General features: G+C 70.4%; 46 protein-coding genes, 1 tRNA gene and 1 pseudogene. 34 read left to right on the forward strand and 14 right to left on the reverse strand.

The features are described 5' to 3' along the window. A partial coding sequence (locus C3489_RS28370) for an RDD family protein (RefSeq protein ID WP_146075360.1) occupies positions 1-533 on the forward strand: 533 nt, incomplete at its 5' end. Positions 534-619: 86 nt separating this feature from the next. Further along, positions 620-1,369 (forward strand): RDD family protein, encoded by a 750-nt coding sequence (locus C3489_RS28375; protein WP_103784936.1) that lies wholly within the window; start codon positions 620-622, stop codon positions 1,367-1,369. Between the two features lie 7 nt (positions 1,370-1,376). Here C3489_RS28375 and C3489_RS28380 read toward each other — a convergent pair whose 3' ends face one another. Further along, positions 1,377-1,619 (reverse strand): hypothetical protein, encoded by a 243-nt coding sequence (locus C3489_RS28380; RefSeq protein WP_103784937.1) that lies wholly within the window; start codon positions 1,617-1,619, stop codon positions 1,377-1,379. Between the two features lie 357 nt (positions 1,620-1,976). Here C3489_RS28380 and C3489_RS28385 point away from each other — a divergent pair, with 357 nt between their 5' ends. Continuing rightward, on the forward strand, positions 1,977-4,328 hold the full coding sequence (locus tag C3489_RS28385) for an immune inhibitor A domain-containing protein (protein WP_103784938.1): 2,352 nt from the start codon (positions 1,977-1,979) through the stop codon (positions 4,326-4,328). Positions 4,329-4,472: 144 nt separating this feature from the next. After that, the gene (locus tag C3489_RS28390; RefSeq protein ID WP_103784939.1) at positions 4,473-4,814 is read left to right on the forward strand and encodes a hypothetical protein; all 342 of its coding nucleotides are present in this window, start codon (positions 4,473-4,475) and stop codon (positions 4,812-4,814) included. Position 4,815: 1 nt separating this feature from the next. On the opposite strand, the gene C3489_RS28395 is transcribed toward C3489_RS28390, so the two are convergent. Together C3489_RS28395 and C3489_RS28400 are read right to left on the reverse strand one after the other, a co-directional pair. Then, positions 4,816-5,409, reverse strand: coding sequence for an isochorismatase family protein (locus C3489_RS28395; protein ID WP_103784940.1), 594 nt, complete (start codon positions 5,407-5,409; stop codon positions 4,816-4,818). A gap of 234 nt (positions 5,410-5,643) precedes the next feature. Next, positions 5,644-6,972 carry a nicotinate phosphoribosyltransferase gene (locus C3489_RS28400; RefSeq protein ID WP_103784941.1) on the reverse strand — a complete coding sequence of 443 codons (1,329 nt, stop codon included), beginning with the start codon at positions 6,970-6,972 and terminating at the stop codon, positions 5,644-5,646. A 119-nt stretch (positions 6,973-7,091) separates the two neighbouring features. Between C3489_RS28400 and clpS the strand changes: the two genes are divergently transcribed. The 8 genes from clpS to C3489_RS28435 all read left to right on the forward strand — a co-directional run bounded on the left by clpS (position 7,092) and on the right by C3489_RS28435 (position 12,535). Further along, complete coding sequence (clpS, locus tag C3489_RS28405; RefSeq protein WP_103784942.1) at positions 7,092-7,409, forward strand: ATP-dependent Clp protease adapter ClpS; 318 nt, start codon at positions 7,092-7,094, stop codon at positions 7,407-7,409. Positions 7,410-7,421: 12 nt separating this feature from the next. Next, positions 7,422-8,027: a DUF2017 domain-containing protein gene (locus tag C3489_RS28410; protein WP_103784943.1), complete on the forward strand. Its 606-nt coding sequence runs from the start codon at positions 7,422-7,424 to the stop codon at positions 8,025-8,027. 352 nt (positions 8,028-8,379) lie between these two features. Further along, positions 8,380-9,807 (forward strand): amino acid permease, encoded by a 1,428-nt coding sequence (locus C3489_RS28415; RefSeq protein WP_103784944.1) that lies wholly within the window; start codon positions 8,380-8,382, stop codon positions 9,805-9,807. A 137-nt stretch (positions 9,808-9,944) separates the two neighbouring features. Beyond that, a complete protein-coding gene (locus C3489_RS28420) occupies positions 9,945-10,367 on the forward strand; it encodes a Mov34/MPN/PAD-1 family protein (RefSeq protein ID WP_103784945.1) in 423 nt (140 codons plus the stop codon). Between the two features lie 79 nt (positions 10,368-10,446). Continuing rightward, positions 10,447-10,542 carry a putative leader peptide gene (locus C3489_RS40080; RefSeq protein WP_317774922.1) on the forward strand — a complete coding sequence of 32 codons (96 nt, stop codon included), beginning with the start codon at positions 10,447-10,449 and terminating at the stop codon, positions 10,540-10,542. Positions 10,543-10,667: 125 nt separating this feature from the next. After that, on the forward strand, positions 10,668-10,946 hold the full coding sequence (locus C3489_RS28425) for a MoaD/ThiS family protein (protein ID WP_103784946.1): 279 nt from the start codon (positions 10,668-10,670) through the stop codon (positions 10,944-10,946). 6 nt (positions 10,947-10,952) lie between these two features. Then, positions 10,953-11,903 (forward strand): PLP-dependent cysteine synthase family protein, encoded by a 951-nt coding sequence (locus tag C3489_RS28430; RefSeq protein WP_103784947.1) that lies wholly within the window; start codon positions 10,953-10,955, stop codon positions 11,901-11,903. A gap of 149 nt (positions 11,904-12,052) precedes the next feature. Next, a complete protein-coding gene (locus C3489_RS28435; protein WP_103784948.1) occupies positions 12,053-12,535 on the forward strand; it encodes a hypothetical protein in 483 nt (160 codons plus the stop codon). Positions 12,536-12,552: 17 nt separating this feature from the next. Here C3489_RS28435 and C3489_RS28440 read toward each other — a convergent pair whose 3' ends face one another. Next, the gene (locus C3489_RS28440) at positions 12,553-12,999 is read right to left on the reverse strand and encodes a type II toxin-antitoxin system PemK/MazF family toxin (RefSeq protein WP_103784974.1); all 447 of its coding nucleotides are present in this window, start codon (positions 12,997-12,999) and stop codon (positions 12,553-12,555) included. Between the two features lie 248 nt (positions 13,000-13,247). Here C3489_RS28440 and C3489_RS28445 point away from each other — a divergent pair, with 248 nt between their 5' ends. Beyond that, positions 13,248-14,000 (forward strand): MBL fold metallo-hydrolase, encoded by a 753-nt coding sequence (locus tag C3489_RS28445; protein ID WP_103784949.1) that lies wholly within the window; start codon positions 13,248-13,250, stop codon positions 13,998-14,000. A gap of 66 nt (positions 14,001-14,066) precedes the next feature. Here the strand turns inward: C3489_RS28445 and C3489_RS28450 are convergent, their stop codons facing one another. Beyond that, complete coding sequence (locus C3489_RS28450; protein WP_103784950.1) at positions 14,067-15,329, reverse strand: PTS transporter subunit EIIC; 1,263 nt, start codon at positions 15,327-15,329, stop codon at positions 14,067-14,069. Positions 15,330-15,601: 272 nt separating this feature from the next. Beyond that, positions 15,602-16,921, reverse strand: coding sequence for a PTS transporter subunit EIIC (locus tag C3489_RS28455; RefSeq protein WP_103784951.1), 1,320 nt, complete (start codon positions 16,919-16,921; stop codon positions 15,602-15,604). A 201-nt stretch (positions 16,922-17,122) separates the two neighbouring features. On the opposite strand from C3489_RS28455, the gene C3489_RS28460 reads away from it, so the two are divergent. From C3489_RS28460 to rdgB, 4 genes are all read left to right on the forward strand, one after another. Continuing rightward, positions 17,123-17,356 carry a glucose PTS transporter subunit EIIB gene (locus C3489_RS28460; protein ID WP_043440579.1) on the forward strand — a complete coding sequence of 78 codons (234 nt, stop codon included), beginning with the start codon at positions 17,123-17,125 and terminating at the stop codon, positions 17,354-17,356. Between the two features lie 78 nt (positions 17,357-17,434). Next, positions 17,435-18,172 carry a ribonuclease PH gene (gene rph / locus C3489_RS28465; protein ID WP_103784952.1) on the forward strand — a complete coding sequence of 246 codons (738 nt, stop codon included), beginning with the start codon at positions 17,435-17,437 and terminating at the stop codon, positions 18,170-18,172. 123 nt (positions 18,173-18,295) lie between these two features. Continuing rightward, complete coding sequence (locus C3489_RS28470; RefSeq protein WP_103784953.1) at positions 18,296-18,697, forward strand: hypothetical protein; 402 nt, start codon at positions 18,296-18,298, stop codon at positions 18,695-18,697. Positions 18,698-18,743: 46 nt separating this feature from the next. After that, a complete protein-coding gene (gene rdgB, locus C3489_RS28475) occupies positions 18,744-19,346 on the forward strand; it encodes an RdgB/HAM1 family non-canonical purine NTP pyrophosphatase (protein ID WP_103784954.1) in 603 nt (200 codons plus the stop codon). A gap of 4 nt (positions 19,347-19,350) precedes the next feature. Here the strand turns inward: rdgB and C3489_RS28480 are convergent. Then, positions 19,351-19,437: transfer RNA gene (locus tag C3489_RS28480), tRNA-Leu, on the reverse strand. Positions 19,438-19,476: 39 nt separating this feature from the next. Next, the gene (bcp, locus tag C3489_RS28485) at positions 19,477-19,944 is read right to left on the reverse strand and encodes a thioredoxin-dependent thiol peroxidase (RefSeq protein WP_103784955.1); all 468 of its coding nucleotides are present in this window, start codon (positions 19,942-19,944) and stop codon (positions 19,477-19,479) included. A 93-nt stretch (positions 19,945-20,037) separates the two neighbouring features. On the opposite strand from bcp, the gene C3489_RS28490 reads away from it, so the two are divergent. The 3 genes from C3489_RS28490 to C3489_RS28500 all read left to right on the forward strand — a co-directional run bounded on the left by C3489_RS28490 (position 20,038) and on the right by C3489_RS28500 (position 21,278). Further along, positions 20,038-20,367: a DUF3618 domain-containing protein gene (locus C3489_RS28490; protein WP_103784956.1), complete on the forward strand. Its 330-nt coding sequence runs from the start codon at positions 20,038-20,040 to the stop codon at positions 20,365-20,367. A gap of 44 nt (positions 20,368-20,411) precedes the next feature. Further along, a complete protein-coding gene (locus tag C3489_RS28495; RefSeq protein WP_103784957.1) occupies positions 20,412-20,765 on the forward strand; it encodes a co-chaperone GroES in 354 nt (117 codons plus the stop codon). Positions 20,766-20,957: 192 nt separating this feature from the next. Beyond that, on the forward strand, positions 20,958-21,278 hold the full coding sequence (locus C3489_RS28500) for a multidrug efflux SMR transporter (protein ID WP_103784958.1): 321 nt from the start codon (positions 20,958-20,960) through the stop codon (positions 21,276-21,278). Positions 21,279-21,316: 38 nt separating this feature from the next. Here C3489_RS28500 and C3489_RS28505 read toward each other — a convergent pair whose 3' ends face one another. Next, positions 21,317-23,671 carry a transglycosylase domain-containing protein gene (locus tag C3489_RS28505; RefSeq protein WP_258054992.1) on the reverse strand — a complete coding sequence of 785 codons (2,355 nt, stop codon included), beginning with the start codon at positions 23,669-23,671 and terminating at the stop codon, positions 21,317-21,319. A 1,317-nt stretch (positions 23,672-24,988) separates the two neighbouring features. Between C3489_RS28505 and C3489_RS28510 the strand changes: the two genes are divergently transcribed. The 4 genes from C3489_RS28510 (at position 24,989) to C3489_RS28525 (ending at position 28,500) form a co-directional block, all read left to right on the forward strand. Further along, positions 24,989-25,789: an ABC-2 family transporter protein gene (locus C3489_RS28510; RefSeq protein WP_103784959.1), complete on the forward strand. Its 801-nt coding sequence runs from the start codon at positions 24,989-24,991 to the stop codon at positions 25,787-25,789. Between the two features lie 58 nt (positions 25,790-25,847). Next, a complete protein-coding gene (locus C3489_RS28515; protein WP_103784976.1) occupies positions 25,848-26,612 on the forward strand; it encodes an ABC transporter permease in 765 nt (254 codons plus the stop codon). 85 nt (positions 26,613-26,697) lie between these two features. After that, entirely contained in the window at positions 26,698-27,711 is a 1,014-nt protein-coding gene (locus C3489_RS28520) for an ATP-binding cassette domain-containing protein (protein WP_103784960.1), read from the forward strand. A 33-nt stretch (positions 27,712-27,744) separates the two neighbouring features. Continuing rightward, positions 27,745-28,500 carry a DUF1707 domain-containing protein gene (locus C3489_RS28525; RefSeq protein ID WP_103784961.1) on the forward strand — a complete coding sequence of 252 codons (756 nt, stop codon included), beginning with the start codon at positions 27,745-27,747 and terminating at the stop codon, positions 28,498-28,500. A gap of 18 nt (positions 28,501-28,518) precedes the next feature. Here the strand turns inward: C3489_RS28525 and C3489_RS28530 are convergent, their stop codons facing one another. After that, the gene (locus tag C3489_RS28530; protein WP_103784962.1) at positions 28,519-29,859 is read right to left on the reverse strand and encodes an SGNH/GDSL hydrolase family protein; all 1,341 of its coding nucleotides are present in this window, start codon (positions 29,857-29,859) and stop codon (positions 28,519-28,521) included. 472 nt (positions 29,860-30,331) lie between these two features. On the opposite strand from C3489_RS28530, the gene C3489_RS28535 reads away from it, so the two are divergent. Beyond that, complete coding sequence (locus tag C3489_RS28535) at positions 30,332-31,594, forward strand: DUF445 domain-containing protein (RefSeq protein WP_103784963.1); 1,263 nt, start codon at positions 30,332-30,334, stop codon at positions 31,592-31,594. 75 nt (positions 31,595-31,669) lie between these two features. Next, a complete protein-coding gene (locus C3489_RS28540) occupies positions 31,670-33,193 on the forward strand; it encodes an MFS transporter (protein ID WP_103784964.1) in 1,524 nt (507 codons plus the stop codon). 237 nt (positions 33,194-33,430) lie between these two features. On the opposite strand, the gene C3489_RS28545 is transcribed toward C3489_RS28540, so the two are convergent. Further along, positions 33,431-33,739 (reverse strand): hypothetical protein, encoded by a 309-nt coding sequence (locus tag C3489_RS28545; protein ID WP_103784965.1) that lies wholly within the window; start codon positions 33,737-33,739, stop codon positions 33,431-33,433. Between the two features lie 159 nt (positions 33,740-33,898). Here C3489_RS28545 and C3489_RS28550 point away from each other — a divergent pair, with 159 nt between their 5' ends. From C3489_RS28550 to C3489_RS28560, 3 genes are all read left to right on the forward strand, one after another. Beyond that, positions 33,899-34,324 (forward strand): Hsp20/alpha crystallin family protein, encoded by a 426-nt coding sequence (locus tag C3489_RS28550; RefSeq protein WP_181139890.1) that lies wholly within the window; start codon positions 33,899-33,901, stop codon positions 34,322-34,324. 118 nt (positions 34,325-34,442) lie between these two features. Continuing rightward, positions 34,443-34,958: a DUF2267 domain-containing protein gene (locus C3489_RS28555; RefSeq protein WP_181139891.1), complete on the forward strand. Its 516-nt coding sequence runs from the start codon at positions 34,443-34,445 to the stop codon at positions 34,956-34,958. Positions 34,959-35,024: 66 nt separating this feature from the next. Next, the gene (locus C3489_RS28560) at positions 35,025-35,858 is read left to right on the forward strand and encodes an alpha/beta fold hydrolase (RefSeq protein ID WP_258054991.1); all 834 of its coding nucleotides are present in this window, start codon (positions 35,025-35,027) and stop codon (positions 35,856-35,858) included. A gap of 43 nt (positions 35,859-35,901) precedes the next feature. Here the strand turns inward: C3489_RS28560 and C3489_RS28565 are convergent, their stop codons facing one another. Beyond that, entirely contained in the window at positions 35,902-37,626 is a 1,725-nt protein-coding gene (locus C3489_RS28565) for a DUF262 domain-containing protein (protein ID WP_103784968.1), read from the reverse strand. Between the two features lie 297 nt (positions 37,627-37,923). Between C3489_RS28565 and C3489_RS28570 the strand changes: the two genes are divergently transcribed. Then, complete coding sequence (locus C3489_RS28570; RefSeq protein ID WP_103784969.1) at positions 37,924-38,163, forward strand: hypothetical protein; 240 nt, start codon at positions 37,924-37,926, stop codon at positions 38,161-38,163. Positions 38,164-38,232: 69 nt separating this feature from the next. Here C3489_RS28570 and C3489_RS28575 read toward each other — a convergent pair. Then, a pseudogene (locus tag C3489_RS28575) lies at positions 38,233-39,269 on the reverse strand (SEC-C domain-containing protein). 168 nt (positions 39,270-39,437) lie between these two features. On the opposite strand from C3489_RS28575, the gene C3489_RS28580 reads away from it, so the two are divergent. Next, positions 39,438-40,238, forward strand: coding sequence for a class E sortase (locus C3489_RS28580; RefSeq protein ID WP_258054993.1), 801 nt, complete (start codon positions 39,438-39,440; stop codon positions 40,236-40,238). Between the two features lie 47 nt (positions 40,239-40,285). Here C3489_RS28580 and C3489_RS28585 read toward each other — a convergent pair whose 3' ends face one another. Continuing rightward, a complete protein-coding gene (locus C3489_RS28585; RefSeq protein ID WP_103784971.1) occupies positions 40,286-41,713 on the reverse strand; it encodes an MFS transporter in 1,428 nt (475 codons plus the stop codon). A gap of 104 nt (positions 41,714-41,817) precedes the next feature. On the opposite strand from C3489_RS28585, the gene C3489_RS28590 reads away from it, so the two are divergent. The 3 genes from C3489_RS28590 (at position 41,818) to C3489_RS28600 (ending at position 43,634) form a co-directional block, all read left to right on the forward strand. Next, positions 41,818-42,351, forward strand: coding sequence for a helix-turn-helix domain-containing protein (locus C3489_RS28590; protein ID WP_103784972.1), 534 nt, complete (start codon positions 41,818-41,820; stop codon positions 42,349-42,351). A gap of 104 nt (positions 42,352-42,455) precedes the next feature. After that, a complete protein-coding gene (locus C3489_RS28595) occupies positions 42,456-42,767 on the forward strand; it encodes a DUF6412 domain-containing protein (RefSeq protein WP_103784978.1) in 312 nt (103 codons plus the stop codon). Between the two features lie 150 nt (positions 42,768-42,917). Further along, a complete protein-coding gene (locus C3489_RS28600; protein WP_103784973.1) occupies positions 42,918-43,634 on the forward strand; it encodes a YidC/Oxa1 family membrane protein insertase in 717 nt (238 codons plus the stop codon). Positions 43,635-43,653 lie beyond the last annotated feature (19 nt).

Raw genomic sequence — 43,653 nt, forward strand, 5'->3', positions numbered from 1 at the left:
GGAAGCCGGTGACGGAGGACCCGTTCCAGGCGGCCGCCCGGCGCCAGGCCGCGGCACGCCCGGCGGGCCTGGGCCGACGGCTGGCGGCCCGGCTGATCGACTCGCTGGTGCTCGGCGCGATCACCTCCGCCGCCGCCGTACCGTTCGGGACGAAGGCCGCCGACCACGTCAACGACAAGATCGACGCCGCCCGGCAGTCCGGCCGTGAGGTCACGGTCTGGCTGCTGGACGGCACGACGGCGGTCTACCTCGGCATCGTGCTCGCGGTCCTGCTGGTGGCCGGCGTCCTGTACGAGGCGCTGCCCACCGCCCGCTGGGGCCGCACGCTCGGCAAGAAGCTGCTCGGCCTCCAGGTGCGGGACATCGAGGCGCACGAGCCCCCGGGCTTCGGTGCCGCGCTGCGCCGCTGGCTGGTCTACAGCGTCCCCGGCCTGCTCGCCGTGGGGCTGGTCGGTGTCGTGTGGGGTGTGTTCGACCGGCCGTGGCGCCAGTGCTGGCACGACAAGGCGGCGCACACCTTCGTCGCCGGCTGAGGGGGCGTCACTCCGCCGTCGGATCCGCTACTCCGTCCGGCCGCCCGTCGGATGCACAGCCCCGGGCTTCGCGGTCCACTCGGGCCATGAGCAGCGAACCGCCCCCCGGCTCCGGCCCGCCGCCCGAAGACGACCCGTTCCGGAAGCAGCCCCCGCCCGGCCCGGGGCAGGGCTCGCCGTACGACACCCCGCCCGGCGGCGGCCAGCCCCCACCCGGCGGCCAGCCTCCCCCTGGCGGCCAGCCGCCACCCGGCGGCCAGCCTCCCCCTGGCGGTCAGCCGCCACCCGGCGGCCAGCCCCCACCGGGCGGACAGCCCCCGCCCGGCGGCGGTGGCCCCTACGGCGGTGGCCCGTACGGCGGCGGCTACCCCACCGACCCCCTCGCCGGCATGCCCCCGCTCGCGGACAGCGGCCGGCGCACGCTGGCCCGGATCATCGACATGATCCTCGTCGGCATCGTCGTCTGGCTGCTCTCCTGGGGCTTCGGCGTCAACGAGTACACCGTGGACAACACCAAGATCGAGGTCAGCAAGTCGATCGGGCAGTCCTTCGTCGCCGCCGTCCTGTACATCGCCTACGACACCGTCATGATCAACAGGTCGGGTCAGACGCTCGGCAAGAAGTGGCTGAACATGCGGGTGGCCAACCTCGACAACGGCGCGAACCCGTCGGTGCAGACGTCCCTGATCCGCGCGGGCGTGCTCTGGCTTCCGTTCGCCTTCTGCTGCGCCTGCATCTGGACGGCGATCTGCGGCGGCTGGAGCTACTTCGACAAGCCCTACAAACAGGGCCTGCACGACAAAGCAGGCAAGACGGTGGTGGTCTCCACCCGCTGACGCACCCTCAGCGCACGGAGGCCGTCGCCTCCGGCACCTGCTCCTCGGCGGCACCGGACCCCGGTGCCGCCCGGGAGGGCGTCGGCGTCGGCACGGTCACCGCGACGAGCAGCCCGAGCGCGAGTGCCGCGACGGCGATGATCGCGATCGCCGGTCCCGAACTCGTCTGCGACAGCAGCAGCATGGCGAGCGTCGAGAAGATCACGGTGGTCGACCCGTAGACGAGCTGTGCGACGGTCGGACGAGGCATGGCAATCGTGTCCTCGGAAGCGGGGGTGTGCTCGACTCTATTCGCGTGCATGCCCGAGCGGAACGAACAGTAAGCGTGACCTGACCAACAGTGCCGGTGCACAGGGGGCGCACCGAGTCATCGTCGAGGCGTGCCCGAGGCATACCCGAGTGAGCCACGACGGGGTCCCCCTCGGTGTCCGTAAAGCGAACCCCGCTTCCGCATAGTGCACTTGACTTGTCCAAGTCAAGGTCTGTCTTTTCTCTCAAACCTCTAGTCAAATGACGTCACTTGATTACACGCGTTGATCACGCGCGCGCGGCTCCCGCCATGACCAGGGCCCCCTTCCGCGTGCGCTCACGCGGGGGAGGAACTCAAGTGGCCAGTAGATCCTGGATGTTCCGAGCTGCGGCGATCGGTGTCGCGCTCACGGCGGCCTCCGCCGGATTCACCACCTTCGCGGTGGCCGAGGCGGGCACGACCGCCGGCGCCGCCAGCGTCGACCGGCACGACCCGGCGCCGGTGAAGCAGCAGAAGCACGACCTGGACGGCCCGCTGAGCAAGACCCAGGAAGCGCAGCGCCAGGAGGCGCTCGACCAGGTCATATCCGGCAAGGCCCAGGTGAAGGACAAGAACGGCTCCAAGGTCGTTCAGCTCAAGAGCAAGAAGGGCGACAGCAAGTACGTCGAGCTGGGCCGCGAGAAGACCGACAAGATCTTCACCATCCTGGTGGAGTTCGGCGACCAGACGGACCCCAAGTTCGGCGGCACGCCCGGCCCGCTGCACAACACGATCGCGGCGCCCGACCGCACCAAGGACAACTCCACGGCCTGGCAGGCGGACTACGACCGCAAGCACTTCCAGGACCTGTACTTCGGCACCGGCAACAAGGTCGAGTCGGTGAAGAAGTACTACGAGAAGCAGTCCTCGGGCCGCTACTCGGTCGACGGCGAGGTCTCCGACTGGGTCAAGGTGCCTTACAACGAGGCCCGCTACGGCAACAACGCCTGCGGCTCCACCAACTGCCCGAGCGTGTGGAACGTCGTCAGCGACGGCCTGAACGCCTGGGTCGCCCAGCAGAAGGCGGCCGGCCGCACCGACGCCCAGATCAAGGCGGACGTCGCCCAGTTCGACCAGTGGGACCGCTACGACTTCGACGGCGACGGCAACTTCAACGAGCCCGACGGCTACATCGACCACTTCCAGATCGTGCACGCCGGCGAGGACGAGTCCGCGGGCGGCGGCGCCCAGGGCAAGGACGCGATCTGGGCGCACCGCTGGTACGCCTTCGGCACCGACGCCGGCGCCACCGGCCCCGCGAACAACAAGCTGGGCGGCGCGCAGATCGGCTCCACCGGTGTCTGGGTCGGCGACTACACGATCCAGCCGGAGAACGGCGGCCTCGGCGTCTACGCGCACGAGTACGGCCACGACCTCGGCCTGCCCGACGAGTACGACACCGCGGGCGGCGAGAACTCCACCGGCTTCTGGACGCTGATGTCCTCCGGTTCCTGGCTCGGCCGCGGCAAGGACGCCATCGGCGACCTGCCCGGCGACATGAACGCCTGGGACAAGCTGCAGCTCGGCTGGCTCAACTACGACACCGCCAAGGCCGGCAAGCAGTCCACGCACAAGCTGGGCGTCGCCGAGTACAACACCTGGGACAAGCAGGCCCTCGTGGTGAACCTGCCCGACAAGGCGGTCACCACCACGGTCGTCCAGCCCGCCCAGGGCGCCACCCAGTGGTGGAGCGGCAGCGGCGACGACCTGAAGAACACGCTGACCCGCAGCGTCGACCTCACCGGCAAGAAGTCGGCCGCCCTCACCCTCGACGGCTGGTACGACATCGAGGCCAACTACGACTACCTCTACACCGAGGTGTCCACGGACGGCGGCGCCAACTGGACCGCCCTGGACGGCACGGTGAACGGCCAGCCGATCCCGCGCGACGGCAGCGACAAGCCGGCCCTGACCGGCTCGGTCGACGGCTACAAGAAGCTGGCGTACTCGCTCGACGCCTACGCGGGCAAGAAGATCGACCTGCGCTTCCGCTACCAGACCGACAGCGGTGTCGCCCTCAAGGGCTTCGCGGCCGACGAGATCGCGGTGACGGCCGACGGCGCCACCCTCTTCGCCGACAACGCGGAGGCGGACGACGCCGGTTGGACCAAGTCCGGGTTCTCCCGCATCGGCGCGTCCTTCACCAAGGACTACGCGCAGTACTACATCGCCGAGAACCGGCAGTACGTGTCGTACGACAAGACGCTGAAGACCGGTCCGTACAACTTCGGCTTCTCCACGACCCGTCCGGACTGGGTGGAGCACTACCCGTACCAGAACGGTCTGCTGATCTGGAAGTGGGACACCTCGCAGGCGGACAACAACACCGGCACCCACCCCGGCGCCGGTCTGATCCTGCCGATCGACTCCCACCCCGAGGCGCTGCGCTGGAAGGACGGCACGCTGATGCGCGCCCGCATCCAGTCCTACGACGCGCCCTTCAGCCTGTACCCGACGGACGGCATCACGCTGCACAAGGCGGACGTCGCGACGCGGATCTGGCCGTCCTCCGGTGTCTCGGTCTTCAACGACCACGCGAGCACCTACTGGGACGCCTCGAACCCGTCCTCCGGTGTGAAGGTCACTGACACCAACACCAAGATCCGGATCGTCCAGGAGGCCAAGGACGGCTCCACGATCAACCTCCAGGTCGGCCCCGCGGTGAAGTAGTCGGCATTTCCGCAGGTCACAAGCGTATCGGCGGCAACCCCTGGCGGGTTGCCGCCGATCGTGTTTAGGTGCGTGCTGTGACTGTCTTATTGACACCGGCGTCGACACCGGCGCCCGAGCCGACCGAAACGGGGATGTGACCAGATGGCCGCAGGAGGTTTCTGCAAGCTGCCGAACGGCACGGTGGTGGTGGCGCTGAACCTGCCCAGCCCCGCCGGTGACGGCCCCGCCGGGGTGCGGGTCCTCGTCCACGCCCAGAACCGGGCTCGCGCCCTGACCCGGCTGCGCAACCTGGGGTTGCGGGCGGTCTACCTGCGGGGCAACGCGGCCCCGCCGACCCCGGACGAGATAACGGCCGTCCTGCACCATCCCGACGGCCTGGTCTGGCGTACGGCACCCGACAACGGTGTCAGCTCACCCGAGCTCGCGACCGAGCTGTGGCATCCGATCCGGTTCCTGCTGCGCCGCCCCACGCCTCAGCCCTGACTCAGCCGCGGGCCACGACCGGCTTGCCGGTCAGCTCCACGCCCGCCTCGCGCATCTCCTCGATCGCCCGCTCGGTGGTCTCCTGGGCCACCGCGGCGGTCAGGTCGAGGAGGACCTGGGTGCGGAAGCCCTCCCGGGCCGCGTCCAGGGCGGTGGCCCGCACACAGTGGTCCGTGGCGATCCCGACGACGTCCACCTCGTCGATCTCCCGGGCCCGCAGCCAGTCGGCGAGCTTCACGCCGTTCTCGTCGGTGCCCTCGAAGCCGCTGTACGCGGCCGCGTAGGCGCCCTTGTCGAAGACGGCGTCGACCGCGCCGGAGGCGACCGCGGGAGCGAAGTTCGGGTGGAACCCGACGCCCTCGGTACCGGCGACGCAGTGCGCCGGCCAGGAGCGTACGTAGTCGGGCTCGTCGGCGAAGTGGCCGCCGGGGGCTATGTGGTGATCACGGGTGGCCACGACGTGCCGGTAGCCGGCGGGCGCCTGCCCGATCAGCTCGGTGATGGCTGCGGCGACGTCGGCTCCGCCGGCCACGGCGAGGCTGCCTCCCTCGCAGAAGTCGTTCTGCACATCGACGACGATCAGGGCGCGACGCATGGCTGGGTCCTTCGGCTATGGGGTCTACGGGTTCCTGAGACAGGGGCTGTCTACCCCTACCTGACTGCTACCAGTCGCGGGCTGCGTGCGGGGTGCCTGCGGCGCCTGTGGGGGTGGGTGCGGATCGTTGCCGGGTGCGGGTGGTGGCCGGCCGGTCGCGCAGTTCCCCGCGCCCCTTGAGGTGGGTGCCGGCACCCGGTGCCTGAAAGCCGCGGGCGCGCGCCGCTGGCCCACCTACACGTACTCGGTCGGCAGCACCGGCTCACCCCGGGACAGCTGCGTCGCGGACAGCGGCAGGCCCGCCCGTACCGCCGCGTGCCGCTCCCGCGCCACGTCCAGGGACTCGCGCCCCACGACCTCGCCCCCCTTCACCAGCTCCACCAGCAGCTGCCGGTCCGCCAGCTCGACCGGCACCGGCCCCGTGCCCACGACCTCCGCCTCGGCCACCCCGTACTCGTCCACCCTCCGCGCGGCCCACTTGCGCCCGCCGATGGACGTCTTCCCACTGGAGGACTTCTTCGCCACCGGCTTCAGCGGCGAGCGGGGGTCCGCCGTCTCGGCCCGGGCGACCAGCTTGTAGACCATGGAGGACGTCGGATGCCCGGAGCCGGTCACCAGCTGCGTGCCCACCCCGTACGCGTCCACCGGCGCCGCCGCCAGCGAGGCGATGGCGTACTCGTCCAGGTCCGAGGTCACGATGATCTTCGTGTTGCGCGCACCCAGCTCGTCCAGCTGCTGCCGCACCCGGTGCGCCACCAGCAGCAGGTCACCGGAGTCGATGCGCACCGCGCCCAGCTCGGGCCCGGCGATCTCCACCGCGGTCCGCACGGCCTCGGCGACGTCGTAGGTGTCGACCAGCAGCGTGGTGCCCCGGCCCATGGAGTCCACCTGCGCCTGGAAGGCGTCCCGCTCCTGGTCGTGCAGCAGCGTGAAGGCGTGCGCGGAGGTGCCGACGGTCGGGATGTTGTAGCGGAAGCCGGCCGCCAGGTCGGAGGTGGAGGCGAAGCCGCCGACGTAGGCGGCGCGCGCGGCGGCGACGGCGGACAGCTCGTGGGTGCGCCGGGCGCCCATCTCGATCAGCGGCCGGTCGCCCGCGGCCGACGACATCCGGGACGCGGCCGCCGCGATCGCGGAGTCGTGGTTGAGGATGGACAGGATCACCGTCTCCAGCAGCACGCACTCGGCGAAGGAGCCCTCCACCCGCATGATCGGCGAGCCCGGGAAGTACACCTCGCCCTCGGGGTAGCCCCAGATGTCCCCGCTGAAGCGGTAGTCGGCGAGCCAGTCCAGGGTCTCGTCGTCGACGATGGCGCGCTCGCGCAGGAAGCCGAGGACGCCGGAGTCGAAGCGGAAGTTCTCCACCGCGTCCAGGACGCGTCCGGTGCCCGCGACGACGCCGTAGCGCCGCCCGTTGGGCAGCCGTCGGGTGAAGACCTCGAACACGCTCCGCCGCCCGGCCGTCCCGGCCTTCAGGGCGGCCTGCAGCATCGTCAGCTCGTAGTGGTCCGTGAAGAGCGCCGTCGAGGGAACGTCCACCGGCAGCCCAAGGTCCGCTGTGTTCATGGCAACGGATGCTACTCCCATTTCGTCACTCTGACGATTTAAGCGGTGTGTGATCTACGCCCACCCGAATCGCCCATGCCGGGGGGCCGTTTGTGCGAGTACCCCCCTCAGGTGGCAGCATGGGCTGTGTGACGGCAGCCGCACCCATCGAGATCGAGAAGACCGAGTCGGCGGAAGAGGTGTCCGCCGTACCCGAGCCCGATGTTCCCTGGGTGACGATCGTCCACAACGACCCCGTCAACCTCATGAGCTATGTGACCTACGTCTTCCAGTCGTACTTCGGCTACACCAAGGACAAGGCCACCAAGCTCATGCTCGACGTCCACCACAAGGGCAGGGCGGTCGTCTCCAGCGGAACCCGCGAGGAGATGGAACGCGATGTACAGGCCATGCACGGCTACGGTCTGTGGGCCACCCTCCAGCAGGACCGGAAGTAGCGAACCCCCGCCATGCCAGGAACCTTCGAACCGCTCCCCGGCGGCGGCGCTGCCGTCGCCCTCGACGACGTCGAGATCTCGATCATCCGCTCGCTGGCCTACCAGCTCCTTGAGCTGATCGGTCCGGGCCCCGCCGAGGACGCCCCCGACGACCCGCTCGCCGAGCTGTTCGCCGAGGGCCCCAGCGAGCCGCCCTCCGACCCGGTGCTGCGACGTCTGTTCCCGGACGCCTACACCGACCCCGAGCAGGAGCCCGCCACCGCGCGGGAGGCCGAGGAGGCCAAGGCGTACTCGGCCGAGTTCCGCCGCTACACCGAGAACGACCTGCGGGCCGGCAAGCGGGAGAACGCGCTGGCGGTGATCCGCTCCCTGGACGCGCTCACCTCGGCGGGCGACGGCGGCGCGGTCCTCAAGCTCACTCCTGAGGAGTCGAAGCGCTGGCTGGGCGCGCTCAACGATCTGCGCCTGGCCATCGGCTCCCGGCTGGAGATCACCGACGAGGACGACACCGACCTGCTCTACCGCCTCCCCGACGAGGACCCGCGCAAGCCGATGGTGATGGCCTATCTATGGCTCGGCGGCCTCCAGGAGACGCTCGTCACGACCCTGATGCCCTGACCTGTCCCGGGATGTCCGGCGGGAGTGTTCGCTCAGAGGACGCTCAAATCCGCATAACGATCCTGTGAAAACGGTGTCCCCATCTGCCCCGTCCGGGTCGCCTTTGTCCGCTTCTCCCTGTGTGATGCGTCACAGGGCCCACCTGTGATCTCTGTTGCGGCCGTGATAAATCTTCACGACCGCCCGGCGAACACCACCCGAATGTTCGGCCGGGTGCGCCACCGAGCCGGCAACCGCCGGCCAGGCACGAGCAGGCCAGTGAAGCCCGCTCAGCTCCATCATCCGGGGGGATCGAGACCCGATCCGCGGCCGACTCAAGGCCCGGGTCGGCATGGAGAAAGGCGCACCACTCATGACCTCTGCGCAGGTCGACCAGCATCGCGACGGCAACGAGGCCGTGGAGCACGACGGCGGTGAGGGGTATCAGCGCGGGCTCGGAGCCCGGCAGATCCAGATGATCGCCATCGGCGGTGCCATCGGCACCGGCCTGTTCCTCGGCGCGGGCAAGGGCATTTCCAAGGCCGGCCCCAGTCTGATCCTGGCCTACGCCATCGCGGGCCTGGTCATCTTCTTCATCATGCGGGCGCTCGGCGAACTGCTGATGTACCGCCCGGTGTCCGGCTCGTTCTCGGAGTACGCGCGCGAGTTCATCGGGCCCTTCGCGGGCTTCGTCACCGGCTGGACGTACTGGCTGTTCTGGGTCGTCACCGGCATCACGGAGGTCACCGCGGCGGCCTCCTACATGACGTACTGGTTCGACATCCCGCAGTGGCTGTCGGCCCTGGTCTTCACCGTCGTCCTGTACGGCGCCAACCTGATCTCCGTGAAGCTCTTCGGTGAGCTGGAGTTCTGGTTCTCGATGGTCAAGGTCACCGCGATCATCGGCATGATCCTGATCTGCGCCGGCATCCTCACCCTCGGCTTCTCCGACGCCGGCGACACCGCTTCCGTCGGCCACCTGTGGAACCAGGGCGGCTTCTTCCCGCACGGCATCGGCAACACCCTGATGACCCTGCAGATGGTCATGTTCGCCTTCCTCGCCGTCGAGCTGGTCGGCGTCACCGCCGGCGAGTCCAAGGACCCCAAGACCGTCCTGCCCCGCGCGATCAACACCGTGCCGTGGCGCATCGCCGTCTTCTACGTCGGCGCGCTGATCATGATCCTGTCGGTCGTGCCGTGGACGAACTTCCACCCGGGCGTGAGCCCCTTCGTGGCCGCCTTCGAGAAGATGGGCTTCGCCGCCGGCGCCGGCATCGTCAACTTCGTCGTGCTGACCGCCGCGCTGTCCTCCTGCAACTCCGGGATGTACTCCACCGGCCGCATGCTGCGCGACCTGGCGCTCAACAGCCAGGGTCCGAAGTTCTTCACCAAGCTGACCCGCAGCGGTACCCCGCTCGTCGGCACGACGTTCTCCGCCGCGCTGATGATGGTCGGCGTCTGGATCAACTACCAGTGGCCGGGCAAGGCGTTCGACTACGTGGTGTCCTTCGCGACCATCTCCGGCATGTGGGCCTGGATCGTCATCCTCGTCTGCCAGATCCGCTACCGGGCCAAGGCCGACCGGGGCGAGCTGCCGCGCAGCGAGTTCCGCTCCCCGGGCGCCCCGCTCACCAGCTGGCTGGCGCTGGCCTTCATCGGCATGGTGATCGTGCTGATGGGCATCGACAAGGACGCGCGCATCTCGCTGTACTGTGCGCCGCTGTGGGGTCTGATCCTCGGTGTGTCCTACCTGGTGCTCAAGCGCCGCAACCCGGAGGCCGCGGCCTTCGCCAAGCGCTGACGCACCCTGCCGGGGACGTCCGGCCGCAGGGAGCTCTCGTGGCGCCCCGCTGCGGCCGCCGCTCAGGACGTCCGGCATATGGGCCGTTCCGTACCAACCCTCGGTACGGAACGGCCCTTCTGCTTATCCTGACCCACATGCTGACCATCACCCAGGCCCTCTACGACCAGATCGTCGCCCACGCCCGCAAGGACCACCCCGACGAGGCGTGCGGTGTCATCGCGGGCCCGGCCGGCTCGGACCGCCCCGAGCGCTTCATCCCCATGCTGAACGCGGCCATGTCGCCCACCTTCTACGAGTTCGACTCGGGCGACCTGCTCAGGCTCTACCGCGAGATGGACGACCGCGACGAGGAGCCGGTGGTCATCTACCACTCCCACACCGCCACCGAGGCCCACCCCTCGCGCACCGACATCTCCTACGCCAACGAGCCCGGCGCCCACTACGTCCTCGTCTCCACCGCGGACACCGACGGCCTCGGCGAGTTCCAGTTCCGCTCCTTCCGGATCGTGGACGGCGAGGTCACGGAGGAGGAGGTCAGGGTCGTGGAGGCCTACTGATTCCGGATAGCGGACGAAAACCGTCCGGCATACGGAATCACACTCCGGGACCCGGAGGGGGAATCGATACGATGAGCCCATGGTTCTTCTCGACGTGAGCGACAAGGCGCCGGGCATGCTGCTCGTGGCGCGGCTGCACGTCGACCTGTGCAGGCTGAACAGCGCCATCTGTTGATCCACCCTCGCCGCCGCCGTACGGCCCCTTGTGCCACGGCGAGCCTCCCCGGTGCCCCCAGCCCGGGGAGACACCACCGCGCGCCTGACCGAACCGACGACACCTTCCGACAGGAGCCCTGAGCCATGGCCATCGAGGTCCGCATCCCGACCATCCTCCGCACCTACACCGACGGCCAGAAGGCGGTGCAGGGCAACGGCGACACCCTCGCCCAGCTGTTCGCCGACCTCGAAACCCGGCACGCCGGCATCCAGGCCCGCATCGTGGACGGCGACCAGCTGCGCCGCTTCGTCAACGTCTACCTCAACGACGAGGACGTCCGCTTCCTCGACGGCATCGACACCAAGCTGGCCGACGGCGACAACGTCACGATCCTGCCGGCCGTGGCCGGCGGTATGGCCTGATCGGCGATGCGCTACGACTCCCCGCTGGCCGCGGTAGGCAACACCCCCCTGGTGCGGCTGCCGCGGCTGTCGCCGTCCGACGACGTGCGCATCTGGGCCAAGCTGGAGGACCGCAACCCCACCGGCTCCGTCAAGGACCGCCCGGCCCTGCACATGATCGAGCAGGCGGAGAAGGACGGCCGGCTCACCCCGGGCTGCACCATCCTGGAGCCGACCTCCGGCAACACCGGCATCTCGCTGGCCATGGCGGCCAAGCTCAAGGGCTACCGCATGGTGTGCGTGATGCCGGAGAACACCTCGCAGGAGCGCCGGGACCTGCTCGGCATGTGGGGCGCGCAGATCATCTCCTCCCCGGCCGCCGGCGGCTCCAACACCGCCGTACGCGTCGCCAAGGAGCTGGCCGCCGAGCACCCGGACTGGGTGATGCTCTACCAGTACGGCAACCCGGACAACGCCGGTGCCCACTACGCGACGACGGGCCCGGAGATCCTCGCCGACCTGCCGTCGATCACGCACTTCGTGGCCGGCCTCGGCACGACGGGCACCCTCATGGGCGTCGGCCGCTACCTGCGCGAGAACAAGCCGGACGTGAAGATCGTCGCCGCCGAGCCGCGCTACGACGACCTGGTCTACGGCCTGCGCAACCTGGACGAGGGCTTCGTCCCCGAGCTGTACGACGCCTCCGTCCTGACCACCCGCTTCTCCGTCGGCTCCGCCGACGCGGTCACCCGCACCCGGGAACTGCTCCAGCAGGAGGGCATCTTCGCGGGCGTCTCCACCGGCGCCGCCCTGCACGCGGCGATCGGTGTGGGCAAGAAGGCCGTCAAGGCGGGGGAGTCCGCCGACATCGTCTTCATCGTGGCCGACGGCGGCTGGAAGTACCTCTCCACGGGCGTCTACACCGCCGCCACCACGGAGGAAGCGATCGAGACCCTCCAGGGCCAGCTCTGGGCCTAGGGCTCATCAGGATCGTCAAGCACGCGCCGGCCCCCTCCCACGAGGGGGCTCAGTGCTGTCCACGGGCGGCTCCGAGGGATCCAGCCGCGCCCGTGACACGTCCCATCTGCATCGGCCGGTCCTCCGGTACGGCAGAAAGGGCGAAGACCATGCGCCGAACCACCCCGTGCGCCCTCGCGGCGACGGCACTGCTCCTCACCGCCGGCTGCGGCGCGCAGACCGGCGACACCGGCAGCGGGGCCTCACGGTCCCCTTCGTCACGGGCCCCCTCGGCGCCCGCCCCCTCCTCACCGGCCCCCTCGGCCCCGGCCACCGGCGGCTGCCGTGCCCAGGTGGAACTGACGGCCGCCGACAACGGCCGTACCGTCTGCGTCAGCAGGAACGGCGAGGTCCGGCTCACCCTGGACGGCACCCCGGACCGCCCCTTCCGGCCCGTCACGGCCACCGGCACCGCCCTGCGGGCGATCAACGCCGGCTTCGTCATCCAGCCCGGCGACGCCACGGCCGCCTACCGGGCGGTGGCGGCCGGAACCGCGAAGCTGACGTCCTCCCGCCCCTTGTGCCCCACCACCCCGGGACAGATCACCTGCAAGGGCCTGCAGGCCTGGACGGTCACGGTGACCGTCCGCTGACCGGCCGCTCGGGGTGACTAGTCCGTCAGATGACGGACCTGGTCCCACAGCACCGGATCCACCACGCCCACCCGGCGCCGGAAGTCACCCACCGGCACCTCGCGCAGCTCGTCGGTCTGCAGGAAACTCGCCCGCCCCTGAGCGTCCCCCACCGAACCCGGTGGCAGCGGGATCACCCCGGCCCGCTCGTCGTGATACTTCGTACTGATCTTCGCCACCCGCACCCGGCGCCCGTGCACCGACAGCACCAGACACGGCCGGTCCTTGCTCTGCGGCCCGTCCTCGTACGGCACCTGCGCCCACCAGATCTCCGCCGGCCGCGGACGGTGCGGCCGGTCCGCCGCACGCCCCGACCGCCGGGAACGGCCCGCGGCCCGCCGCCCCCGCCCCCAGCCGTCCACGAGCACCGCGACGAGCGCGAGCAGCACCACCGCCGCGAGCGCCAGCCACCAGGACGTGTCCATACCGACGACGTTACCGGCGCCGTGCACGCAGCGCGCCCCTGCGGTCACACTCTCGCCGACGCCGATCGGCCGCACGGCCGGAACCCGACGGCCCGACATCCATCCGAACCGGTGACAGCGCAGGTGAGTTCGCCCACAACAGACCTTGGCGGAGGAGCGACACTGGGTTTTGCGCCTTACGCTCGACGGACCGCACGACCCCCGTCGCCCCCCATTCCGGTTCTCCCGCCAGCGGAGGTTTCTGCTCTATGAAGCTCACCGTCGTCGGCTGCTCGGGGTCGTTCCCGTCCGCGGAATCGGCCTGTTCGAGCTACCTCGTCGAGGCCGACGGCTTCCGGTTGCTGCTCGACCTGGGCAATGGAGCCCTCGGCGAGCTGCAGCGCCACTGCGGTCTCTACGACCTCGACGCGATCTTCCTCAGCCATCTGCACGCCGACCACTGCATCGACATGCTCGCCTACTTCGTGGCCCGCTACTACCGCCACGACGGCGGCCGCTGCGAGCCCCTGCCGGTCTACGGCCCCGAAGGCACCGAGCACCGGCTGACCACGGCCTACGCCGACACCCCGTCGGCCTCCTCCATGTCCGAGGTCTTCGACTTCCACACGGTCAAGCCGTCCACGTTCGACATCGGCCCGTTCACCGTGCACACCGAACGCGTGGCCCACCCGGTGGAGGCGTACGGCATCCGCGTCGAACACGGCGGGAAGGTCCTGACGTACTCCGGGGACACCGGCGTCACGCCCGTCCTGGACGAACTCGCCCGGGACGCGGACCTCTTCCTGTGCGAGGCCGCCTTCACGCACGGCAAGGAGTCCATCCCCGACCTCCACCTCAACGGCCGCGAGGCCGGCGAGACGGCGGCGCGCGCGGGGGCCCGCCGCCTGGTCCTCACCCACATCCCGCCCTGGACCGACCCCCAGGTCAACCTCACCGACGCCCGCGAGGTGTACCCCGGCCCGGTGGAACTGGCGACGCCGAGGGCGACGTACGACATCTGACCCGCACAAAAACGAAAGGCCCCCCGGAGCGCCCAGTGCTCCGGGGGGCCTTCCTGCGCCGGCCGGCTACTTGGCCTCGGCCTTCTGCAGCTCCGCCAGCTCCTCGTCCGACTCCCGGCCCGGGGTCGGCAGGTTCCACTTGGTGATCGCGAACCGGAAGACCACGTAGTAGACCGCGGCGAAGCACAGGCCCACCAGGGCCAGGCCCCACGGGTTGGTCGCGATGCCCAGGTTCAGCCCGAAGTCGACCGCGCCGGCCGAGAAGCCGAAGCCGTCCTTCATGCCGAGCGCCCACGTCAGCGCCATCGACACACCGGTGAGCACGGCGTGGATGGCGTACAGCACCGGCGCGATGAACATGAAGGTGAACTCGATGGGCTCGGTGACACCGGTGACGAACGAGGTCAGCGCGAGGGAGAACATCATGCCGCCGACGACCTTGCGGCGCTCGGGGCGGGCGCAGTGCACGATCGCCAGGCAGGCGGCGGGCAGCGCGAACATCATGATCGGGAAGAAGCCGGTCATGAACTGGCCCGCGTGCGGGTCGCCGGCCAGGAAGCGCGCGATGTCGCCGCTCTTGCCCTGGTACTCGCCGGCCTGGAACCACGGGAACGAGTTCAGCAGGTGGTGCATGCCGATCGGGATGAGCGCGCGGTTGGCGACACCGAAGATGCCGGCGCCGACGGCACCCGACTTCACCAGCCACTCGCCGAAGTTGTGCAGGCCCGTGCCGAGGACCGGCCAGATGTAGCCGAAGACGATGCCGAGGACCAGGCCCGCGAAGGCCGACAGGATCGGCACCAGGCGGCGGCCGCCGAAGAAGCCCGCCCAGTCGGGCAGCTTGGTGCGGTAGAAGCGCTGGTAGATCAGCGCCACCACGATGCCCATCACCACGCCGCCCAGGACCTTGGCGTCCACCGGCGCGTCCACCATGACGACCTTGCCGTCGACGGCCTTCGCCACCTGCGGCAGGTTCTTGTCGGTGAACGTGCCGAGCACGTTCTTGAAGACCAGGTAGCCGACGACCGCGGCGAGCGCCGTGGAGCCGTCGGACTTCTTGGCGAAGCCGATCGCGATGCCCACGGCGAACAGCAGCGCCATGTTGTCCAGGATCGCGTTGCCGCCGGCGGCCATGAAGCCGGCGATCTTGGTGACGAACGCGGGGAAGGACTCCCGTCCCAGCATGTCCGTGTTGCCGAGGCGCACCAGGAGGGCCGCCGCGGGGAGCACCGCGACCGGCAGCATCAGGCTGCGGCCGATGCGCTGCAGGACCGCCATCGGCCCGGCGCCCTTCTTCTGTGCGGCGGGTGCCGCGCTCGCCGTGGTCATCAACTTCCTCCAGTGGGCAAGGCGCCGCCAGGGGACAATGAGGACGGCGGCGTCTCAAGGAATGCGCGGCGACAGAAACCGACGCATGGTCTACACCAGTCAGTGGTGTAGACCTGTTGTAGCACGATGAAGGCGGCGTAAGGAACCCGCTGTTCCGCGACCGCGGCGTCACGCCGCGTACCGGGCGCAGGTCACCGCAAATGCCCCTCGGGCCCACGCCCAGAAGCCCCCGAACCGGCACGGTTCGGGGGCTTCGCGAGCGGGTGGCGTCGTCAGGCCTTCGTGGTGTCCTCGACCTCCTCCTCCGGCTCCCGCCCCGGTGTCTTCAGGTCGAACTTGACGATCGCGAACCGGAACACCGCGTAGTACACGACCGCGAAGCACAACCCGATGGGGATGATCGCCCACGGTTTCGTCGCCAGATTCCAGTTGATGACGTAGTCGATCAGACCGGCGGAGAAGCTGAACCCGTCGTGCACGCCCAGCCCCCAGGTCACCGCCATCGACACACCCGTCAGCAGCGCGTGCACCACGTACAGCAGCGGCGCGATGAACAGGAACGAGTACTCGATCGGCTCCGTGATCCCCGTCACGAACGACGTCAGCGCCACCGACAGCATCAGACCGCCCACCTCCTTGCGGCGGTGCGGCTTCGCACTGTGCGCGATCGCCAGCGCCGCCGCCGGCAGCGCGAACATCATGATCGGGAAGAAACCCGAGGTGAACTGCCCCGCGTTCGGGTCGCCGGCCAGGAACATGTTGATGTCACCGTGCACCGCCGGCCCGCCCGGCGGCTTGTACGTGCCGAACTGGAACCAGATGGGCACGTTCAGGAACTGGTGCAGACCGATCACCAGCAGCGCCCGGTTCGCCACACCGAACACACCCGCGCCCCACGAGCCCGCGTCCCGCAGCCACTTGCTGAAGCTCTCCAGGCCGTCACCGATCGGCGGCCACACCCACAGACACAGCGCCGCGAACGCGATCGCCACGAACGCCATGATGATCGGCACCAGCCGCCGCCCGTTGAAGAAGCCCAGCCAGTCGACCAGTTTCGTGCGATGGAAGCGCGCCCAGAAGAACGCCGCCAGCAGGCCCATCACGATGCCGCCGAACACCCCTGGATTCTGGAACGTGAACGCCGTCACCGAACCGGTGTCCGCGCCGACGGTCACCTGGCAGCCGACGTCCGGGATCTTCTTCGAGCCCTCCGGGCAGCTCTCCGGGAACTGGTGCAGCACGCCGTAGTAGACGAGGAAGCCCGCCACCGCCGCCAGCGCCGTCGAGCCGTCCGACTTCTTCGCCATCCCGATCGCCACGCCGATGCAGAACAGCAGCGGCAGACCGAGCGAGCCGTCGAGCAGCGCGCCGCCCGCGCCCTTCATCACCTTGGACACGTTCGTCCAGCCCAGGCCGTCGTCGCCGAACACGTCAGGCTGTCCCAGGCGGTTGAGGATGCCGGCCGCCGGCAGCACCGCGATGGGCAGCTGCAGACTGCGGCCCATCTTCTGCAGGCCCTGGAAGAAACGGTTCCAGCGCTCGCGCACGGGACTGACCGGGCGCGGTTCGGCGGCGGCGCTCTCGGCACTCATGGCGGTGTCCTTCCGGCCCCCTCCCGGCGGGGGCGGTTTGGCGACCGTCCGTCAGCTGGTGTAGACCAGTCGGGTACGGTTCGGTTCCGCTGTCGTGATCGCCATCATTCGATACATACGACATGACCGCTCGCGAAGTTGGGCCAACTGTGGGTTACTGCGACATAGCGGTTCGGAACGGGTAGTTCAGGGAGACGGAACATGGCCAGCAAGGCAGAGAAGATCGTCGCCGGGCTCGGCGGCATCGACAACATCGACGAGATCGAGGGCTGCATCACCCGCCTGCGCACCGAGGTGCACGACGCCTCGCTGGTCGACGAAGCCGCCCTGAAGGCCGCCGGCGCCCACGGCGTCGTCAAGATGGGCACCGCCATCCAGGTCGTCATCGGCACCGACGCCGACCCGATCGCGGCGGAGATCGAAGACATGATGTGACCCACCCCGGTCACCGCACACAGGGCTCCTCCCACCGCGGGGGGAGCCCTGCGCGCTGCTCCCGATAGGCTCGGCGCCATGTCTCGCATCGACGGCCGCACCCCCGAACAGCTCCGCCCCGTCACCATCGAACGCGGCTGGAGCAAGCACGCCGAAGGATCCGTCCTGGTCTCCTTCGGCGACACCAAGGTCCTGTGCACGGCCTCCGTCACCGAAGGCGTCCCCCGCTGGCGCAGGGGCAGCGGCGAGGGCTGGGTCACCGCCGAGTACGCCATGCTCCCGCGCGCCACCAACACCCGCGGCGACCGCGAGTCCGTCAAGGGCCGTATCGGCGGCCGCACCCACGAGATCAGCCGCCTCATCGGCCGCTCCCTGCGCTCCGTCGTCGACTACAAGGCCCTCGGCGAGAACACCGTCGTCCTCGACTGCGACGTCCTCCAGGCCGACGGCGGCACCCGCACCGCCGCCATCACCGGCGCCTACGTCGCCCTCGCCGACGCCATCGCCTGGGCCCAGCGCAAGAAGCTGATCAAGGCCGGCCGCCAGCCGCTCACCGGCACCGTCAGCGCCGTCTCCGTCGGCATCGTCGGCGGCGTCCCCATGCTCGACCTCGCCTACGAGGAAGACGTGCGCGCCGACACCGACATGAACGTCGTCTGCACCGGCGACGGCCGCTTCGTCGAGGTCCAGGGCACCGCCGAGGCCGAGCCCTTCGCCCGCGACGAACTCAACGCGCTCCTCGACCTCGCCGTCGCCGGCTGCGAAGAACTGGCCGCGCTCCAGCGGGCGGCACTCGCCGCCCTCGCCGAAAAGTAAAAGACGCGCCAAGAAAGACGGGCGGCCCGGGCAACCGAGCCGCCCGCCATCGCGTCAGAACGGATACCGACAGGCAAGCACTCACGGGGGCCGGGGAGGCCACCAGGGGGAGGAACACCGAACATGGCCGGGAGCCGAGGCCGCCGCACCACCACGACCATCGCCGGCGCCATGGCCGCCGTCGCACTCACCGCCGGCCTCACCACCGGCTGCGACGCCGTCGGCAAGGCCCTGGACTGCGTACAGACCGCCGACGCCATCGCCGACAGCGTCACCGACCTCCAGCAGGCCGTCGAGAACGCCGCCAACGACCCCACCCAGACCGACGAGGCGCTCGCCGCCATCGACAAGAACCTCGACAAGATCGGCGACAAGACCGACGACACCGACGTCAACAAGGCGGTCGACGACCTGCGCACCGCCGTCGGCAACGTCCGTACGGCGGTCAAGAACGGCGACAGCACCCCCGACCTGACGCCCGTCACCGACGCGGCCGGCGAACTCACCAAGGTCTGCACGCCGTAGCCGGCACCGTCACAGCGGGCCGGCGAGGACCGCGATACTGAACGACATGACCCGCCTGATCCTCGCCACCCGCAACGCCGGAAAGATCACCGAGCTCCACGCCATCCTCGCCGAGGCCGGCCTGCCCCACGACCTCGTCGGCGCCGACGCCTACCCCGACATCCCCGACGTCAAGGAGACCGGCGTCACCTTCGCCGAGAACGCCCTCCTCAAGGCCCACGCCCTCGCCCGGGCCACCGGCCTGCCCGCCGTCGCCGACGACTCCGGCCTCTGCGTCGACGTACTGAACGGCGCCCCCGGCATCTTCTCCGCCCGCTGGGCCGGCCGCCACGGCGACGACAAGGCCAACCTCGACCTCCTCCTCGCCCAGATCGCCGACATCGCCGACGAACACCGCGGCGCCCACTTCGCCTGCGCGGCGGCGCTCGCCCTGCCGGACGGCACGGAACGGGTGGTGGAGGGCCAACTGCGCGGCGTCCTGCGCCACGCCCCCGCCGGCAGGAACGGCTTCGGCTACGACCCGATCCTCCAGCCGGACGGCGAGACCCGCACCTGCGCGGAGCTGACGGCGGAGGAGAAGAACGCGATCAGCCACCGGGGCAAGGCGTTCCGGGCCCTCGTCCCGGTCGTACGGGAGCTGCTGGGCTGAGTACTGGTGCGGCCGGAGGGACTCGAACCCTCACGGGAGTTACCCCACTGGGACCTAAACCCAGCGTGACTGCCAGTTCCACCACGGCCGCCTGATGCTGCCCGGCCATGCTACTGGCCGGGCAGGGCGGCTAGATGCCCAGATCCTTGATGATCTTGGCCACGTGTCCGGTCGCCTTGACGTTGTACAGGGCGCGTTCGACCTTGCCGTCCTCGTCCACGATCACCGTGGAGCGGATCACGCCGACGACCGTCTTGCCGTACAGCTTCTTCTCGCCGTACGCGCCGTACGCCTCAAGGACCTGCTTGTCCGGGTCGGCGAGGAGGGTGACCTTCAGGGACTCCTTCTCGCGGAACTTCGCCAGCTTCTCCGGCTTGTCCGGGGAGATGCCGATCACGTCGTACCCGGCGCCGGCCAGCACCTGGAGGTTGTCCGTGAAGTCGCACGCCTGCTTCGTGCAGCCCGGCGTCAGCGCGGCGGGGTAGAAGTAGACGATGGTCTTGCGGCCCTTGTGGTCCGCGAGGGACACCTCGTTGCCGTCGGCGTCGGGCAGGGTGAAGGCGGGGGCCACGTCCCCCGGCTGGAGTCGCTCGCTCATCGGACTAGCGTAACCGGGGGTCCTGACAGTGCGGCGGGACCAGGAACTGACAGACTGTCCAGAACAGCATCGTCTCACTTCGGAGGCCGTACGGTGGCGGACACCTCGGACACGAGAACCCCGGCGCAGATCGAGGCGGACATCAGGCGCCGCCGTCAGGTGCTGGCCGAGACGCTCGACGAGATCGGGGTGCGGGTGCACCCCAAGACGATCGTCGGGGACGCGAAGGCCAAGGTCGTCGCCAACCTCGACCACACGGTCGGCCGGGCGTACGTCCAGGTCAACCGGGTGGTCAGCGAGGTACGCGCGCAGTTCGTGGACGACGAGGGAGCGCCCCGGCTGGAGCGGGTCGTGCCCGTCGCCCTCGTCGTGGTCGGTGTCGTCGGGCTGCTCGCTCTGGGAACCCGGCGGCGCAGGGACTGACCCACCCATCCAGGCATCCGGTTCAGGCAGGTAGGTTCAGTGGCGTGAGCGCCAACAGAAACGACAGCACCCAGCACGACAAGCTGCCCATCCGCATGCTGCACGACCGCGTCCTCGTGCGGCAGGACACCAGCGAGGGCGAGCGGCGTTCCGGCGGCGGCATCCTGATCCCGGCCACGGCGGCGGTGGGCCGTCGGCTGGCCTGGGCGGAGGTCGTCGCGGTGGGGCAGAACGTGCGGACCGTGGAGCCGGGCGACCGGGTCCTGTACGACCCCGAGGACCGGGCGGAGGTGGAGGTGCGGGGCATCGCGTACGTGCTGATGCGCGAGCGCGACCTGCACGCCGTGGCCGCCGACCGGTTCGAGGGCTCGGAGGACTCCACGGGCCTGTATCTGTGACCGAGAGGTCATGAAAGGGGCTGGTGACCATGGTCACCAGCCCCTTTCGCCGTTGTTTGCTACCTTCGACGGTGAAGCCCGACGAGACGCGCCGTACCGGGCTGTACGTCATGGCGGTGAAGGCCGCGGCGGACGTACGCAAGGCAAAGACGACGCACCCCCGTTCAGAGTGATCTTTCCGGAGGTGCCGTCATGGCCTGGATCCTGCTTGTCGTCGCCGGTCTGCTGGAGGTCGGCTGGTCGATCGGGATGAAGTACAGCGAGGGCTTCACCCGTCTGTGGCCGAGTGTGTTCACCGGCGCCGGCATCGTCGCGAGCATGCTGCTGCTGTCGTACGCCGCCCGTTCCCTGCCCATCGGCACCGCCTACGGCGTGTGGGTGGGCATCGGCGCGGCCGGGGCGGCGGTGCTCGGCATGCTGGTGCTCGGTGAGCCGGCCACCGCCGCCCGGATCTTCTTCATCTGTCTGCTGCTGGTCGCCGTCGTCGGCCTGAAGGCCACGTCCGGCCACTGACCCGGGCCAGACGCGGCGCCTCGATGCGGCTGTGCGGCTTACGGGAAGGTGCCGCCGTCGGTCGTTCCGACGTCCGTGCCTCCGCCGCCGTCGGCGCCCCCTCCGGTGGCGGTGCCGCCACCCGATGTGTCGCCGGTGGTGCCCCCTGTCGTGGTGCCGCCGGACGTGTCGCCGGTGGTGCCACCGCCTCCCGTGGTGGTGTCGCCGGTCGTCCCGCCGTCGGTGGTGGGGGTGCCGCCGGTGGTGTCACCGGTGGTGGAGCCGTCCGTGGTGGAACCGGTCTGGCCCTGGGTCCGCCCCGGGGTCCGGGTGCCGTCGCCGCCGGTGGTCGTCTCGTCGGTGGCGCCGCCGTCGTCGCCGCCCACGGTGCCGGGCTGGTCCTGCGACGGGCTGGTGCTCGGGGCCTGCGACACGTCCGCGCCCTCCTGAAGCTCCAGGTCGAAGTCGCTGACCGGCGTGTCCTTCAGCGCCTCCTTCGTGTACTGCGCCCAGATCTCGGTGGGGGCGCCACCGCCGTTGATGCGGTCCAGACCCAGCGCGCCGTACAGCGGCTTGTGGGCGGCGGTGTCCGGGTCCTGGCCCATCACCGACACGACCGTGGCGAGGTCCGGGGTGTAGCCGGCGAACCAGGCGGCGGTGTCCTTCTCCGCGGTGCCGGTCTTGCCGGCGGCGGGCCGGCCGGCCTCCAGCGCGTTGGTCGCGGTGCCGTTCTCGACGACGCTCTGCAGGATCGCCGTCGTGGTGTCGGCGGCCTCGCGGCTGACGGCCTGACGGGACTTCTGCGCGGGCAGCGGGAGACCCTCGCCGTCCTTGGTGATCTTCTCGATCAGGGTGTACGTGCCGTGCTTGCCGTGGTTGGCGAGGGTGGCGTACGCCTCGGCCATGTCCAGCACGCTCGCGTTGGCCACGCCCAGTGCGATCGACGGGGTCGGGTAGAGCTCCTTGGTGTCGGCCGGCAGCCCCAGGTCGATCGCGGTCTGCTTGACCTTGGACGGGCCGACGTCGACGGCCATCTGCGCGTAGACGGCGTTGACGGACTTGTCGGTGGCCTCGCGGACGGTGGTGGGGCCGTAGGAGTGCTGGTCCTCGTTCTCGGGGGCGTAGTAGCCGCCGTCCCAGCCCTGGACGGGCCGCTTGTTGGTGCCGTCGTAGATGGTGTTGGGGGTGATCGGGCGGCCGTCCTGGGTGGTGGCGCCGTTCTCCACGGCCGAGGTGAACACGAACGGCTTGAAGGTGGAGCCGACCTGGTAGTCCCCGCGGGTGGCGCCGTTGGTGTACTGCTTCACGTAGTCGATGCCGCCGTACATCGCGACGACCTTGCCGGTCTTGGGGTCGACGGAGGCGCCGCCGGCCCGGACGTACCGGTCGACCTTGTTGTTCTCCTTGTCGAGCTTGCTGATCAGCTTGTCGTTGACGGCTTCGACGAAGGCGTCCTGCTTGTCCTTCTGGAGCGTGGTGGTGATGCGGTAGCCGCCGCCCTGGAGGTCGTCCGGGTCGACGATCTTGTTGTCGCGCAGATAGTCCTTGATCGCGTCGACGATGTAGCCGCGCTGGCCGGACAGGCCGGTGGAGCGGGTCTCCTCCTTCGGCGCGGGGAACTTCAGCTTGGCGCGCTCGGCCTGGGTGAGCCAGCCCTTCTTGACCATGCCGTCCAGCACGTAGTTCCAGCGCGCCTCGGCGGCGCGGCGGTTCTCGGGGTGGGCGACGACGTCGTACTCGCTGGGCGCGTTCAGCAGGGAGGCCAGGTAGGCGCCCTGGGCGGGGGTGAGGTCGACGGCGTCCACGCCGTAGTAGGCGCGGGCGGCGGCCTGGATGCCGTAGGCGTTGCGGCCGAAGAAGCTGGTGTTGAGGTAGCCCTCCAGAATGTCGTCCTTGCTCTTCTCGCGGTCGAGCTTGATCGCGATGAAGAACTCCTTCACCTTGCGGGTGACGGTCTGCTCCTGGCCCAGGTAGTAGTTCTTCACGTACTGCTGGGTGATCGTGGAGCCGGACTGCTTTCCCTTGCCGGTGGCGGTGTTCCAGGCGGCGCGGACCATGGCCTTGGGGTCGACGGCCGACTCGGTGTAGAAGTCGCGGTCCTCGGCGGCGAGCACGGCGTGCTGGGCGTCCTTGGAGATCTGCGCGAGGGTGACGCTCTCGCGGTTGATGTCGCCGTCGCGGGCGATCTCCGTGCCGTCGGCGTACAGGTACACGTTGGACTGCTTGGTCGCCAGCGCGTTCGCCGGGGGGATCTTGACCATGGAGTAGCCGAGGAGGAACAGCCCGGCGACGATCAGCACACCGATGACGAAGGTACCGAGCAGCATCCGCCAGGTCGGCACGATCCGCCGCCACCCGGTCCGCTTGGGCCGCTTCCCCTTCTTACCGCCTCCGGCGGGGGCGTCGGCCTGCATGACGGAAGGGGTGGAGGCGTTGTGGGTGGCGTGGGAGGTGGTGGGGTTTGCTCCGGTGGCCATGGGGGTCTTCGGTCCGGCTGCGGCGGACGCGGCCCCGGGACCTCCGGGAACCCCGCGGGTCTTCGGCCCGGCTGCGGCCGACGCGGCCCGGGTGGCCGTTCCGCCGGCTGCGACGCCGGCGGCCATCGCGCCTGCTGCGGCGGACGCCGGGCCGGCCGGGGTTCCGCCCGCTGCGGCCCCGGCAGCCATTGCGCCTGCTGTGGCGGACGTGGGGCCGGCGGGGGTTCCGCCCGCTGCGGCGGGCGCGGCCCCGGCGGCCATCGCGGCCGCCCCGGGCCCTGCGGTCTGCGTGGTCCTGGGCAACCGCTGGGTGGGGGAGGAGTCCGCTGCGGCGTTCGCCTGCGTGGAGGGTGCGCCGGGGCGCCCCGCGCCGACCGGCTTGCCGCCCCGCCCGGCTCCGGTGCCCTTCCCGGTACCGGTGCCCTTCCCGGGCGCGGTGACCTTGGCGAGCTGCATGGTCTCGGAGGCGTTCCCCGCCCCGGCGCCGTCCGCGATCCCGGCCGCCGGGCTCGCGCCGACGCCCTGAGAGGCACCCGGGCTCTTGACGCCACGGCCGGTCTCGGAGCCGCGTGCGCTTTCGGCGCCCCGGTCGGCACGGTCGGCCTGCGAGGCCCCGGCGCCCTGCCGGGCGGTGCCCGAGGCACCCGTGCTCTGCCGGGCGCTGCCGGGTGTCTGGCCCCTGCTCTTCGCGGACTGCGTGACCCCCGCGACGTCGGCGGTACGGGCGGTTTCGGAGCCCCGCTCAGCACGCTCGCCACGGTCGGCCTGTGCGGCAGCCGCGCCCCGCGTGGCGGTGTCCGTGGTCGCGGCGCCCGGCGTTTCGCGAGGCTGGTCGGTTGTCGTTTCGGCGGTCTGCGCAGCCTGTGTTCCCCCCGGGGTCCGCGCGGGCGCCTGGGCCTTCGCGGACCGCGCGGCTGCCGCCGCTCGCGCGGCCCTCGCGGCCCTCGCGGCCTTTGGGTCGGCCGCCGCCCCGGGCTCCTGCTTGGCCCAGCCCGGGTTCGGCTGCTGCGGCTCGTCGCTCATCTCGTGCACGGACTCCTGTTTTCGCGTCGTACGTTCCCGTACGGCCTACTACGCCTGCGGGCGCCCACTTGGCGCCGTCTGCGCCTCCATTGAAGACTCTCGCAGCGGGCGTTTCGTTCCCGGGTGCCCCGCCCCGCCCTGTCTCCGGCCGGAAAACGCGTGGCGGCCCGCGCCGGACACGCACTAGGCTCCTGCGCTTCGGTGCCGGGACGAGCCGGGAGGTCGGTCGGCGTGGGAGCGGGGCGGTTGTACACGGCCGTCGCGGTGGGCGGTTTCAGACGGTACGCGACGTATCGGGCGGCCACGGTCGCCGGGGTGTTCACGAACACCGTCTTCGGGTTGATCTTGGTATACACCTACTTGGCCCTGTGGGACGAAAAACCCCAGCTCGGCGGCTACGACCAGGCGCAGGCCACGACATACGTATGGCTCGGCCAGGCCCTGCTGTCCACCCTCGCCATCGGGGGCGGCGGCGTGGAGGACGAGCTGATGGAGCGCATCCGCACCGGCGACATCGCCATCGACCTGTACCGCCCGGCCGACCTGCAACTGTGGTGGCTGGCCGCCGACATCGGCCGCGCCTCCTTCCAACTGCTGGGCCGCGGTGTGATTCCCTTCACGTTCGGCGCCCTGCTCTTCCCCGTCGCACTGCCCTCGAACCCGATGACCTGGCTCGCCTTCCTCGTCGCGGTGGGCCTGGCGATGGTGGTCGGCTTCGCCATCCGCTTCCTGGTGGCGCTGACCGCGTTCTGGCTGCTGGACGGCACCGGCGTGACACAGATGCTGCTGATCACTGGGTTCTTCTGCTCCGGCATGCTGCTGCCGCTGAACCTGTTCCCGGGCGCGCTCGGCGAGATCGTCCGCGCGCTGCCCTGGTCGTCGCTGCTCCAGGCCCCCGCCGACATCCTGCTCGGCCACGCCGGCGCCTGGCCGACGTACCTCTTCCAGGCGAGCTGGGCGGTGGCCCTGCTGGCGGCGGGCCGGGCCCTGCAGGCCGTGGCCACGCGGAGGGTGGTGGTCCAGGGTGGCTGAACCGGCCAGTGCCTCCCGCCTGGGCGAGGCGGTGCGCGCCTACCGGCTGATCGCCGGCATGTGGATCCGCTCCACCCTCGCCTACCGCACCTCCTTCGCGCTGACCACGCTCGGCAACTTCGCCCTGACCGGCCTGGACTTCGTCGCGATCCTGCTGATGTTCTCCCGCGTGGACGCGCTCGGCGGCTACTCGCTCTCCCAGGTCGCCTTCCTCTACGGCGTCTCCTCCGTCGCCTTCGGCACGGCCGACCTGGCGATCGGCTCGATGGACCGGCTCGGCAAGCGGGTGCGCGACGGCACCCTGGACACCCTGCTGGTGCGCCCGGCACCGGTGCTGGCGCAGGTCGCCGCCGACCGGTTCGGCCTGCGCCGCCTGGGCCGGGTCACGCAGGGCGCGCTGGTGCTCGGCTGGGCGCTGACCCGGCTGGACGTCGACTGGACCGCGCCCCGGCTGCTGCTGATGCCGGTGATGCTGGTCAGCGGCGGGGTGATCTTCTGCGCGGTGTTCGTGGCGGGCGCGGCGTTCCAGTTCGTCGCGCAGGACGCCTCGGAGGTGCAGAACGCGTTCACCTACGGCGGGACGACGATGCTGCAGTACCCGCCGACCGTCTTCGCCACGGAGCTGGTGCGCGGGGTGGTGTACGTGCTGCCGCTGGCGTTCGTGAACTGGCTGCCGGCGGCCTACGTCCTCGGCCTGCCGATGCCGCTGGACCTGCCCCGCTGGGTCGCGTTCGCGCCGCCGCTGGTCGCGGTGGCGTGCTGCGCCCTGGCCGGGGCGGCCTGGCGGTCGGGGCTGCGGGCGTACCGGAGCACCGGGAGTTGACGGCCGTACCGCAGTACGGGGAGCTGACCGGCGTACCGGAACACCGGGAGTTGACCGGCGTACCGGAGAACAGGGAGCTGTGGGCATGACGGAACCGTTCATCGAGGTGGACCGGGTCGAGAAGGTCTTCGACGTACGCCGCAGGACCGGGTTCCTGCGGCGGGAGCGGCGGCAGGTGCGGGCCGTCGACGGGCTGTCCTTCACGGTCGCGCGCGGTGAGATGGTCGGCTACATCGGCCCCAACGGCGCTGGCAAGTCGACGACGATCAAGATGCTGACCGGCATCCTCACCCCGAGCGGCGGCCGGCTGCGGGTGGCCGGCATCGACCCGGCCCGCGAACGCACCCGCCTCGCGCACCGCATCGGCGTGGTGTTCGGGCAGCGCACCACGCTGTGGTGGGACCTGCCGCTCATCGACTCCTACCGGCTGGTGCACCGTATGTACCGGGTGCCGGACGCCCGCTACCGCCACAACCTCGACCGCTGCGTGGAACTCCTGGAGCTGGGCGATCTGTTGGACGTCCCCGTACGGCAGCTGTCACTGGGCCAGCGCATGCGCGGCGACATCGCGGCGGCGCTGCTGCACGACCCGGACGTGCTGTACCTGGACGAGCCGACGATCGGCCTGGACGTCGTCTCCAAGGCCAAGGTGCGCTCGTTCCTGAAGGACCTGAACGCCGAGCGCGGCACGACCGTCCTGCTGACCACGCATGATCTGCAGGACATCGAGCAGCTGTGCTCCCGGGTGATGGTCATCGACCACGGCCGTCTGATGTACGACGGACCGCTCGCCGGCCTGCACGAGGCGGGCGAGAGCGAGCGCACGCTCGTGGTGGACCTGGAGCGCGAACTCCCGCCGATCGACGCGCCCGCGCCCGCGCGGGTGGTGCGGGTCGACGGCCCGCGCCAGTACCTGGCCTTCCCGGCGACCGAGTCCGCGGCGCCGCTGGTGGCGCGGCTCGCGACGCGGTACCCGCTGGTGGACCTGTCGGTGCGCGAGCCGGACATCGAGGCGGTGATCGCGCGGATGTACGCGGAGCAGCCGGGCACCCGCCCCGCGCGGGAGCCGGGCCGCCCGGCTCAGGCGCCCATCTCGTAGCCGCCGCCCGGTCGTTCCTCGTAGGCTGCCCGCATGACCGACGACGCTGTCCCGGATCTCCGCGCCTCCGACGCCGATCGCGAACGGGTCGCCGAGATCCTGCGGGACGCCCTCGCCGAGGGGCGCCTGGACATGACCGAGTTCGAGGAACGCCTCGACGCGACGTACAAGGCGCGCACGTACGGGGAACTGGCGCCGCTCACCCGTGACCTGCCGGCCGCGGGGGCACCGGCCGCCCCGGCCGTCTCCCTGTCCAAGGAGCCCGTCGGCGACGGGGGCTGGCGGGAGAGGATCGTCGGCGGTGAGGGCTCCTCGCAGTGGGCCGTGGCCGTCATGTCGGGCTTCCAGCGCAAGGGCCGCTGGACGGTGCCGCGGCGTATGGACTGCGTGGCCTTCTGGGGCGGCGGGGAGCTGGACCTGCGCGAGGCGGTCTTCGCGGACCGCGAGGTCGTGATCAACTGCGTCGCGATCATGGGCGGCGTGAACATCGTGGTGCCGCCCGGCGTCGAGGTCGTGGTCCGGGGCATCGGCATCATGGGCGGCTTCGACCACGAGGAGACCGGCGTCGCGGGCGAGCCCGGCGCACCCCGCGTGATCGTCACCGGCTTCGCCTTCTGGGGCGGCATCGGCATCGAACGCAAGCTGCCGCGCGCCGACCGGCTGCGCCTGAAGGAGGAGCGGCGAGAGCTGCAGCGGGAGCGCCGGGAGCTGCAGCGGGAGCGCAGGGAGGACCGGGACCGCAGGCGGCACGGCGAGTACCCGCATCCGAGGAGGCGGCACGGCGAGTAGCCCCCGAAAGGGCCTCCCTTACAGCGCCGCCCATCCTCCGGCCGTCAGCAGCCGCAGGTCGAACACGTCCGCCATCCGCCGGTACCCCCGGTCGTTCGGATGCAGATGGTCCCCGCTGTCGTACTCCGCCCGCAGCCGCCGAGGGTCGTACGGATCGCGCAGCGCTCGGTCGAAGTCGACGACGGCGTCGAAGACCCGCCCGGTGCGGATCTCCGCGTTGATCCGCTGCCGTACGTCCTCCCGAGCGGCCGTGTACCCGGGGCGCCCGCCGAACGGCATCAGCGTCGCCCCGACCACCTTCACGCCCCGCGCGTGTGCCTGCCGCACCAGCGTCCGCAGCCCGGCCACGACGCGTCCGGGGTCGGGGAGCCGAGGCTGGCGCAGGATGTCGTTGACGCCGAGGTCGACGACGACGACCTTGACGCTCGTCCGGTCGAGCGCGTCCCGCGTGAAGCGGCTCAGTCCGCTGGGGTTCTCCGCGGGCCGCCCGAGCCCGTCGGCGAGCAGCTGGTTTCCGCTGATCCCGGCGTTGACGACGCCGTACCGCGGCACCCGCTGGCCGTCCCCGCCGTCCTGTTCCTTCAGGTCGGCGATCCGCAGCCGGTCCGCCAGGACGTCGGGCCAGCGCCGGTTGGCGCCCACCGTGGAGGCCGCGCCGTCGGTGATCGAGTCGCCGAAGACGACGACCGTGCCGTCGGCCTCGTGGCTCAGGACGTCCAGGGCGGTCAGATAGCGCCAGGACGCCACCCGCCCGGTGTACGGCTCCCCGCTCACGCTCTCGGTGTGGTCGCCGTCGGCGACGTAGGAGAACTGCCGCGCCTGCTGGTGCACGGTGACCGGTCCGGACGGGGTGGGGGAGTAGGTGGTGACCAGCACGTCGCTGTCGGCCGGGATCGTCACCCGCACCGGATCGCTCAGCACCTGCCCGCCCGCCGGTACGGCGACCCGCGCCGCCCCGCCGAAGGTCAGCCGCCGCATGCTGTCCTCCCGCGCCTCGGCCGTGCCGGACCCGTCGGCGACGGCGAGGGAGGCGTGCGTGATGGTCAGCGGCGTACTGCCGTAGAGGTTGGACAGCGTGATACGGGCACTCGTACCGCCGACGCTCGTGTGCACCACGTTGCGCACCGACCGTCCGGCCAGGCCGAGCGTCTCGGTGCCGGGCTCGGTGCCGGTGGGCGCGGCGGACCAGGTGCCGACCCACACGGCGGTGGACGCGGGCTCGGCGGGGTCGTGCGGCGAAGCGCCGGTCCCGCCGTGGCGGCCGTCACCGCCGGCGACGGTGACGTACAGGCCGGCCGACACGAGCGCGATCAGGATGACGATCGCGCAGAGCAGGACGTAACCGTGACGCCTGGTCATGGGGTAGGTCTCCTCGGACCAGGGGAGCCCGGGACGAGTGCCCGGTACTCCGAAAGGATCACCTCATGATGCGGCATGAGCACGATATGACCGCACACGGCCCCCCGGCCGGGCGGCGCGGGAACCTTTGCCATGTCCCCGGAGTCGGTCATATGGAGTCGGTCATATGGGGACGAGACAGTGACCGAAAGGGACAATGGGTCCGGGGCACCTTGATCGGATGGAGCGGATGGAACGGGAGAATCAGACCCCGAACCGGTCGATACCGGGCACGCGATCGGAGCCGGCCACGGGATCGGAGCCGGCCACGGGATCGGACCCGGGCACGCGATCGGAACCGGGCGGGCGGTCAGCGCCTGGGACGCAATCGGCTCCCGGCACCGGGCCGGCACCAGGCACCCGGCCGGGACCAGGCGCCCAGTCGGCAGCGGGCACCCGCCCGGCGCCCGCCGCGGACGCGGCCACCCGTGCGATGACCGCCTTCGGCCCCGCCGACGAGGAACGCCGCCGCGGTGTGCGCCGTATGAAACTCACCGCGACCGGCCTGCTGCTCCTCGTCGCCGTCGTCTACGTCCTCGCCAAGTGGGCGCACAGCTCCGGCGCGGGCGCCTGGGCCGGGTACGTCGCGGCGGCCGCCGAAGCCGGCATGGTCGGCGCGCTCGCCGACTGGTTCGCGGTCACCGCGCTCTTCCGCCACCCGCTCGGCCTGCCCATCCCGCACACCGCGATCATCCCCACCAAGAAGGACCAGCTCGGCATCTCCCTCGGCGAGTTCGTCGGCGAGAACTTCCTCTCCGAGGACGTCGTACGGCAGCGGCTGCGCGCCGTCGGCATCGGCAGCCGGCTCGGCACCTGGCTCTGCGAACCGGCGAACGCCGACCGGGTGACCGCCGAGCTGTCCACGGCCCTGCGCGGCGCGCTGACCGTGCTGCGCGACTCCGACGTCCAGGCGGTCGTCGGCGAGGCCATCACCCGGCGCGCGAACGCCCAGGAGATCGGGCCCGGGCTCGGCAAGATGCTGGAGAAGATCGTCGCCGACGGCGGCCACAAACGCGTCGTCGACCTGATCGTCACCCGGGCCCACGACTGGCTGGTGCTGCACGGCGACTCCGTGATGGACGCCGTGCAGGGCGGCGCCCCCGGCTGGACCCCGCGGTTCGTGGACCGCAAGGTCGGCGAGCGCGTCTACAAGGAACTGCTGCGCTTCTGCGCCGAGATGCGCGACATGCCCTCCCACCCGGCGCGCGGCGCCCTGGACCGCTTCCTCACCGACTTCGCCGGCGATCTGCAGTCCGACACCGACACCCGCTCCCGTCTGGAGCGGCTCAAGGGCGAGGTGCTCGGCCGGGGCGAGGTACAGGACCTGATCGCGTCCGCGTGGACCGCCGTACGATCCATGATCGTCTCCGCGGCGGAGGACGAGCGCAGCGAACTGCGCCTGCGCGTGCGGGCCTCGCTGCTCGCCCTCGGCGCCCGCATGGCGTCCGACCCGGGCACCCAGGGCAAGGTCGACCGGTGGGTGGAGGGCGCGGCCGTGCACGTCGTCACCACCTACCGCAAGGAGATCACCTCCCTGATCACGGACACCGTGGCGGGCTGGGACGCCGAGCACACCACCCGCAAGATCGAGGCGCACATCGGCCGTGACCTGCAGTTCATCCGTATCAACGGCACGGTGGTGGGCTCCCTGGCCGGCTTGCTGATCTACGTCGTCACCCAGGCGCTGGGGGCGTAGACCGGCACTCGGCGGGCACCCGTCCGGGCGGTCCGCTCGATGCAGAGCGGCACGGGTCGCAGCAGGAGGGTGCCCATGACCACCGCCGAGGCCGAGACCGGCCGTACCGTCACCACGAACATCCCCGCCCGTCTCGACCGCCTGCCGTGGTCCCGCTGGCACTGGACGATCGTCATAGGCCTCGGCACGGTATGGATCCTGGACGGCCTTGAGGTCACCGTCGTCGGCAACATCGCCAGCCGGCTGTCGGAGTCCGGCAGCGGACTGGACATCAGCTCCGGCCAGATCACCGGCACCGCCGCCGCGCTCTACGTGGCCGGCGCCTGCTCCGGGGCCCTGTTCTGGGGCCGGCTGACCGACCGCTTCGGCCGCAAGAAGCTCTTCATGATCACCCTGGCGGTGTACCTCGCGGCCACCGCCCTGACCGCCTTCTCCTTCGACGCCTGGTGGTTCTTCCTCTTCCGCTTCCTCACCGGCTTCGGCATCGGCGGCGAGTACGCGGCCATCAACTCCGCGATCGACGAGCTGATCCCGGCGAACTACCGCGGTCGCGTCGACCTGATCATCAACGGCAGCTTCTGGCTCGGCGCGGTCGGCGGCTCCCTGCTGTCGATCCTCGCGCTGAACACCGCGATCCTGCCCAAGGACATGGGCTGGCGGCTGACCTTCGCGCTCGGCGCCGTCCTCGCCCTGGTCATCCTCCTGGTCCGCCGCCACGTCCCGGAGAGCCCGCGCTGGCTGCTGATCCACGGACGCGACCGGGAGGCGGAGGAGATCGTCTCCGCCATCGAACGGCAGGTGGAGTCCGAGAGGGGCGGCGAGCGGCTGCCCGAGCCCGCCGGCGAGATCACCATCCACCAGCGCCGCAGCGTCACGTTCGTGGAGATCGCCCGCACGGTCTTCTCCCGCTACCGCCGCCGCGCGATCCTCGGCTTCTCCCTCTTCATCGGCCAGGCGTTCCTGTACAACGCGATCACCTTCGGCTTCGGCGCCATCCTGACCACGTTCTTCGACGTGCCGTCCGACCACACCGGCTACTACTTCGCCGTCATCGCCGTCGGCAACTTCTGCGGCCCGCTGGTGCTCGGCAAGCTCTTCGACACCGTCGGCCGCAGGGTGATGATCTCCTCGACCTACCTGCTGTCCGGCCTGCTGCTGTTCGGCACGGCGTGGCTGTTCGACCAGGGCCACCTCAACGCCACGACGCTGACGGCCTGCTGGTGCGTGGTGCTGTTCTTCGCCTCGGCGGGCGCGAGCAGCGCGTACCTGACCGTCTCCGAGGTCTTCCCGATGGAGACGCGCGCGATGTCCATCGCCTTCTTCTACGCCCTCGGCACCGCCGCCGGCGGCATCAGCGGGCCCGTGCTCTTCGCGGACCTCACCGGAACCGGCAAGGTCGGCGACACGGTCCTGGCGTTCTCCATCGGCGCGGCGCTGATGTGCGCGGCCGGCCTGGTGGCGGCGTTCCTCGCGGTGAAGGCGGAACGCCGCTCGCTGGAGGACATCGCGCAGCCGCTGACGGCGGTGGCGGCCAAGGCCTCGGGCGCCGCGTCGGGAACGGCCCAGGGCCGCTCGGGCTCGCGCCCGGCGACGGCGTAGGCGGGGTGCCTCTGCCCGGCTCGGGCGTGGGCGGGGTGTGCGGCTGCCTGGCCCTGGCGTGGGCGGGGTGTGCCTCTGCCTGGCCCGGGCGTGGGCGGGGTGTGCGGCTGCCTGGCCCTGGCGTGGGCGGGGTGTGCCTCTGCCTGGCCCGGGCGTGGGCGGGGTGTGCGGCTGCCTGGCTCGGGCGTGGGCGGGGTGTGCGGCTGGTGGCCTGGCTGTCGTAGGCGAGGTGTGCTTCTACTGCTCGGTCGCTCGGTCGGCGACGGCCCAGGAGGCGAGGGCGACGGCCCCCGCGACCCCGAACACGGCAGGCCAGGCGCCCACCTTCTTGGCCAGCGGGTGCGACCCGGCGAAGGCGGCGACATACGCGGCGGTCAGCGCCCCGGCGGCCTTCCCGCCCGCCCGCGCCCGCCACTGCCGGGCGGCGGCCGCACCGGCGACGGCCAGCACGGCCCCACCGAGCTGCCGCTTCTTCGTCCAACGGGCCACGCCGTACCCGCCGACGAGTCCGCTCGCGGCGACGACGGAGCTGGGGACCTTGGCCATGTCTGCCTCCTTGGTGGTCTGCCCCGAGATTAAGCCGACGCCGTACCCGCCTTCGGACCTGAGTCGAGGCTTGTCAATTTTCCTCCCCGGAGTTATATAAAAACCAGAAGCCACCGCATGAGGCAGCACACAGAGCCGCGAGGAAGGGAGTGACCCGTGATGCTCATGCGCACCGACCCGTTCCGTGAACTCGACCGCGTCACGCAGCAGGTCTTCGGCGCCATGGCCCGCCCGTCCGCGATGGCGATGGACGCCTACCGATCCGGGGACGACTTCCTGGTCCACTTCGACCTCCCCGGCATCGACCCCGAGTCGATCGAACTCGACGTCGAACGCAACGTCCTCAACGTCCGCGCCGAGCGCACCTCGCCGGCGCCCCGGGACGCCGAGGTGATCGTCGCCGAGCGCCCCACCGGCACGTTCACCCGCCAGCTGTTCCTCGGCGACACGCTCGACACGGAACGCATCGACGCCTCGTACGACGCCGGCGTCCTGACCCTGCGCATCCCGATGGCGGAGCAGGCGAAGCCGCGCCGCATCCAGATCAGCGGCGGAGACAGCCGGCGCAAGGAGATCAGCGGCTGACGGCCAGCCGGAAACAACACGTGTATGAACCGCCCCGCAGGGGATTCGGATACGGGCGCCGGCGCTCACAGTGCACCGGCGCCCGCGGACGACCGGGACCTGGAGGAGGACGCCGCACATGACGACGACGGTGCCGAACACGACGACACTGAAGCCGACCACGACGCCGTTGCAGACCAAGCCCCCCATGCCACCGCGGCCCCGCCAGGCGACGGCGACCACGACCGCGACCGACTCGGGCTGGTTCAGGCTGATCGACGCGGTGAAGGAAGCGGGCCAGTATCCCACGAGAGGGGAGGCGGAGAGCATCACGCGCATCGTCCTGTCCGCACTCGGCGGCCAAGTGGTCGGCGAGGAACGCGTGGCGCTGGCGCAGGCTCTCCCGCGCGAGGCGGCCGTGGTGGTGGCCTCGCAGATCCCGGCCACCCGCCGCCTGACCGCAGCCGCGTTCGTGGACTCGGTGGCCACCCGCATCGAGGGCGCGACCCCGGCGACGGCCCGCTGGGACGTCAGCTCGGTCCTGAGCGTCCTGCCGCCCCTGCTGGGCGAGGACCTGACGAACCGCCTCCTGTCCGAACTCCCGCCGGGCTACGCCCTGCTGTTCGGAAGGGCGGACCTGATCCCGCCGCAGTAGGAACCCGGCCCGGCCGAGCCGCAATCCGCTGGCACCGGCCGGGCCCACAACCCGAGACTGTGCCTCGTGCGCTACTTGACGACGGACGACGGCACCCGGATCGCCTACGACGACCAGGGCCGGACCGACTCCCCGAACCCCCCGGTCCTCCTCCTGCACGGCCTGGCGGGCCACCTGGGCGAATGGGACGACCTGACCCCCCGCCTCCTGTCCACCGGCCACAGAGTGATCCGCTACGACGCCCGAGGCCACGGCGCGAGCACGCGCAGGCCGGGAGACATGACCCGAGCGGCAGCGGTCGCGGACGCGGCAGCCCTGCTCACCCACCTCGGCGCAGCCCCCGCAACGCTGATCGGCCAATCCCTGGGCGGCCTGACAGCCCTCCTCCTGGCAGCCCGCCACCCCCGACTGGTCTCCCACCTGATCCTGATGGAAGCGGGCCCGGCGGGCCCCACCCCGTCCCTCCCGACGGACATAGCGAAGTGGCTGGCCACGTGGCCGACCCCGTTCCGTTCCTTCGAGGAGGCCAAGACCTTCCTGGGCCACGAGGCCTGGGCCCGAGGCCTCCAAAAACGAGAGAACGGCTACCACCCCCGCTTCGACCCCGCCGCGATGACAGAAGCGGTAAGCGAACTGGCAACGGAAAACTACTGGTCCGACTGGTCCCGGATCACCTGCCCGACGCTGGTACTGCGGGGGGAGCGGGGCACGATGCCGGCCGAGGAGGCGAAGGAGATGCAGACCCGCCGCCCGGACACCAAGGTGGAGGTGATCACGGGGGCGGGACATGACGTGCACCTAGAGCGGTTGACGCAGGCGTATCAAGCAATCACAGCATTCCTACGGGAGGACAAATATCCCCCTCTTTGGACGCGCTCGGGTCCACGTCGAGGCGCTTAAGGGCCACGGCTCCATCGATTGGTTCGCGCTCTTGGGAAGATGCCTACTCCTCCTGCAGTCTCCGCTCGGTTACCCGCTCGATGAGCTGGATTACCGTATGGAGTCGTTCGTCCAGGAACTTCGCGTAATCGTCGTTGGCTAGGCCGCTATCAGAGTCGCTTCTGATGGCGTGGGAGGAAAGGACAGACTTCAATTTATCCTCGCCATAAGTGGCGGCCATCTCGCTCAGATATTTACTGGGTGCCTTATCTTTGATGATACGATTCGTTTCCGCGTCGATCAGGGTCCTATTGAGAAGTAGTTCCGCACTCTCCGTGACTCCTGAGCGAGTCAAGAATGCTTTCGGAAAGATGTGGTGAGAGTCAATTTGAACTTCTCCAACGCGGTATGGCGTCATGGCCTGACCGGTGTGAAAGTCCTCGGCTCGCGCCGTTGCAAGGAGGCACATGAGACCGCAGTACAGAGCCTTCCGTCGCACCGAGGCAGAGCGGAGGGTAGAGGCGCTGAGGGGAAGCTCATCAAGAGCTTCTGGCGCCTGCCCGTCTCCGCTGATGACCCACTCCTTTAGGCGTGCGTAGTCCGCTCCCGCCTGACTGTTGGCGCCTTGGTCATAGTTTGTGGTGAATACACTGCACCAGAAGAAGCGCTGCAGGCGGCTATAGGCAGCGGCTCGGCCTAGAGGCTCCAACTTCTGGACATCTCCCCAAACAGCCCCCATCGGCATTAGCAGCATTCCGTAAGGAAGCCACTTCGGTGCGACCAGTCCGCAATCGGACTGCAGCATGTCAATAACGCCGGCGATGCCTGAGACGGCCGACGACCAGTGCGTGGAAATGTCGAGTGCGGTCAGTTTCTTTAGGACATCAGACCGTTGGGCGGAAGCGTAGGCTTTGAGGCAGACGGTCTGCAGAACGCTATACGGATCGACTTTGAAATCGACCAGCGCCTTATAATTTTCTTGAGCCTCTATCCACAAGTCGCGAAGATTAACCCCTTGCGGGAAATAGCGGGCGGTCAAAAGTTCAAAGGGGCCAAGTGGCTTACCAGTTCGGTTGAGGGTTTCGAAGATCGTACATACTGCCTCTATCGGGGTTGTTTCCGGCAGAGTCAAGACCGGCAACCCATAAGAGCGCAGCGGTACAATGTACTTATCCCTCATCCTGCGATAGAGAGATTTGAGGTACTTGGCGCTGAAGGTCTCATCGCTGCCGGTGATATATTCGACGTAATCGTCAAGCCAATCATCAAAACTATTGACGTCGGCTACCGGAAAATGTGATGCGCCAAGTATTTCTTGGTTCTTCCTGGCCTGGGCCTTGTTTGTCGGGACGGGTACGGAAATGACTGCCCTGTCGAAATTCACCTCATGAAACTCTTTTATGTAGTCATTCTCGACTGTTACAAACTCGTCCACCTTGAGGTAGTACCGTTCGTCACCGACGCCGGTTAGGGCTTGGTACAACGCCGTGAGGCGCTGTTGGCCATCGAGGACTAGTTCCGCAGGCTTCTTGTCGCCCAAGTCGGGAGCGCCCTCGAAGCTGCGACTGGCGAAACTTTCGCCGTCCCCTTGCTTCCAGAGGAGCAGAGTGCCGACGGGGAACTCTGAGATGATCGATTGGATCAGCTCCTCCGTGCGGCTCGCGTCCCAGACGAAGTCTCGTTGAAAGTCCGGGAGTGCGATCTCTCGGCCATGGATGCGCGTCACCAGATTCGAGAGCTGCCGCGGGACTGTCTCGAAGATGGGGTCCGACTCGTAGGCGCTTGACATAGGAATCATCCAGGTTGCTCGGTGTTGAGGCCAGCTTGGAGCGACTGTGATGATCTTATGTACTAGTGGTGAACGGCGCCCCCCAACCTCCTGGGTTAAACGTCCAGTTGGGGCACGCGCATGAGGTTGACTCCCATGGGGACCGGAGAGTCCCGCCGGGCCAGCGGCTGTTACCCGCTGTCAAGCCGTCAAACGAGGTGGTGGCTTAGCCCCGCGCGCCGTGCTCACCGGAGGTGCAATCGGTAATCCTGCGCGAACGAGCGGAAGTTGAGGGGGAAGGTGTGTAAGAGTGGCAGCATGGCCTTGATCGAGACGTTTGAGCCGGTCTCCTCGGATGTCCAGAGACTGCATGGAGCAGTGACGTGCGGTTTTCGTTCTTTCACTGTCGGTGAGCGACGTGTCCTTCAGCTGGACACCTACGGGTCGCGCGACCGGCAGATTCCCGACAAGATCAGTCAGAGCATCCAACTGGATGTCAATGGGGCTCGGCAACTGATCAAGATCATCGAGGAAGCTTTTCCAGGGCTCGCCCGCTAAGTACCTTGTTTAGCCTCGTAGGGAGGTGGGGTAGGCCAAGAAACGCCTCCCCACCTGCCTTGATCGACCCTAGGAGACCCTCTCGGCGTTGTTCCGGCTGGCGCCGTGACACTCCCCATAAGCCGCCCCCGACCCGCACCAGCACCCCTCCCCCGCCCCGGAGGCCAGGCCATTGCTCGGCCTCGGGCTGCCAGGGTCGTTGCGTACTGGGGGAGCAGGGTCGGGTCCGACGGGGACGTGCCCTCCGATGCCGCGAAGGCCTCGTACGACGGGACCGTGCCCGTGACGATGCCCAGGTTGGGGGTGCCCGAGGTGGCCAGTTCGCGGAGGGAGGATTCTATCGTCGACAGGTGGGCCTCGTAGGAGGGGTACTCCTCCGCGAGGGCTGGGTAGTCGGCGACCAGTTCTGCCAGTTCGGGTGCCGGCCAGTGCAGGACCGCCACCGGGAAGGGGCGCGAGAGGGCCTCTCGGTAGGTGCCCAGTTCCGCCTGGAGGCGGGAGATCTCCGCCTGCAGTTCCGCCGGGTTGGAGGAGCCGAGGGACCAGACGCGTTTCGGGTCGTGGAGCTCGTCCAGGGGGATCGGCGCCGCGTTGAGGGTGTCCGCCTGCGCGTCCCAGTCGTCGTGGGGCAGGCCCAGCATGCGGCGGACCCGGTGGCGGCCGAAGAGCAGGGGGCGGGTGGCGTACGGGGGCTCGCCCTCCGCGGGGAGCAGCAGGTGCGCGGCCTGGGTGAAGGTGTCCTGCGCCGCCTCCAGCTCGTCGTGCGACTCCAGGGCCTCCGCCACGATCACCCATGGGGCGGGGTCGCGGGGGGCGGCGACCCGGATGCCCTCGATGATCGCGCGGGCCTCGGCCCCGTGGTCGTACTCCCAGAGGTTCGCGGCCTTGCGGGCGCGGACCAGGTGGGGGTTCTCCAGGGAATCCCCCGTCGCCAGCAGGCGGTCGTACAGGGTGGTGGCGGCGGGGCGGTCGCCGGCGAGTTCCAGGTGGGCCGCGGCCCGCAGCAGCAGGGCTTCCGCGTCCTCGGGATACAGGCCGGCGGCCCGCTCCAGGCGTGCCGCTTCGGCGGTGTGGTCGACGTTCTCGGCGGGCGTGTCGGAGCGCATGGGGGACACCGTACTGCCGATGGGTGACGAAAGTGAGGTATCCGCTGGCCAGGAGTGGATCCCCACATGCCTCGGGTACGGGGCTTCAGACCTCGCGCCGCGCGTCGTATCGTGCGGCCCTGCCGAGCCGCAGGGGGTGCCGTGCGCGTGCGGAATCGTCTTTTAGGTATTCGGCCCGTCCGTCCTGTCGTTCACCATCGCCGTCTGCGCCGGCGCGCGGTCCGCCGTCGTGTGCTGTGGGCGGGCGGGGAGTTGCTCGTCACCGTGGGGGTGCTCGTCCTGCTGCTCGTCGTCCACGAGACGTGGTGGACCAACCGGCAGGCCAGGGCCGGTGCCCAGCGGCAGGTGGCGGCACTGGAGCGAGAGTGGGAGGGGGAGTGGGGGACGGTCGTGGGGCACGGGGCCGGTGGGCGTGCTTCTCCTCGTGCGGAGAAGCGTGGTCGGCCTGGCCGGACGCCCGGGTCCGTGGCTGCCCCGGTGCCCGAGCCCGCGTCCGTCGGGCGCCGTGATCGGACCGCCTCCCCGGCCTACGCCGTCCTCTCCATCCCCCGCCTCCGCCTCCGCGTTCCCGTCGCCGAGGGCACGGGGCGGCGGGACGTGCTCGACAAGGGGTACGTCGGTCACTACCGCGCCACCCAGCAGCCGGGGCAGGCCGGGAACTTCGCCGTCGCGGGGCACCGGAACACGCACGGGGAGCCGTTCCGGTACGTCAACCGGCTGCGGCGCGGCGACGAGGTCCGGGTCGAGACCGCGGCCGCCGTCTACATGTACGCCGTCGACCAGGTGCTGCCGCAGACGTCACCCCGTGACTCCGGTGTCCTCGCGGCCGTACCCAGGAGTGCCGTGCGGCCGGGGTACGGGTACACCGGCCCCGGCTACTACCTCACCCTCACCACCTGCACGCCCGAGTACACCTCCCGGTACCGGCTGGTGGTGTGGGGGAAGCTCGTGCGGATGCGGCCCCGGTAGTGACCGGGTTTCCCCGGCCCTGGAGTCTCTCCGCTCCCGCAGCACTTCTATCGCGACCGCTCCCGCAGCGCCCCCACCACGACCGCGCCCGCCACCGCCAGCGCCGCCGACACCACCAGCGCCGCGTCCGCGCCGCGGGTCAGGCCGTCCGTCGACGTCGCCACGGCGATGGTCAGCGCGACGCCGGCGCAGGAGCCGATGTAGCGGAACGTCTGCTGCGCGCCGGAGCCCATCGCCGCGCGCTCGGGCGGGACCGACTCGACCGCGACCAGCGGGAGCGCGGCGTTCAGCAGTCCGCTGCCGACCCCGCCGATCAGCAGGCCGGGCAGCAGACGCGCCCAGGACCCGGCGGACAGGGCGCCGAGCATGGTCAGGGCGGCGACCGCGTGCAGTGCGAAGCCCGCCGCCAGCTGGAGGCGGGGCGGGACGCGGCCCGCCAGGCGCCGGGCCTGCAGTGCCACGACGAAGGACAGCCCGGACCAGAGCAGGAACAGCCAGGCCGTGGCCATCGCCGACATGCCGAGCGTCTGCTGGAGCAGCGCCGGCAGATAGCTGAACAGGCCGATCACCGCCAGGCCCGTGAACAGTCCGCCCACCGAGGACCCCAGGAAGCGGGGGCGGCGCAGCAGGGTCAGGTCGATCATCGGGGTGGCCGTGCGGCGTTCGACGACGGCGAAGAGGGCGAGCAGGGCGAGGGTGGCCAGCAGCAACAGGGCCACCGGCGCGCGCAGCCAGCCGTCCCGGCCCAGGGTCAGCGCGGCGACCAGGGCGACCAGGGCCGGTCCGAAGGTCAGCGCGCCGAGCACGTCGGGGCGTCCGCCGCGCGGTGCGCGGGACTCCGTGAGGGTGCGTGCCGACAGGGCCGCCGTGAGCAGCGCCGCCGCGCCCAGGACGCCGTAGGCCGTCCGCCAGTTCGGCAGCGCCCCGGCGAGCAGCGGGCCGACCGCGATGCCGCCGGAGACGAACGCGCCCCACACGCCGGTCGCGTGCAGCCGGCCGCGCGGGGTCGGGAACGCGTGCACGATCAGGCCGAGGCTGCTCGCCAGCAGGGCGGCGCTGGCCGCGCCCTGTGCGACGCGGGCCAGCGTGAACAGCCAGGTGGAGGTGGTGAGCGCGCCGAGGGCGGTGGTGACGCCGAGGGCGAGGGTGCCCGCGGTGAAGATCCGGCGGCGGCCGTAGTCGTCGGCGAGGCTGCCGGCGACGAGAAGGAGGGCGGCCAGCCCCAGCGGGGTGCCGTTGAGCAGCCAGGCCTGGGCGGAGAGCGGGGTGTGCAGGTCGGCGGCGGTGTCGGGGAGCGTGACCATCGGCGCGGTGTACGTCATCAGCGCGACGGCGGTGGCCGCGCTGGTCAGCGCGAGGGTGGCGCGCGGGCGGGCGGCCGGGGCGTCCCGGATCGGGGCGGGGGTGGCCGGACGGGTGCCGGACGTGTCCCGGCCGGGGGCGGGCGCCTGGGTGGCGGGGTCGGGGCTTGGCATGACCGTTCCTCGGTTCGGTGATTGAACCTACCTGGACATGGCCACCGTAGCAGGGTGGGTTCGGTGAATGAACCTTCGCCGGAAAAGTCGCTACAGTGGACGGCATGGCACTGGGCAAGGACTACGCGACGCAGGAGTGCTCGATCGCCCGGGCACTGGAGGTCGTCGGCGAGCGGTGGACACTGCTCGTCATCCGCGACGCCTTCTTCGGCGTCCGGCGCTACAACGACTTCCTCGTCCACCTCGGCATCCCCCGCGCCGTCCTCGCCGGCCGCCTCCAGACCCTCACCGAGCAGGGCATCCTCGAAAAGCGCCGGTACCAGCAGTCGCCGCCGCGCGACGAGTACGTCCTCACCGAGCGCGGCCTCGCCCTGTGGCCCACCTTGCGCTCGCTCGGCCTGTGGGGCCGCGAGCACTACGGCGAGCAGCCGCTGCGCCTGTTCCGGCACGCCACCTGCGGCACGGAGCGCGAACTCGGCCCGTACGGCGAATGTCGCGACTGCGGAACCATCGTGCCGGTGGCGGACGTTGTCATGGTGCCGGGGCCGGGACTCGACCCCGACCCGGCGGATCCGGTCAGCCGGGCCCTGCTCCAGCCACGGAGGCTGCTGCAGCCCCTCGACGCGGATCCTGTATAAACGGGCTCATATGGACGGGCCCAGACAAACGGGCCCAGGTAAACGGGCTCATGTGATCGGGCTCATACGGTCACGGGGATGACGAAGGGGATGGGGGAGTGCCGGTGAACCGCGACTGGGCCGGGCTGCGTCCCGCCGCCGTGCTGCTGCTCCTCGTCCTCCAGATAGCCCTGCTCGACACGGGCAGCCTCTCCGCCACCGTCGCGCTCGCCGCGACCGCCGCCGCCGGCTCCGCGCTCGCGCTGTGCGCGCTGGTCGCCGCGTGCTCGGTGCCCGCCCTGCCGCGCACCCGTATCCGTACGGCGATACGCGACCGGGCCCGGCGTACGGCTTTCCTGCCCCAGCGCGACCCCGACGCGCCCGGCCGCCGCCGGCCCCGGGCACCCGGGCACGCCCTCCTGGCGACCGCCGCGTAGGGCTCCACCCCGACACCACGCCCACCCTGCCGTTCGGCACGGGCCGCCGTCCCAGGCACGGGTGCGGAAGGAATCGGGGTATCCCCGCGCGGGTCGTCATGCCGATCTCTCTTGTCCCGGCACGACGTGACCCCGGAGGGCCACTCACCCATGTCCGTTTTCGCCCAGCTCGTCGAGCGGCTCGCCGAGCTGCTCCAGCCCCTCTTCCACGCCTCCTCCGCCGCCGCGGCGATCGTGCTGTTCACGATGCTCGTCCGGCTGCTCGTGCACCCGCTGTCCCGGGCCGCCGCCCGCGGGCAGAAGGCCAAGGCCGCGCTCCAGCCGAGGATCGCCGAGCTGCGCAAGAAGCACGCCAAGGACCCCGAGAAGCTGCAGAAGGCCGTCATGGCCCTGCATGCCGAGGAGAAGGTCTCACCGCTGTCGGGCTGCCTGCCGAGCCTCTTGCAGCTGCCCGCGTTCTTCCTGCTGTACCACCTGTTCTCCAACACCACGATCGGCGGCGAGGCCAACGGGCTGCTCAGCCATCAGCTGCTCGCCGCGCCGCTCGGCGACCGGTGGGCGGACGCCCTGGGCGACGGCGGCCCGTTGGGCGGGGCCGGGCTCGTCTACCTCGCCCTGTTCGCGCTCGTCGCCGTCGTCGCCGCGTTCAACTACCGCCGCACCCGGCGGACCATGGCCGAGAACGCCCCGTTGCCGGCGGCCGGCCCCAACGAGCAGGTTCCCGGGCTCGGGGCGGTCACCAAGGTCATGCCGTTCATGTCCTTCTTCACGCTCGTCACCGTCGCCGTCGTACCGCTGGCCGCCGCGCTGTACGTGGTGACCAGCACCACGTGGAGCGCGGTGGAGCGGGCGGTGCTCTACCGCTGAGTCCTGTCGGGCAGGGGGC

Origin of the sequence: Streptomyces sp. Ru71 (assembly GCF_002920535.1) — a bacterium.
In the GTDB taxonomy this organism is placed as follows: Bacteria; Actinomycetota; Actinomycetes; order Streptomycetales; family Streptomycetaceae; genus Streptomyces.

Coding starts and splice junctions, on each gene's coding strand:
- C3489_RS28395 (WP_103784940.1), bottom strand. CDS start 5,409: ATGCGTCGCGCCCTGATCGTCGTCGATGTGCAGAACGACTTCTGCGAG.
- C3489_RS28445 (WP_103784949.1), top strand. CDS start 13,248: ATGAAGCTCACCGTCGTCGGCTGCTCGGGGTCGTTCCCGTCCGCGGAA.
- clpS (WP_103784942.1), top strand. CDS start 7,092: ATGGGCTGTGTGACGGCAGCCGCACCCATCGAGATCGAGAAGACCGAG.
- C3489_RS28380 (WP_103784937.1), bottom strand. CDS start 1,619: ATGCCTCGTCCGACCGTCGCACAGCTCGTCTACGGGTCGACCACCGTG.
- rdgB (WP_103784954.1), top strand. CDS start 18,744: ATGACCCGCCTGATCCTCGCCACCCGCAACGCCGGAAAGATCACCGAG.
- C3489_RS28585 (WP_103784971.1), bottom strand. CDS start 41,713: ATGCCAAGCCCCGACCCCGCCACCCAGGCGCCCGCCCCCGGCCGGGAC.
- C3489_RS28590 (WP_103784972.1), top strand. CDS start 41,818: ATGGCACTGGGCAAGGACTACGCGACGCAGGAGTGCTCGATCGCCCGG.
- C3489_RS28525 (WP_103784961.1), top strand. CDS start 27,745: ATGACCGACGACGCTGTCCCGGATCTCCGCGCCTCCGACGCCGATCGC.
- C3489_RS28565 (WP_103784968.1), bottom strand. CDS start 37,626: ATGTCAAGCGCCTACGAGTCGGACCCCATCTTCGAGACAGTCCCGCGG.
- C3489_RS28435 (WP_103784948.1), top strand. CDS start 12,053: ATGCGCCGAACCACCCCGTGCGCCCTCGCGGCGACGGCACTGCTCCTC.
- C3489_RS28420 (WP_103784945.1), top strand. CDS start 9,945: ATGCTGACCATCACCCAGGCCCTCTACGACCAGATCGTCGCCCACGCC.
- C3489_RS28535 (WP_103784963.1), top strand. CDS start 30,332: ATGACCGCCTTCGGCCCCGCCGACGAGGAACGCCGCCGCGGTGTGCGC.
- C3489_RS28515 (WP_103784976.1), top strand. CDS start 25,848: ATGTGGATCCGCTCCACCCTCGCCTACCGCACCTCCTTCGCGCTGACC.
- C3489_RS28545 (WP_103784965.1), bottom strand. CDS start 33,739: ATGGCCAAGGTCCCCAGCTCCGTCGTCGCCGCGAGCGGACTCGTCGGC.
- C3489_RS28455 (WP_103784951.1), bottom strand. CDS start 16,921: ATGAGTGCCGAGAGCGCCGCCGCCGAACCGCGCCCGGTCAGTCCCGTG.
- C3489_RS28530 (WP_103784962.1), bottom strand. CDS start 29,859: ATGACCAGGCGTCACGGTTACGTCCTGCTCTGCGCGATCGTCATCCTG.
- C3489_RS28570 (WP_103784969.1), top strand. CDS start 37,924: ATGGCCTTGATCGAGACGTTTGAGCCGGTCTCCTCGGATGTCCAGAGA.
- C3489_RS28500 (WP_103784958.1), top strand. CDS start 20,958: ATGGCCTGGATCCTGCTTGTCGTCGCCGGTCTGCTGGAGGTCGGCTGG.
- C3489_RS28450 (WP_103784950.1), bottom strand. CDS start 15,329: ATGACCACGGCGAGCGCGGCACCCGCCGCACAGAAGAAGGGCGCCGGG.
- C3489_RS28540 (WP_103784964.1), top strand. CDS start 31,670: ATGACCACCGCCGAGGCCGAGACCGGCCGTACCGTCACCACGAACATC.
- C3489_RS28400 (WP_103784941.1), bottom strand. CDS start 6,972: ATGAACACAGCGGACCTTGGGCTGCCGGTGGACGTTCCCTCGACGGCG.
- C3489_RS28390 (WP_103784939.1), top strand. CDS start 4,473: ATGGCCGCAGGAGGTTTCTGCAAGCTGCCGAACGGCACGGTGGTGGTG.
- C3489_RS28410 (WP_103784943.1), top strand. CDS start 7,422: ATGCCAGGAACCTTCGAACCGCTCCCCGGCGGCGGCGCTGCCGTCGCC.
- C3489_RS28470 (WP_103784953.1), top strand. CDS start 18,296: ATGGCCGGGAGCCGAGGCCGCCGCACCACCACGACCATCGCCGGCGCC.
- C3489_RS28375 (WP_103784936.1), top strand. CDS start 620: ATGAGCAGCGAACCGCCCCCCGGCTCCGGCCCGCCGCCCGAAGACGAC.
- C3489_RS28600 (WP_103784973.1), top strand. CDS start 42,918: ATGTCCGTTTTCGCCCAGCTCGTCGAGCGGCTCGCCGAGCTGCTCCAG.
- C3489_RS40080 (WP_317774922.1), top strand. CDS start 10,447: ATGGTTCTTCTCGACGTGAGCGACAAGGCGCCGGGCATGCTGCTCGTG.
- C3489_RS28415 (WP_103784944.1), top strand. CDS start 8,380: ATGACCTCTGCGCAGGTCGACCAGCATCGCGACGGCAACGAGGCCGTG.
- bcp (WP_103784955.1), bottom strand. CDS start 19,944: ATGAGCGAGCGACTCCAGCCGGGGGACGTGGCCCCCGCCTTCACCCTG.
- rph (WP_103784952.1), top strand. CDS start 17,435: ATGTCTCGCATCGACGGCCGCACCCCCGAACAGCTCCGCCCCGTCACC.
- C3489_RS28460 (WP_043440579.1), top strand. CDS start 17,123: ATGGCCAGCAAGGCAGAGAAGATCGTCGCCGGGCTCGGCGGCATCGAC.
- C3489_RS28440 (WP_103784974.1), bottom strand. CDS start 12,999: ATGGACACGTCCTGGTGGCTGGCGCTCGCGGCGGTGGTGCTGCTCGCG.
- C3489_RS28520 (WP_103784960.1), top strand. CDS start 26,698: ATGACGGAACCGTTCATCGAGGTGGACCGGGTCGAGAAGGTCTTCGAC.
- C3489_RS28555 (WP_181139891.1), top strand. CDS start 34,443: ATGACGACGACGGTGCCGAACACGACGACACTGAAGCCGACCACGACG.
- C3489_RS28430 (WP_103784947.1), top strand. CDS start 10,953: ATGCGCTACGACTCCCCGCTGGCCGCGGTAGGCAACACCCCCCTGGTG.
- C3489_RS28425 (WP_103784946.1), top strand. CDS start 10,668: ATGGCCATCGAGGTCCGCATCCCGACCATCCTCCGCACCTACACCGAC.
- C3489_RS28550 (WP_181139890.1), top strand. CDS start 33,899: ATGCTCATGCGCACCGACCCGTTCCGTGAACTCGACCGCGTCACGCAG.
- C3489_RS28505 (WP_258054992.1), bottom strand. CDS start 23,671: ATGCAGGCCGACGCCCCCGCCGGAGGCGGTAAGAAGGGGAAGCGGCCC.